The organism is Shewanella surugensis (assembly GCF_023284005.1).
In the GTDB taxonomy this organism is placed as follows: domain Bacteria; phylum Pseudomonadota; class Gammaproteobacteria; order Enterobacterales; family Shewanellaceae; genus Shewanella; species Shewanella surugensis.
In genome coordinates, this window is record NZ_JAKIKS010000029.1 from 1 (window position 1) to 52,800 (window position 52,800).

A 52,800-nucleotide genomic window follows, 5' to 3' on the forward strand; every position below is an offset into this window, starting at 1 on the left:
ATATTGGTTTTTCATTTGAGAACCTTGGCCGATTTTGTGAGAGATTGAAGCTTATAGGCAGCTAACCCTCTTTTCTATACCAAAGTGTGTCGGTTATTATGGCAATCTAAGTTCTATTTCAAATAGTCTTATGACTTCAATTTTTATTACATAAAAACGAAGCGTTGATATATCTATACCCAAGCTAGTTGAAGATACAGGATTTAGCTGGAATTAAAAGCCTTGTAGGCAAGGCTTATTTTCAGTAACGCAGTATAAAAGACTTCTAAACCAGTCCGTTGGGACTCTGAAAACATGCATCTTCAAGTAGATTGGGGATATAATAAATTAAATCTTACTGAGACGTACATGATAATCACGAATAATATGCTGCATGATTTCTTGTACTGAAGCATTTTTTGTGGCTTTATCTATGTGTATTTTCACAGTGACTAAAGTATGGAAATCCTCTTTAAATCGATCACTTTGCAACGAAAAATACGCACCTTCTTGTTCAGACTCTCGCACCGTAAAGCCTTCATATTCAAAAACACGTGTACCTGAATGATTGTGCCACTTTGTGATCCTATCCAAGGAAATTTCACAAGAGTGATTGATTTCAATATGGTTTAACCAGCTAGTTGGATGTGAGGGATCTTTTATATGAGGGCATCGAACTGTATAGTTGTAAACATGAGAGATGGCTGTCATAAATTACCTACCTATTCGCTTGACTTGACTCATAATAAACATGATTTTTTTTATTGGTCAATCTTTTATTATGACTCTCACGTAGTTTGTGATTGATGTCATTATTCATTCACTTTTGCGATAAAAAAAAACCAGCAAGGCAAACACAATGAAGCCTTTGCCGTGCATTTATCCCCCATTAAGCCGTTGTGTTAGCAACCTGCTTAAGCATTTCAGCCATTTTTTGTTGTATGAGATGTACCGCCTTTAATGGCCTGAGCATGACTTTAAACTCAACGATTTGGCCGGCGTCATTCCATTTAATCATATCGACACCGTTAATATTAAGGCCATCAATTTCAACCTCAAACTCCAATATCGCATCATTTCCATCGACCACTTCTCTGACATAACGGAAAGGGGCATTAAAAAAAATATGAAAGGCCGCACTCAAATAATGTTGTGTGACCACTTTGCCCACTTGTGGTGTGTGCAATACTGGTGAGTAAAAAACAACCTCTTCACTCAACAGATCTGACAGACCGCGAGGATCTCTTTTTTTAACCAATTGATGCCAGACTTCTAGGGTATTAATAGACATTCATTGCTTCCTTGTATCGAATCTATGCTTTAAGTCAATACTCATTAACTTAAGCACGTTATGGGCTATCTCCTAACTGGCTAAAAAAACTGAATTCAGCTAGCTTAGGTGTATAAGAACATACGTCATTGGATCTTATTGAGCAATGGCTAGCTTTATTTCTAAGCTTAAAGCCCCACCCCGTTAAAGCGCTTCCAAGGCTTGATTCAATTTACCGACGCCGATAATTTCCATTCCTGAAGGGATTTTCTTAGGCACATTAGCCAACGGTACTATCGCCCTTTTAAAACCATGTTTAGCCGCTTCCATTATTCTTTCTTGGCCATTAGGCACAGGCCTTATTTCCCCCGATAAGCCCACTTCCCCAAAGACCACTAGATCTCGGGCCAACACATCGCCTCTAAAGCTTGAAACCATGGCTAACAACAATGTTAAATCAGCACTCGTATCAGTCACCTTAACGCCACCCACAACGTTAACAAACACATCTTGATCGGCCATCATTAATCCCCCATGGCGATGCATTACTGCTAACAACATGGCTAATCGATTAGCATCCATACCCACTGCAACCCGTCTAGGGTTTGGCATAGCGGAACTATCGACCAAGACTTGTAACTCCACGAGCAATGGTCGTGTACCTTCCCAAACAACCATCACCACGGAGCCTGATGCATCTTCATCAGCACGCGATAAAAAAATCGCCGATGGATTGGCCACCTCCTTTAAGCCTCTCTCCGTCATGGCAAACACACCTAGCTCGTTAATGGCCCCGAAACGATTTTTATGAGACCGTAAAGTCCGATAGCGACTGTCGCTGTCGCCTTCAAACATCACCGAACAATCAATACAATGTTCCAACACTTTAGGACCGGCTAGGCTGCCATCTTTTGTGACATGGCCTACCATGATAACCGCGATACCATTTTGTTTTGCAAAACGCGTTAAGTATGATGCCGACTCCCTTACCTGAGAGACACTACCAGGGGAAGACTGGACCTCACTGATATGCATCACTTGAATCGAATCAACAACAATAACTTTAGGCTTCTCTTGCATGGCAATTTGGCAGATTTGTTCGACACTGGTCTCTGACAACATTTTTAAATTCGCCATCGGTAATCCCAGTCGGTTCGCCCGCATAGCCACCTGCTGTAATGATTCTTCTCCCGTCACATAAAGAGCAGGCATAGACTCAGCTAACTGACATAAAGTTTGCAGTAATAACGTACTTTTACCCGCTCCAGGATGCCCACCTATCAAAATAGCTGAACCCGGTACAATTCCCCCTCCCAATACCCTATCTAATTCTTTAAAAGAACTCGCAATACGGGGCAGCGCATCCAGATCGATTTGATTTAAGGTTTTGACTTCATTAGAGCCTTGTCCTGCATAACCACTAAAAGAGCTGGCTTTTCCTGCTATAGGGGGACCTAAGCGCACCTCAGTGATGGTATTCCATTCTTGACATGCACTGCACTGTCCCTGCCACCGTGGAAAATCTTGACCACACTCATTACATACATATGCTGTTTTATTCTTTGCCATAAGTTATTTTATATCAATTTATTACATCCAAGCTCGAAAAAGATGACACAAAAAGAGTTTTGAATATATAGGTTAAAAAATATCATTATTTTTCAGCTTACACTGAACAAAATGACAGACTGTCTCTACTAACACGTTATGGAGGATAATAAACGAAATGGCGCTTGTTTTCGATTTAATACGCCAATGAATCTTAGGTAAGGAAAGATCCCCACCAAGATCATCACCGATGATATTGGTGGAACTGGATGACAAAAAACTTTATCAAATTATTCGGATACATAAAAACAGTCTCACTTTTCATCTAATGACACTATCAAATGAAACCGATCACAAAAAGAAACAACTCAAAGCGCAATTATGGCGTATTATAGGAGTGGGTGAAATAATTGATATCACAGAAGAAGTCATATTAAGCTACCCTGAATTGCAGGACGATAAATGAAGACGCCTTTATCAATAACGCCTTTTTATCGGGTCAATATCACACTCAGCCGTATATTTTCAAAAGAGGTTCCCTGACGGGCTCAAACATGGAACAAATTTTACCGATTATCATCGCCGGTGGCGTTGGCTCACGTTTATGGCCATTATCACGTCAGCTTTATCCTAAACAATGTTTATCGTTATTAGGTGATTCTAGCTTATTACAAACCACCCTTGAACGCTTAAGTGATCTCCCCCACCAAGCCGCTATTGTCATTTGTAATGAAAACCATCGTTTCTTAATTGCTGAGCAATTACGAGAAAAAAACATCCCAAACAATGGCATTATTCTTGAGCCAACAAGCCGAAACACGGCCCCCGCAATCGCCCTCGGCGCCTTACATGCCTTACAGCTAGCAACTCTTCATCCCGATAAAAACACAGTAAAAGATCCTCTATTACTGGTGCTTCCTGCCGATCACCATATTCAAGATCCTAAGGCATTTTGTTTATCCATACAAAAAGCGAGCCCATTGGCTCATGAGGGCAATATTGTCACTTTTGGGATCTTACCCACGAGGGCAGAAACGGGTTACGGCTATATCAAAGCAGGAGCCGCCTTAAAAAAAGGATTGGGGTTCAACGTTGATGGCTTTACCGAAAAACCCGAATTGAGCACCGCAGAGGCTTATTTAAACAGCAAACGCTATTATTGGAATAGCGGCATATTTCTTGTCAAAGCCAGCGTCTACCTTGAAGAATTAAAGCATCATCAAGCCGATATGTTAACCGCTTGTCAACAAGCCATGAACAATGCCCAAACTGATTTAGACTTTATTCGAGTCAAGCCCAGCGCATTTGAGGCTTGCCCTAATAATTCTATTGATTATGCCATCATGGAAAAAACGACAAAGGCAGTGGTAATGCCAATCCATAATACTTGGAGTGATATCGGCAATTGGTCGACTTTATGGGAAATAGCCGATAAAGATACAGCTGGAAACAGTCTTCATGGCGATGTCATCAATCTCAATAGCCATGATACCTTCGTCCATGCGGAGAATAAACTGGTGACCATCATTGGATTAAACGACTTGGTGGTCGTCGAAACCAAGGATGCCGTATTAATTTCCAAAAAAGATCATGTCCAACAAGTTAAAGATATTGTGCAACAGCTTGAAGATAATAATCGCCCTGAATATCGCCAACATCGAGAAGTCTTTCGCCCTTGGGGCAAGTACGATTTACTCGATCACGGTGCGCATTTTCAAGTCAAACGTCTCAGTGTAAAACCCGGCGGCAAGCTCTCCACCCAAATGCATCATCATAGAGCTGAACATTGGGTAGTGGTATCGGGTACGGCGAAAATCACCAATGGTAATCAACAATTATTACTCACTGAAAACCAGTCAACTTATATTCCTATTGGAACCATTCATTCTCTTGAGAACCCAGGAAAAATTCCGCTTGAAATGATTGAAGTGCAATCCGGTACCTATCTTGAAGAAGACGATATTATTCGTTTCAGTGATGAATATGGTCGAAAATAAGGTCAATTCATTGAGCCACAAGCCAATTCTCATCTCAAATGAGCTCACTTGCTTTAAATCCTATGATATTAGAGGCAAGCTCGATACAGAAGTAACCCCTGATATTGCATACCGTATTGGCAGAGCATTTGCCGAAATCATCAATCCTAAAACGGTAGTGCTCGGTGGGGATGCACGTCTTAGTTCAGAGCCTCTTAAACAAGCGTTAGCAAAAGGCTTAATGGATGTCGGTGTCAATGTGCTTGATTTAGGCATGACTGGCACGGAAGAAATCTATTTTGCGACTTTTCATCTTAGACTCGATGCGGGTATTCAAGTGACTGCCAGTCATAACCCCATCGATTATAACGGCATGAAATTAGTCGGCAAAGAGGCCAAGCCTATCGGCCCCAACAATGGACTTTTAAAAATCAGAGCCTTAGCTGAAAGTCAGGCCTTTTTGCCCAAAGCGACTCTTATCGGCACCTATAAACGTCTCAATTTAATGACGGACTACGTGATCCATTTAATGTCATATATCCACCCACAAAATATCAAGCCGATTAAAATAGTGGTGAATGCAGGCAATGGCCCCGCAGGGCAAGTTATCGACGCACTTGAAAGCCAATTTAAGTCCTTAAACGTCCCCATCGCATTCATCAAAATTCATCATCAAATCGATGGTCACTTCCCTAACGGCATTCCCAATCCATTGCTGCCAGAAAATAGACAAGCGACCCATCAGGCTGTACTTGAATATGGTGCCGATTTGGGTATTGCTTGGGATGGAGACTTCGACCGCTGCTTTTTCTTTGATGAGCACGGGCAATTTATAGAAAGTTATTACATTGTTGGTTTGTTAGCTGAGGCTTTTTTACAAAAAGATCCCACCGCAAAAATCATTCATGATCCCCGTTTAATTTGGAATACACTCGATATTAGTCAGAAATTCAAAGGCACTGCCCTACAATGTAAAACAGGGCATGTTTTTATTAAACAGAGAATGCGCCAAGAAGAAGCCACCTATGGCGGCGAAATGAGTGCGCATCACTACTTTCGTGATTTTGCCTATTGTGACAGCGGTATGATCCCTTGGTTGCTGATCTCTGAGCTACTGAGTATTAGACAAATCCCGCTCTCCAAAATAATCGCCAGCGCGATTCAAGCTTTTCCCACATCCGGTGAAATCAATATCGCCATCAATAATCCCACTGAAGCAATTAACAGAGTAAAAACCCATTACCAAGCTCAAGCGAGCAAAATAGATACTTGCGATGGGATCAGCCTTGAGTTTACTGGCGATCAAAAAGAATGGCGCTTTAACTTACGCCACTCGAATACCGAACCTTTAGTCAGACTCAATGTTGAATCGAAGGGAGATCCACAACTGCTTAAACAAAAAACCAATGAAGTAATGGCATTACTCATTAAATACAAGTCAGACTAATTTTGATTTCACGTCATGATTTTCATTAAGATCTAATAATAACTGCTCGATAAAAGCTGTAATCTCTGCATTTGGAACAGTATTGATATCCTCAGCCACTTCAGAAACCAACACTTTTGTCGTGTTAACGAGAGGGTCACACATAGCCCTCCATAACTGATCTTCCCTTAAAATCAAGGTCGGTTTTTTAAAAGCACTGCTTAAATGACCTATTGCAGTATCTGTTGTAACAACAAAATCCATCTGTTGTAGCACCTTAGCTCCTTCACCGATATGAGAAGACTGAATAAAAGTGACCTTACTTTCTATACCCCCTCCTTCAAGTAAGTCTCTTTGTTTCGGTAAATCGAAGACAAAAACATTACATTTTAATCGAGTTAAGGTATTCACAACCCAAATGGACTTATCATGAGATAAAGTATTTCCCGGCTGAGTTCCAGCTGGATTAAAGAGTACAGAACATGCAGATTTATCACCTTTATATTTAACATTACAATCTGGAAGATAAGGATAAAAATCAATATTTTCACTATCATTTAAACAAAAATAGCTAATAGAACTGAACATTCTTAATGCAAAATGAGGAATAACATCTTTACTTTTTCCAACCAGTCCATCAAAAAGACTATCATACACTTCTTTTGTAACGAGTTTATTGTTCTTACCAGCAGAATAATAAGGTAGACTCAATAATCGATGAGTATTGAATTGTTGTAATCGAAATAATGTCCTAAAATTACATTTTTCAGCAATAAATATCACTTCAGAAAAAGGACGATCATATAATTCCTGTCTCTTTTTTTGATCATATCGATTACGAAATAGTTTAGCATTGATATTCCAACACCAAATACGATCGACAAAAGGATACTTTTCTAACACTTGCACATTACGTTGATGACATAGCACTTCAATGTCATAATCTGGATAACTTTGCTTCATCGCAGAAAAAATAGGTAATGTCAGTAACATATCCCCTATAGCATCATAAGTAACAAATAATATCCGTTTCTTATTTAATCCAGGACATGATTTTTCCTGCCTACGTGAAAATTGATATTTCAATAATAAATTAGATATTCCAAACATAATCTCAACACAGCCTCAACATAGACTTACATTTCTCTAGATTGATATACACTAGCCTAAAAACGATCAACATTTAAACAAAAGACCTTTAAATTATCCATGCAAAAGGTATAGAGCATCATAATAATGCAATGTTCAAAGTAAGATAAAATTAAATAACTAGAATAAAAAATTAAAACCTGTATGAAACATTCAAGACACAATAAACCACGCTAATCATAAAAAATGAGAAACATAATGAGAGACACTGTATATAATCAATACCAAATATAACAGTTTTACCTCGATATTCTCTTATAATAATAACGACTATATGATAGCCTTCTCTTAGTAACTAAATCGCCATTGTAAATTTTTATCACTTTTTCAAAGAGAAGAATCATTAAATTATGAACACGAAGGAAATAATATCCAGTTTCTTTACTAGAAAAAGAAACAATGCTAATAATATTAATGAATTAATTTCCCCTTCCACAGTCGTCATCAATTATAACCTCCCTATCGGTGATTACCTGTCTCTCTCTCCTATAATCGATGCTATTGAACAGAAATGGAACACTGTCAGTATTTATGTTATATGTTCTAAAGCCACATTTGAGCTAGTCAGCTGTGATCCGCGTGTTAGACCTCTTTGCTTTCCTAACAAAAAAAACACATGGAAATATCCGAATCAATGTAAAAAGGTATTGTCCGACATAGGGCCCATCGACTTACTCATTGAACCTTGCAAATTGAACCGAAGTTTCCGATCTCTTATTGGTTATTGTTTAAAGCCACGTTTAACAATTGGCTTATATTGGGATCGTTATCATTCCATTGCTAATCCAATAAATTTAAACCCTCAGCTACGACTTACACAAATGCCTAAACCACATATGTACAGTGAAATGATGCAGGGTTATGGTTTTAAAATAATAGACGATAATTACAGGGTTTATGAAAAAGATGAATCAAAACAAAAAATAAAATTATATCTAAGACAACATAACGTACAATCATACCTAATAATAAATCCATTCGCCTCTACAACAAAAAGAACACTCCCCTTCATACAAGTCCAAAAAATAGTCAAGTCAACCCATCAACTCTATGCGCATATTATCTTGTTAATACCGCCTTATGTAGACAACATACAAGAGTGGAAAAATATCGATAACACAATATTATGCCCCCCGATTAACAGCATTATGGACTCCGTATCATATATAAGAAATTGTTCGATGGTTCTTTCCGTCGATACATCCATTGTACATATCGCTAGCGCATTTAATAAACCTATTGTTGGACTTTATAGAGAGCAAGATCTTACCACATCCTGTTGGTTACCCACTTCGACACAACAAATAGTATTATCTCTTCATTCCTCACCAGAGCAAATATCAAACAAAATAAAAATATTACGAGATCATAATAAAATAAAGATATCATCTTAAAAATATTAATATCTGTCATCCAAGATAATGTATAAGACGACTTCAAACTAAAGGTTGATTTGATCGGGGCCTGACTCAAAGTCCTTTTATTGAGTCTATTATCCGAATTCAATAATACTTACACGCTCATTTTTGTGCAATTATTCGTGAGCGTCCGGCGAACTACGCCTTGCTTAGTTTAACGTGCCAGGATAAGAGACTATTGAGGCCGCGGCTAGAAATAGAGACCACGCTGACCCGAGCTCTCACATTAGCCTTTGAAGCGATATTAATGCTTATCATTATTCTCTGTGGCCGAGGCACTCATACTTTAATAAATTACAGCAACACACACTCAATCAACTAACACAATTAAACACAACAAATAACAAACAAAGTTAAACAATAAAGCCCTAAAAACCACATACAACCTATACATTAAAGAGTAAAAATAACTATAGATATGCATATAAACGTAAAAATCCATAAATATTAATAAAATTTAATTTTTACGTTGAATGAGAGATAAAAAAAATTATACTAAAGTCTACCGTCAGGACTTTTCTATCCCTCTATAATAAAGGCATCATCAAATTGGAACCAAACTTAAAAGACTCTTCGATATATAGCGGGGGTGATATCAAAATGAGTCAACATCAAGGTGAGCAACTTATTTTTATACTGAGTCAACCACGCACAGGTTCCACATTACTCACTCGATTACTCGAAGGTCATTCAGAAGTCGATGCTTTAGGCGAAACACGCCTATTACAAACCGCACTCATGACCGTCTCAAAACGCTGGAATGAAAAAGATAGCCCAGAACTCAAATATTCTAGAAACGATGTAAAAGTCTTTCTCGACTCTTTTCCAAAGGGTAAAGAAAATTACTTTAATGGCATGAGACTCATGTTTAATCATATCTATGATTCAAGACTGACTCATAGTCATAAATCATACTTTCTAGACAAAACACCTCGATACGCTTATTTTATTCCGGAACTGTATAAAACATTCCCTAAAGCTAAGTATATTTTTCTGTTTAGAAACCCCTTAGCTGTACTATCATCAATTAGCCGACATTGGACTCAATATAAATCGCCTTTCCCCAATGATGACTTAGAAATTGTGCCGTCATTATTACTAGAAGGACGCGATCTCATTGGTAAAAATGCAATATCAGTCAACTATGAAGATCTTGTCAGCTCGCCAGAAAAGACCCTAAATAAAATAAGCCAATATTTAACGCTAAATTTTGAAAATACCATGCTCAGTTATAATCAAGCGACTCAGTGGAAAACCGGTGACAAGTTCATTTATGATCATAATAGTCCCTCAGCCAGCATGACCCAAGAGTGGGAAAAATACCTAACCCACCCTAAAATCTGGAACTACTCTAAAAAGTACCTAAACCTGCTCGGTCACGACACCTTGAACCAGATGGGATACCAGTATAGTGAAATATTACAGGTATTAAATAAAAGTCGCCCCAGTCATTTAAAGCAATTTTTGAGTCACCTTAAAAAAGGTCGATAAATGAACTCTCTATAGGTGATTAAACTCGCAATACCAGTCGCTAACACTGGGGAAAAAATCTTTGCTTATATCTTTATGTGTCAACATCCCTGTATGATCATAATCATGCTTGAAACCTTCTTTCTTTGATAATAATGTATATTTTGGCTGCAGAAATTTGCACTCTTTAATCATATTTTTAACATCTAGAGGATGGCCTAAGACTTTATCGCCTTGCCCCGCAATAAACCACGTTTTAGGCCATATTGTTTTATCTGCCGCTTTGCCATAATCAAAGCCATCATCATTATCAACCCAATCACCTAATACCCATTGAATACTCTGTCGAAGAGAACTTCGGCTTTCATTATCCATTCCAAATCGATACTTATCAGCAGGAAAATAACCTTTATTCCAAGCCAATAATGGTGCGATCTGACTCCATCCCAGCTTGATGATTAACCATTTTTTTATTGAATTAACATGAACCCTGCGCTTACTACCAAAAGTCACAAATGAAGCAACATTACGTTGAAAATACCCATAACGAACCAATGCGCTAGCCATTAATACCCCGCCCCAAGAATGTGCGCACCAATGAACTTGGCTTACCTTAGGATGCAGTCCCAGAATATATTGTTGTATTAAAGGCAATTGCTCCTTGATGACTTCACCTTGCCCTAAATGTGATCCACGGCTTAATTTAGGCGCGCTTTGCCCGCGACCTTCGATATCCATAACATAAACCACAAAACCCTTGCTTGCTAAATAACATGCAAGACCTTTATCCGACTCACTATAAAACACTCTTCCATTAGAAATAGCACCGTGCAACATGAGTATTGGAGGCTTATTTTTATCAGGCTGAGGCGGCATGATCTGTCTTAAATGTAAATGACCAGTATGATAAGGAATAAACAAAGATTTCTGCTGAATTTTCACAATATAAAGACGACAACTAAAAAAATGTAATCACTAAGTTACTGAGTAATTTAAACAAAAACAAGAGTAATAACTCTAATTTAAATAAATAAAAACGACCAAACAACGAAGTTGTTTTACCTCAAAGAAATTCAACAAGATACAGTCTTAATTTAAACAGAGTTTTTTCATCTATCTTAATCTTATTTAATTTGTATCATATTGTTTTTCTAACAATCAATAAGATCGACGGTTCCAGCAATACTGAAACAATCCTTCTCATTATTTAGATACTCACTAAACGAATATGAGTAAAAAAGGCAGGGCTCTTAAATCGATGTTACGGATTGCAATATCCGCTGCCGCAGCCAGCTTAGGTTTCGCATGAAAAGCAACGCCAAAGTCAGCAGCTTGGATCATAGGAATGTCATTTGCGCCATCGCCAATAGCCAATCGTTGACCTTTTGCTATTCCCCATTGATCAGCGCAGTTCATCAATGTATCGGCTTTGAATTGTGCGTCCACAACTTGTCCCTTCACCTCACCAGTGAGGTGTCCATTATCAATAACGAGTTCATTGGCAAAAGCGGCATCAAGACTCAGCTCATCTTTTAAATAATGAACAAATGCTGTAAAGCCTCCTGACGCTAATACCAGATACCAGCCATAAGATTGTAATTCCTGTGTCATCTCAACTAAGCCGGGCATCAAAGGCAAAGCCTGACATAACTCATCAATAATGCCCGCATTGGCCCCTTTCAACTGTGCCACTCTTGCCCGCAAGCTTTCTTCAAAATCGAGCTCTCCTTGCATGGCTCGCTCTGTCACATCGCTCACCGCCTTTCCTACGCCCGCCATCTTCGCCAATTCATCGATACATTCGATTTGAATCGCCGTTGAGTCCATATCCATGACTAAAATACCCGTTTTATTAAGAACAGGTAATGACTCGGGTAAATCAAATAATTCAATCGTATTGCTTTGTGACAGTTGATACACAGCATCATCTGAGACAGGTTGCTTTAGCGCAACTTCAATACCGTTATTAGCTGATTTTCGATGAATAACAGCAATACTAAAATCCTGTCCCAAAGCCATCAACCATTGCATCAATAATACTTCATCAGCCCGCTGTAGATAGACCAATCGATACCTGTATGCACCTTTGGGGAAATCAGCTTCGAGATAGCGCGTCACCCTTAGGTCATTGAAAACACATTTCGGACTCGTTTCATCTCGTAACCAAGAAAATATCGATGCTTCAGTCAAACTTTTCATTACTTTATTTCTCTCCAACTATCGAGGCTTTGCAAAATCATTTATGATGAAATCTGCATACAATAAATTAAGGTGCGGCGTGTTTTTCCTTAAAGGTCTGAAAAAGAGCCACCGAATTAGTCGACTTATCCAAATTATCATCGCAGTGCTCTTGATGATAGGTCTGTTTCAACTATGGGAAACAAGCCTACTACAAGGACAGCAGCTTCTAAAGTCTCAAACTAAAAATATGGCACGTTTATTCATACAACAAACGGCCTACGCTGCTGCCCCAGCATTAAAACTCAAGGATCAGCAACAACTCAGCTGGCTAGCCAATGGTCTTATTCAAGATCCCAAAGTCATGTCTGCCAGTATTTTTAATCATGAAGGGGTCCGTCTCGCTTTTGCGCAAAAAGTCACCGATAAACCATTCGAACCCAACTCCGAGACGTTAACGCGTTTACTTAACACCTACCCACCCTTTGTCGAGCCCGTATTACAAGACGGTGAAAATCTTGGCTATATTGAACTTAGATTAACCCCAAATTCATTTCTCAATGATATTAAAGCAGCCCATGAACTCAATATGCAACAGCAACAGATCATGTTACTTATTGCCGGGATCATCGGCATGCTTTTATCGCGATCATTATCCTATAAACGCGTATATGTCGATAGACGAAAAGCCAGAATAAAGTTAATCAAGCGCTTAAGAAAACAAACGAATGCCAATAAAGGAGAAAAAGGAGAAAAAGGAGAAAAAGGATCAGATAGTAATGAACACATTACGCAAGACAAAAGCTAAAAACCTCCGACCTACATTAGCACGAGACAAACGAAGGTTAAACGGCTGAAAGCAAGCCGTTTAACCTTTAACAAACGATTTAGATTACAGTGTAATCGCCGCTTCTAATGTCATCTCAATCATGTCATTGAACGTGGTTTGACGCTCATCAGAAGACGTTTTCTCTCCCGTACGGATATGATCAGATACTGTCACAACACATAAAGCTCTAGCACCAAACTCTTTCGCCACGCCATAAAGGCCTGCCGCTTCCATTTCAACACCAAGAATATCCATTTTTTCCATCACATCAAACATTTCAGGATCTGGGGTATAGAACAAATCAGCAGTGAACACATTACCAATACGGGTAGTAATATTTTTCTCTTTCGCAGAATCAACAACCGCTGAAAGTAAGCTGTAGTCACAAATTGCGGCAAAATCTTGACCTTTGAAGCGTAAACGATTCACTTGAGAATCAGTACAAGCACCCATGGCAATGATCACATCACGTACTTTCACATCGGTGCTAATGGCACCACAGGTACCGATACGGATCAAGTTTTTAACGCCATAATCTTTAATCAACTCTGTTGCGTAAATTGAACATGATGGGATCCCCATGCCTGAACCCATAACAGAAATACGCTTTCCTTTATAAGTACCAGTAAAACCAAGCATATTACGGACATCAGTCACTTGCTCAACATTGTCTAAAAATGTTTCTGCAATGTATTTTGCACGTAATGGATCGCCAGGAAACAATACTGTTTCGCTAAAAGCACCATCTACAGCATTGATATGTGGTGTAGCCATGGATATAACCTCTAAATAGTTAAAAATATGAGTCTTTGGATTAAATGATGATCTTCACAAGATCATCCGTTTATCTTTTCTGTATTAACTTACCGTCTTTTTGATAAAAGATTCACCATAATCCATTGGCGATAAATCAAAATAGCTGGCGATGGACTGCCCCATGTCAGCAAAACTAGTGCGTAAGCCTAATGAACCCGCCTCTAAACCGGCACCATAAGCCAATACAGGTACGCGCTCACGCGTATGATCGCTACCCGGCCACGTCGGATCACAACCGTGATCCGCGGTTAATAAGAGTAAATCATTATCATCGAGTAAGGCCAATAATTCGGGCAAACGGGCGTCGAAATATTCTAAGGCGCGAGCATAACCCGCCACGTCGCGTCTATGTCCATAATGAGAATCAAAGTCAACGAAATTAGTGAACACAATACTCTGATCGCCCGCTTGTTTAATTTCCGTTAACGTGGCATCAAACAAGGCTTCGAGACCCGTCGATTTCACTTTTTTAGTGATGCCACAATAAGCATAAATATCAGCAATTTTGCCAACACTTACCACTTCTCCACCCGAATCTTTCAGTTTATCGAGTACCGTTTTAGCAGGCGGTTCAACAGAATAATCACGACGGTTACCCGTTCTAGCAAAGTCATCTGGACCGGTTCCAACAAACGGACGGGCAATCACTCGACCAATATTATAATCGGCTAATGCTTCTCGTACAATTTGACAAAGGGTGTAAAGATTCTCAAGCCCAAAAGTCTCTTCATGGCAGGCAATCTGAAAAACGGAATCGGCAGACGTATAGAAAATAGGCTTTCCAGTCCGCATATGCTCTTCACCCAACTGTTCTAAAATGGTTGTACCTGACGCATGACAATTACCCAGAAAATCAGATAATCCCGCTTTTTTAAGCACATCGTCAGTCAACGCTTTTGGAAAAGAATCGGTTAAATCACTAAAATAACCCCAATCATAGAGTACGGGAACACCCGCCATTTCCCAATGTCCACTGGGCGTATCTTTACCTGAGCTTAATTCATCGGCATAACCATAACTGCCTATCACATCGATATCGGCACTGTTTTCCAGCCCAGCAGGAAAATGGCCTACGCTTTCTTTAGAAGCGTGGGCTAAACCCAAACGTATCAGGTTAGGTAATTTTAGAGGGCCTTCACGGCCCTCATTCGCTCGACCTTCAGCGCATTCTTTTGCAATATGCCCAAAAGTATCAGCGCCAACATCGCCAAAACTAGCAGCATCACTGGCGGCACCAATACCAAAAGAATCCAGCATTAAAATAAATGTACGTTTCATAATCTTACTCCGTTATACATCCGACTGACGAATATAACGATAAATTTCAGGGGCCACATCAGGCCGTTGTTCACTCACATCAATACTCTGCTGTATTGTCATCTGTACTTGCGAAAACGCCTCTTCTGACTGGGCATGCACAAAAGCTAATGGTTCATCAACAGCAATATGTTCTCCAATCGAACGTACTTTTGATAATCCCACGCTATAATCTAAAACGTCTCCGGGCTGATGACGGCCGCCGCCGAGATTAACCACAGATAGACCCAATTGCCTCGTATCCATCTGAGAGATAAATCCAGATTTTGTGGCATACACAGGGCGAATTATTTGTGATTGAGGCAGATAGCGATCATATCGCTCAACAAAGTCGCTAGGGCCACCTAATCCAGACACCATACGGCCAAAAATCTCTGCAGCCATGCCATTATCTAGAACGGCGTTGAGTTTAACACGAGCTTGAGCCTCATTGCAGGCTAATCCGCTTAACAGCAGCATTTCTGCGCATAATCCCATTGTCACTTTATAAAGACGAGGATGGCGATAAGCACCCGTTAAAAAATCCACGCCTTCTTTGACTTCTAGCGCGTTGCCCGCACAAGATGCAAGCACTTGATCCATGTTGGTTAGCAGCGCACTGGTTTGGGTACCACTGCCATTAGCGACATGAGTAATACTGCGAGCTAAGCTTTCAGAATCGGCATAAGTGGGCATAAAAGCACCATTACCCACTTTGACATCCATCACTAAAGCGTCGAGTCCTGCTGCCAGTTTCTTCGATAAAATCGACGCGGTGATCAGTGAGATCGATTCAACCGTCGCGGTATTATCACGAATAGAATAAAAACGCTTATCCGCTGGTACCAAATCGTCAGTTTGGCCAATAATCGCCACCCCAACATCTTTAACTATACGACGGAATAATGCGCTATCCGGCTCAGTTTGATAACCGGGGATCGCATCAAACTTATCGAGTGTTCCTCCCGAGTGCCCTAAACCTCGACCTGAGATCATAGGCACATAGCCCCCACATGCCGCAACCATAGGGCCTAAAACCAGGCTGACCAAATCACCGACGCCACCGGTACTGTGCTTATCAACCACGGGACCATCGAGGTGTAAACTGCTCCAATTCAACACACGGCCTGAATCACGCATCGCTCGAGTCAATGCAATACGCTCATCCATATTCATATCATTAAAATAGACTGCCATGCCTAAAGCAGCGATTTGTCCTTCAGAAATGGTATTGTCACTGATCCCCTTCACAAAAAAAGAAATTTCCTCTTGTGATAGGATTTGCATGTTGCGTTTTTTTCGAATAATTTCTTGTGCTAACAGCATTATCTACCTCGTCTTCGTCATGAGTAACAAGAACTATCTCATTATCTACGCATTAATAGCCTTGGGTCGACTGAGAAGATTGAGAGGCTTGAGCAAGATCTGTCAGCTCTAATGTTGCTAATAAATGAGTCAATAAACTTGAAGCGCCAAAACGGAATGTTTCAGGCGTCGCCCAATCTCTTCCTAATAATCGCTCAGCAAGTTCTAAAAATTCGGCAGCGGCAGCAGCATCACGTACACCACCTGCGGGTTTAAAACCCACTTGTGGATTTTTTTCACTGATCACCGTTATCATCACTTCAGCGGCTTCAAGTGTGGCATTCACCGCCACTTTTCCTGTTGAGGTTTTAATAAAGTCAGCACCGGCATCGATAGACAACTCAGACGCTTTGCGAATAAGTCCCTTATCTTCAAGCACACCTGATTCAATAATGACTTTTAATTTGACATCATCGCCACACGCTTCTTTGCAGGCTTTAACCAGTTCAAAACCTGCCGTTTCATTACCTGCCATTAGTGAGCGATAAGGAAAAACCACATCCACTTCATCAGCGCCATAAGCGACTGCGGCGCGGGTTTCTAATATCGCAATCGCAATATCATCATTACCATGCGGAAAATTGGTCACCGTAGCAATACGGATATCTTCGCCACCGAGTTCATTGAGTGTTTTACGGGCAATGGGAATAAAACGAGGGTAAATACAAATAGCGGCAGTGTGTCCAGCTGGCGTTAATGCTTTATGGCACAAATCAATAATCACTTGATCGGTGTCATTATCATTCAAGGACGTTAAATCCATAAGGTGAATAGCAGTTTGGGCCGCTTTTTTTAAATCGCTCATAATCGTGCTCCGAAATAAATTAAAATGAGTAAATTGGCTCACATGAAAAATCACATGATTAAAATCAGTCATCTGATCGCAACAGAAACACAGGCGTCATTATCATTATTTTTAATGCCGAATTCTGCTGCTATCGAAAATTATTAGAGTGTACATTATGCATAAGCAAGGCGTAGCAAACAGGGTTTACTACGGATACAACCTTGATCGTTCAATTATCAATAAACGACTTGGTTCCTTGAAGATCGAAAGCAAAGATCTCAGATGAAATCTTGAGGGCCGAAAAATTCCATTTAACGTAAAACATCAATTTTTAATCAATAGGATTTTCAACAATATCCGCTATCATCAAATGGCAACGAAAAGAAAAACCTATTGATTAAAGACTACTCCTCTCCTCGACTAAAGAGAACAAATTCACTATCGCAGTGATAGTCACTCAAAAAATGACGACTCATTAAGCGCCCTCAACGACAACTCTACTTTACCCTGTTTATTGCCATTAAAAATGTGACGCTGGCAACAACATTTAAAGCCGTGCTAAACACGGCTTTTACAGTACATAAAACTCAGCTTAGAACTTGTAAGTCGCGCTGAAGTAATGTGACCAACCCGTTGTTGAAAGATCAACAATTCCGCCATTATCTTCAAGTAAGTAAACGTCTTTGAAACCCTTTAAGCCATAACCCAATGCATAACGATCGCTGTGCCAATATAGGCCGAAGAAAACATTACCCCCGCTTGACGTCATAGGGACAAACTCATTGCCTAAGTCAGAATCAGCACCAAACTGCCAATCTAAGTAACCTTGAAACGCTAAGAAGCTACCGTTATCGAAATTCACGAAAGGTTTGAACCAGTTCGCCGAGAACTGATAACCATTCCATTGCTTACGGTTAATATCATAATGTGCATACAGGTTCATGCCGGTTTTACCCAACCATGGCACCATCACATCTGCGCCAATCCCCCAAAATGATGCATTAACACCTGGATCAGCAACTAATTCACCTTGATCATTATATTTACCGCCAGTCAATCCATCCCAGTTAAAAAGCGTTGCAAAATACAATTCTTGCACTGGACCGAAAGATAAATCATAACCTGTCATTGCATCGATAGACAAACGCGGGGCAAACTTCATGAACAATTTACTTGTGCCTGTACCTGAATTTTTATCACCGTTGTCACTAGTTTCGTTACCTAGGTTGAAAATATCCACATAACCATATAAATCAACAATCCCTGAACGGCCGCCAAATTCCATTTCAAGATAATTATGGTGATTTTTACCATCAGCAGCGGAAGAAGCAGGCCTTTCACCGACCGAATACATGGCGTTAAATTGTAGCCATTTGTAATCGTTTTTATGAATATCATCGCCGTAATCGGTTGCGAAACTTGGCGAAGATACAGCCGCGGCTGCAGTTGCCGCTAGGACAAGTGTTTTAATATTTTTCATCATCAACCCCATTTTTATGGTTTACCGCTCTTTTCTATGAAGAGTCAGTATTTTTATAATTATTATGACTTTTGATTCAATTTCTATCGAATTGATAAAAGTAGACCGCTCATTTTTATAACGTCAGCTCTTATTTTATTGCGTTGTATTTTACTTAAATAAATCATGATCACAACATTATTTACAGAAAAAAACACTTTTTTTGTCAAATCAAGCTCTTTTAGTATCAACATGTTAAATAAGCACATGCTAAAACCTTTGCCTTTTTATGACCTAAAAAAACACTCAGTAATATAATATTGTTAACAGTTAAAATGGAAAACGATTGAATGAATATTGACTCTGCGTACCGATAAAGATCAAACACAGAATCAATATTAATACCCTTCCCTTATTCTAGAATCCAATATGGATTAGAGTGCTAGGAAGAGACCTGCTAATGTCGCACTCATTAGGTTAGAAAGAGAGCCCGCGATAACCGCACGGATCCCTAATCTTGCTAAGTCATGACGACGATTTGGTGCCATAGCCCCTAAACCACCCAAAATAATTGCCACAGAAGATAAGTTAGCGAAACCACAAAGTGCAAATGAGATAATCGCTTGCGTTCGGGCGGTCATCGGCAAGCCTGTTTCAGCCACCAGCATACCGCCATCAGCAACATCTTTTAGATAAGGTACGAAATTTAAGTACGCCACAAACTCATTAACAACGATCTTTTGACCGATAAATGAACCAGCAACCAACGCTTCGTTCCAAGGCACACCAATCAAGAAAGCCAATGGCATGAACACATAACCTAAGATCAACTCAAGGGTTAAACCTTCCATACCGAACCAGCCGCCAACGCCACCAATGATGCCGTTAAGCATGGCGATCAGACCCACAAAGGCCAGTAACATTGCGCCCACGTTTAAGGCTAAATGCATACCCGAAGAGGCTCCTGCCGCCGCTGCATCAATCACATTTGCAGGCTTATCTGGATCTTCTGGTAACTCATCCATATCATTTTTAGGTGTTTCGGTTTCTGGATGCATCAGTTTAGCCATTAATAGACCACCCGGTGCCGCCATGAAAGACGCCGCCACTAAATATTCAATCGGTACCCCCATTTGCGCGTAACCCGCTAAAACGGAACCCGCAATAGAAGCCAAACCACCCACCATAATGGCAAATAGCTCAGAGTTAGTCATGGTTGCAATGAAAGGACGTACAACTAAAGGCGCTTCAGTTTGACCGACGAAAATATTCGCCGTTGCAGACATAGATTCAGTACGACTGGTACCCAGCGCTTTTTGTAACCCACCACCAATGATACGAATAACCCATTGCATGATGCCGAGATAATAAAGAACAGCGATAAGAGAAGAGAAGAAAATAATAACAGGTAATACGTTTACAGCAAAAATGAAACCTAATTTAAAGTGAGCTAAATCACCAAATAAGAATCCAATACCGTCAGACGCATAGCCTATTACATTCGATACTTTATCAGACACAGCTTTCAGTATGTCTTTACCCATTGGTACATATAAAACAAAGCCGCCAAGTGCCGCTTGAATTGCTAACGCACCAAAGACAGTGCGCTTGTTGATTGCTTTTTTGTTATTCGATAACAAAAATCCAATCAAAAGTAAGGTGAACACCCCTACTAAGCTCATAAGTATATTCATTAACCATCACCCTATTGTTAACATTTTTTTAATTATGTTGTTAATCAACCTTTTTCCAGCAGCGATTATACCCGAGCAAAAAATGAAAAACTCTGTTTAGAACGATTTTTTGACGTTTTATTTCATTAACATTCTCATCAAACAAAAAATATCTTATCATTATATATCAATAACTCACTGTAGATTATAAAGTTCAATGGAATTGGCTAACATCTGTTTTGAAACCAGAACACCTGATTTTTTATGCATTTTTGCCATTTTATCGATAATTAAATGTAAAATACGCGCAATATTTGTACTTTCAAGCGGTTTTTTTGACGGTTCTTGACTGAGATCGGTCTCAATCACAAAGGCATTCAACGGAAGTTCATTAACGGTTTTTTGCAGCTTTTTTGCATTAGCATTCAATAAAAGTGGACCTATGCCAATTTTAAAGCCTAATGCGTAATAGGCCTTCGCCAACTCTGGCGCGCCAGAAAAACCATGAATAACACCCGCCTTTTTAGGCTTAAAAGACCTCAGATTAGACAACACCTCACCATGGGATTTAACAACATGTAACATTAAGGGTAAAGCATAGTGATCCGCTAAGCTTATTTGTCCATGAAAAGCCTCTAGCTGCTTTTGCCAAGGTGTTTGACAGAGTTTGTCTAGTCCACACTCCCCCAAAGCCACTAACTTGTTATTATTTTTATTTTTTTCAAGTATTCGGCTTAACGCATCGAGATCTTTACCGATATGATCACTCAAATACCAAGGATGAAATCCCAACGCAAAAAGACAGTCATACTCAGTGGCTATTTGAATTTGTTTTTGCCAATTCACTGGTGAAACCCCAGGTAGTACAGCTGTATTCACGCCTCCGGCCCTCATTTGCTTAAATAAGTAAGCTCTATGATCATCAAAATCATCAAAATCCAGATGAACATGGGTATCTATTATCGAATATTGTGCTGACATTCATCACTCCACTTATCTGTACTATTTTTTAAACTTTTAATCATCATATCTCACAGAAACAAAAACAGAGCAATAAAGCTCTGTTTTAATTATGTTTTCAGCAAAAAAATTTAATTTTCTCGGGTTTTCGCAAACTGAATGTCAGGATAACGCTCCATAGACAGATTCAAGTTCACCATAGTCGGCGCAATATAAGCTAAATTATCTCCGCCATCTAAGGCTAAATTGATACTGCATTTACGTCTAAACTCTTCGAGTTTACGCTCATCCTGACAATACACCCAACGGGCGGTCGCAACATTGATCGCTTCATAAATCGCTTCGACTTTATATTCCGATTTTAAACGCCCAACGACTACTTCAAACTGCAGTACGCCCACAGCGCCGACAATCAAATCATTGGTATCGAGTGGGCGAAAGACCTGTACTGCGCCTTCTTCTGCTAATTGCACTAACCCTTTGAGTAACTGTTTTTGCTTTAATGGATCTTTCAGGCGAATGCGGCGAAACATTTCAGGCGCAAAGTTAGGGATCCCTGTAAAACGTAATTTTTCATTTTGAGTAAAAGTATCGCCAATCCGGATAGTGCCATGGTTATGTAAACCAATAATATCACCAGGATAAGCCACCTCTGCACGATTACGATCGCCCGCCATAAAGGTCAATGCATCACTCACATTGACATATTTACCTAGACGGACATGGTGCATTTTCATCCCTTGCTCATACTTACCTGAGCAAACACGCATAAAAGCAACTCTATCTCTATGCTTGGGATCCATGTTGGCTTGAATTTTAAAAACAAAACCACTGAATTTTTCTTCATAGGGCTCAACCGTACGCATTTCAGTTGCACGCGCTTGGGGCGTTGGCGCCCACTGTGTGATACCGTCAAGAATATGATCCACACCAAAATTACCTAACGCAGTACCGAAGAAAACCGGCGTTAACTCGCCTTTTAAGAAAGCGGCTAAATTAAACTCATGGGAAGCACCCGCAACTAACTCCATTTCTTCACGTAATTCATCGGCATAGCTGCCTAATGCTTTATCCAATTCGGGGTTATCTAAACCTTTAATAATGATTGAATCTTGAATGGTATGACCCATACCATTCTGATATAAAATCACTTCATCGCGTAATAAATGATAAACCCCTTTAAACTCTTTACCTGAGCTGATCGGCCAAGTGATCGGTGCACAGGCAATATTTAATACCGACTCAACTTCATCCATTAAATCGATAGGATCACGAATATCTCGATCGAGTTTATTCATGAAGGTGACAATAGGTGTATCACGTAATCGAGTGACTTCCATTAATTTAATGGTTCGCTGCTCAACCCCTTTCGCCGAATCGATAACCATCAAACAGGAATCCACTGCCGTTAATGTACGATAGGTATCTTCAGAGAAATCTTCATGACCAGGGGTATCCAATAAGTTGATTAATGCATCATTATAGGGGAACTGCATCACAGAAGTGGTAATGGAGATCCCACGATCTTTTTCCATTTCCATCCAATCAGATTTAGCATGCTGACCCGATTTCTTTCCTTTTACGGTACCCGCTTTTTGTAATGCGTTCCCGAATAAAAGGACTTTCTCTGTAATGGTAGTTTTACCCGCATCTGGGTGAGAGATAATAGCAAATGTACGACGCTTATCGACCTCAACATTATTGGCTGACATGTTAACCTTGAAATTCATGGAGTTCACAAAGGCCGCAATTATAGCCGCTCCATAATCGAAAGACTACCAAAGGAGAGAGATATCTCACTTAAAATCGATTGCGACAAGGCGTCCTTACTGAGAAGGGATGAGCAATCAAGAAAACTCATTGATTCATTTATTAGTAACGCTCTAGAATCAAAGAGGATTAATAGACTTTACTTGTTATTCTACCGCAAATAAAATCAATGACATCTTCGACCCACAAGCAAAAACGGCTTAAGCGAGTTGCTCAGCTTATTAACTTAACCTTTCAGCCATTTTTGTCCACGCTAAACGCGTATAACAACATCCAATAAAACCATCAATATTCGCTGCTAATAACGACCTCGACATTATTGGCTGGCATGTTAACTTGGAATACATGGCATCGACAAAGCCTAAAAATATAACCGCTCCATAATCGAAAGACGACCCAAGGAGAGAGATATCTCACTTAAAATCGATTCCTAAAGGGTATTCTTAGTGAGAGGTCAAAAGCAATCAAGAAGACTCATTGATGGATTAATTAACCTGAACTCGGGATAAGAAATTGAACTAATAGCCCTCTTTGTGATCAGAACTTTCGACCAAGATTAATCAATCACGCAGAGGGCATATGGATAAGTTAGTAGATATATTTTGTAATGCCGATGATTTTTATATTATTTTTATTCCACAGTGGGAACAACAATGTCTAACCGATGGACGCGTAAACGTAAGCGTTCTGGTAGGATGACAATGAGTGAAATCATGACGATTATCATTGCCTTCCATACTTCCCATCATCGATGATTTTAAAAACTTCTACACAGGATATTTAGCGCGTTTCTTTAAATCAGAATTCCCCAATTTGCTGAGCTACACCCGATTCCTTGAAGTCATGCCTAACGCTGTTATACCGCTCTGTAGCTACTTTTCATCCTTAAAAAGTGAGGCAACAGGGATAGAGTTTATTGATTCAACGAGCATTAAAGTCTGTCATAATTTACGAATACCAAGACATAAGACCTTATCAGGCTTAGCGAGTCGAGGAAAAGGCACCATGGGATGGTTTTATGGGTTTAAACTTCACCTCATAGTCAATCATCAGGGGGGTATCGTTGCCGCAAAAATCACGCCTGCAAATGTACATGATACTAAGCCAGTTAAAGAAATGGTCGTTAATTCAATGGATAAACTCTATGCTGATAAAGGTTACATTAGCAAGTGAGTTACTCGAACGGGGTGTGAGTTACTCGAACGGGGTGTGAGTTACTCGAACGGGGTGTGAGTTACTCGAACGGGGTGTGAGTTACTCGAACGGGGTGTGAGCATCGTGAATAATGTCCGTAAAAATATGAAAGCCAAAGCGTTATCATTATGGGATAGAGCGATGTTATCTAGGCGGTTTATCATAGAAACAATCAACGACCAGTTAAAAAACATCTCACAAATAGAGCATACTAGACACCGAAGTGTGCATGGTTTCATGCTCAATATAATAGGCGGTTTAGTGGCTTATCAACTCAAAGAGAGAAAGCCACAACTTAATATAACATCAGCTGAATTCAACGCGATGGCAGTGATGCGTTAAACCGATCTGAGGTTAATTAGTAAGTTACTAGAATAAAAAATTAGTCTCTCTGAAAAAGTATAAAGGAGAATTAATCGACTCTATTTTACGCTTTCAAATAGAATCGATTCTATCTCTTTAGCGGTAAAATTACTTAGCAGCTTGCTTAGCCTGTTGACTTAGCATCTCACCAATTTTGGCCAATTCTAAACGAGAATAACGATATTCAATAAAATCATAAATATTAGTGGCTAATGCTAATCTAAAGTAATTAGCAGCATCAATCGTTTTTCCATCTGCTAACGCAATTTTTGCCATATAAAAATACGCTTCACATAATCGCTCAGCATATTCATTAGGGTAAGTTAACCCAACTTTAGTAGCCGCAAACACTTTTTCTTTGCTGATTTTACCCAAATAATAATCAACCAGTACACTGGACCAAGTATTATTCGCTAAATGAGCACGATTATGCTGCATTCGCGTCATCGCTTTTTCTGGATTCACTTCACGTTCAGTCAAATATAGCCACAGCACACGATAACCATCTTTTAAATCAGCCGCATAAAATAGCTCCATATCATCGGTAGCTAGTTTAGCTCGACCGCCATAATAAAGGGCAATACCTCGATTTAAATAAGCATAGTCATAACTAGGTTCTAACTCTAAGGCTGCATCAAAAGCTTCATATGCCGCTTCAAACTCCCCCTCTTGGGTATCATAAATACCAAGAAAGTTATAAGCATCTGCCAACTCAGGTTGTATTTTCAATGCTTGCATGAAATCAATACGGGCCAAAATCCGTAAACCAACACGATCATAAATGACACCACGATCATAATGAAAACGGGCTCGCTGCTCATTGGATAACTCGGCTTTAGCAAGGATCTCATTTAACTTCGCTAAGGTAATTTCAAGCTTATAATCAGGATGAACAGGTGCAACTAATAACCTTCCTGATTGACTGTCTGAATTCTCTGGTGTCGAAACACATGCTGTCAGTACAAAAACTATCCCCATCATCACGATAACAACAGCAGCTCGCATTTTTTGATTCATCCATTTAACCTTATTAGTTTGCTCATTGCATCAATCATAGCAATCCCTCAAGCCAAGAGCTATGAAAGTCATCTATATCAGTACCAATTAATTAATATTAGATACAAAAAAGGAGACGCTAACGTCTCCTTATCATTTAACATACTTATTGGTTACTCAGCAGGCACTTCAGCTTTAGGTTGTGCTTCTTTCATTGACAACCTAACACGGCCTTGACGATCCACTTCCATTACTTTGACATTGACCTCTTGGCCCACTTCTAAGTAATCGGACACATTGGCAACGCGCTCTTCAGCGATTTGAGAAATATGAACCAAACCATCTTTACCTGGAAGGATAGTCACGAAAGCACCGAAATCAACAATACGAACAACCTTACCTTTATAAACAGTGCCGACTTCAACTTCAGCTGTGATCTCTTCAATACGACGAATCGCTTCTTGTGTCGCCTCTGCACTAGAAGAAGCAATCTTCACTGTTCCGTCATCTTCCAGTTCAATCGTTGTGCCTGTTTCTTCAGTCAATGCACGGATGGTTGCACCACCTTTACCAATGACATCACGAATTTTTTCAGGATTAATTTTGAAACTAGTAATTCGAGGTGCATGATCAGATATATCGGTACGATGCTCGCCAATAGCTTGATCCATCACATTCAAGATATGAACACGTGCGCCATAAGCTTGTTGTAATGCAATTTGCATAATATCTTTAGTGATACCTTCAATTTTGATATCCATTTGCAAAGCAGTAATACCCTCACGGGTACCAGCCACTTTAAAGTCCATGTCTCCTAAGTGATCTTCATCACCTAGAATGTCAGAAAGAACAACAAAATTATCGCCCTCTTTAACAAGACCCATAGCAATACCGGCAACAGATGCTTTAATTGGTACACCCGCATCCATCAACGCTAAAGAAGTACCGCATACAGAAGCCATTGAACTAGAACCATTTGATTCTGTAATTTCCGACACTACACGGATACTATATGGAAATTCTTCAGCTGAAGGCATAACCGCATTCATACCACGCCAAGCGAGCTTTCCATGACCAATTTCACGACGCTTTGGCGAACCCACCATACCTGTTTCACCAACAGAATAAGGAGGGAAGTTATAATGAAGCATGAAACGATTAGTGTACTCGCCCATGATGCTATCGACTTTCTGTGCATCACGTTCGGTGCCTAAAGTACAAGTGACAAGCGCTTGAGTTTCACCACGAGTGAACAATGAACTACCATGAGTACGCGGTAATACACCTGCCATCACACTGAGTGCACGAACCATATCAGGCTCACGACCATCAATACGTGGATTCCCGTCGATGATACGACTACGAACCACTTTCTTCTCTAAACTGCTCAGTAACTTATCCGCCTCGCGTAGATCAAGATCAGCATTCTCTTCAACTAATTTAGCGATTGCAGCTTTCTTCAATGCACTCACCGCATCACGACGCTCATGTTTAGCCGTAATTTGATACGCGGCCGTTAGTTCGGCTTCGGCTAATGTTTTAATTTTTGAAACTAAATCTTGATCTTCAGTGGCTGCTTTCCAATCCCAAGTAGGCTTACTTGCTTCAGCTTTTAGTTCACCGATCGCTTTAATAACAACTTGCTGTTGATCATGGCCATAAACAACCCCGCCTAACATCACTTCTTCTGGTAGGGATGCAGCCTCAGATTCAACCATCAATACGGCGCCTTCAGTACCGGCAACTACAAGGTCTAAATCACTGTCTTTAAGCTGACTGATCTCAGGGTTTAGTACATATTCACCATTGATATATCCGACACGAGCCACACCTAGTGGTCCGTTAAAAGGAATACCTGAAATAGACAAAGCAGCCGATGTACCAATCATTGAAATAACATCGGGATTAATTTCAGGATCAACTGAAACAACAGTGATCACCACTTGAACTTCATTTTTAAAGCCATTTGGGAATAATGGACGAATTGGACGATCAATCAAACGTGCAATCAGTGTTTCGTTTTCAGAAGGACGCCCTTCACGTTTGAAGAAACCACCTGGGATTTTACCAGCGGCATACGTCCTTTCCTGATAATTAACGGTTAGAGGAAAAAAGTCACGACCTGGCTCTTCAACTTTCTTCCCTACAACAGCAACCAAGACTGTGGTATCGCCCATACTTGCCAAAACAGCAGCGTCCGCTTGACGTGCAATAACCCCAGTCTCTAAAGTGACTGTATGCTGACCATATTCAAAACTCTTTACGATTGGATTCACGTGAACCATTCCTTAAATTTAATTACCTTAATTACGCGCGTTAGTATACTTCATCTTGACAGGATAGATAAAGAGCAGAGATTAAATGACAAAGCCTTAACTTTTCTCTAAAGTGATTAATGAACAACAAATGGAAGCTATTCATCGTATGCATATCGACTTAGCGATATAGAAAAGGACCAAAAAAGATGAAACGTCAATTCAAATCGCTAACTTGGAAACAAACGATGCTAGTTGTATCAACCGCATTATTTTTTGCTATCGCTATCTTTCTTATAGAGATAATCTTTGTTGCCGTCGATGCTCGACGTTCACTTATCCAAGAACAAAATGAATTACTCGACTCGATAGAAGAACCTATCGCCAATGCTGTCTGGGTATTGGATGATGCCCTCGCCAAACAAATCATTAATGGTATTTTAAAAGTCCCCCATATCAAATCCTCTAGAATTGAACTCGACGATGGTGAGTTATTTGTTTCAGCCAGCAATCCAACTGACACCACGACATTTTTTGTTGGCCTAAGTGATAAATTATTTGGTGATTTAGAAGAGTTATCCCATCCCATTTATCCACCCGAATATGTACAACGCACCGATAAAGATTTCATTATCGGTACCGTCTACTTCTCATTCGACATTCAAGAATTGACCCATGATTTATTTTTGCAATTGCAATTAAGTTTATGGGCAACCTTAGCCAGAGCCTTACTGCTCACTTTAGTCTTATCTCTGGTGTTTCATCGATTTCTAACCAAACCTATTGCACAAATCAGCGAATATATAGACAAAATCAATCCCGAACAGCCTGATCAACATTTACTCTCTTCTTCGACAGAGCATGCCAATGATGAATTAGGTTTAGTGATTGCGAAATTAAATCAAATCTTAATACAATTTGGCCAGACACAAAATAAATTGAAAAAAATGGCGACGCGAGATCCATTAACCGGCCTCCCTAATCGTGTCCTTATGCTGGAAAATATTGACAATGCGATTCAACGATCTAAAAATGACAAAAAAAAATTCAGCCTCTTATTTATTGACTTGGATCGCTTCAAAAATATTAATGATTCATTAGGCCACGCTATCGGTGACTTATTTCTAACCCGTATTGCCAAAGCGCTTTTAGATGCTGTCGATAATAATGGCACCGTCGCTCGGATCGGTGGTGATGAATTTGCTATTCTAGCCCTAGATGTACAAACCCCCGAACACGCAGTTGACTTCGTCAGTGAGGTTATTGCCAAACTCAACCAACCGCTTCAACTCAATGAGCACACCATACACCCAGCCGCTTCAATTGGGATCAGTATTTATCCCGATGATGGTCAAGTTGGCGAAGATCTTATTCGTCATGCTGATATTGCCATGTATACCGCCAAAGATTCAGGCTCAAATCAGTGGGCCTTTTTTAAACCCCAAATGACTGAGCGAGCGTCATTAAGACTTAGAACCGAAGGCGCACTACATAACGCAGTAAAAAATAAAGAATTTATACTATACTTTCAACCAAAATTCGATCTCAAAACAGCCAAAATAATAGGCTGTGAAGCCCTTATCCGCTGGAAGAAAAATGATCGTGTCATCATGCCAACTTCATTTATTCAAGTTGCCGAAGAAACAGGGATCATCATCCCTATCGGCCGATGGGTCATTGAAGAAACCTGTAAGACCATTAAATATTGGCAAGATACCTATCACTGTTCAATCCCCATGGCGATCAATGTCTCCACCCAACAATTTGAAGACGATAATTTACTTCAAGAGATCAAAAGTTTCTCTGAAAAATATCATATTTCACCTAATCTGCTTGAAATTGAAGTCACGGAAACGTCATTAATGAATGATATTGATATCGCTATTTATAAATTACAGCAACTCAAAAATGCCGGATTCAGTATTGCTCTCGATGATTTTGGTACCGGTTATTCATCATTAGCTTATTTGCGCCACCTGCCCATTTCAACACTTAAAATTGATCGAGAGTTTGTCATTGATTTGCCAAAAGATAACGCCTTAGCCTCAACAATCCTCATGCTCGGAAGAGAGTTAAAATTACATATCGTTGCTGAAGGAATTGAAAATGATGAGCAATTCCAATGGCTAAAACAAAATGGATGCCAAACAGGACAAGGATTTTATTTTAATCAACCATTATCTCAAGAAGAATTTGAAGCTGTCTATATCAAAGAAGGGGCTATTCGGTAGCGGATCATTACTCGGCGTAAAAAACAGGCACAAAAAAAGGAAGCATTGCTTCCTTTTTTCAATCTAAAGTCGTTATTAACGACGTAGACCTAACTTCTTGATCAATTCTTGGTAACGTACATTTTCAGTACGCTTTAAGTATGCTAGAAGCTTACGACGGGTATTAACCATACGTAATAAACCACGACGTGAATGATGGTCATGGATGTGCTCTTTGAAGTGACCTTGTAGGTGGTTGATTTGCGCAGTTAACAAAGCAACTTGAACTTCAGAAGAACCCGTGTCATTTTCACAACGACCAAATTCAGCTAGGATTTCAGCTTTCGCTTCAACACTTAGTGACATTTATATCTCCAAAATAATATCTAAAAAGGCTTTAGCCGATCACTAACTCAGCTAAAGCAGGCGCGCTATTTTAGCCATTTATGACAAAATACACAACCTAATATTCGATAAAAATCGCGATACCCGAGGATCGGCAGTATTTTTTATCTTACGTCATCAACAACGCAAACATTAATCGTGTAATACCACTAATCGCTTCGGTGCTAATAGCCCTTCATCATTCATGCAACCAATACCCACAAACTGTCTCTCATCACCGATGGTGATCCGAACTAACTCATCAGGGATTAAACCTAGAGCTTGCACAGCCTGTCCCTGCATAAGATAAGGCGCACTCAGTTCAGGTAAATTAATTTCACGCAAACTGCTAACGGCTGTATCCATCGGTAGTAACAGCGGATCAAGTAAAAGACTGGATTTGATTTCTTGTTCGTCAGCTTTAGCCACTAACGCTTCAAGTGTTGCTAATGACATCATGTTTTCAGCAGGATAACCCGCCACTTGTGTCCGGCGCAGCATTATAACATGTGCCCCACAACCCAGCATTTCACCCAAATCATCAGTAATTGTGCGAATATAGGTCCCTTTTGAACAATGAATATCTAAGGTTAATTCATCACCTTCAAGAGAAACAAAATTTAATTCAAATACTGTAATGTGACGAGCTTGCCTAGGCACTTCAATGCCTTCACGGGCATATTTATACAGCGGTTGACCTTGATACTTTAACGCTGAATACATAGAGGGGACTTGCATGGTCTCGCCCCTAAAGTACTCAAGAGCCGTCTCTAACTGAGCCTGAGTAAAATCAATCGGGCGCGTTTGTACCACTTCACCGTCAGAATCGCTTGTATCGGTACGCTCACCTAATTTTGCCGTCACCAAATAACGTTTATCGGCATCCAATAAATGCTGTGAAAACTTAGTCGCTTCCCCTAAACACACCGGTAGCATACCCGTTGCTAAAGGATCCAATGCCCCTGTATGGCCTGCCTTCGCAGCACCAAACAATCGCTTCACTCTTTGCAACGCAAAATTAGAGCTCATTCCAGTATCTTTATCTAACAGCAATACGCCATCAATTAAACGACCACGAGAACGACGCGCCATTATTCTTCACCCTCACCTTTATCACTGTCTGGCGCTTGTTTCTGTTGCTTTGCTTCATCATCACTGATCACGCGGCTCACAAGATTAGACATGCGCATGCCTTCCACTAATGAAGCATCATAGATAAATCTTAACTCAGGCATCACACGTAGTTTCATGCGACCCGCAACCAGTGAACGCACATAGCCTGCTGCCGTTTCCAATGCCGCTAACTTCTCTTGTACGCGCTTCTCATCTTCTTCAAAGAAGGTCACATACACTTTTGCATAACTTAAATCGCGTGACACATCTACATCATTAACGGTCACCATGCCAATACGGGGATCTTTCATATCCCTTTGTAGCACTTGCGCTAATTCTTGTTGTAATTGTTGTGCGATTCGACGGGTACGACTAAATTCTCTTGCCATAATATATTCGCCATAATAATACCAATCCGCTTTGAAAGGTGAGCACCTCTCAAAGCGGATTGGTATAAAGAAGGCGGCTAACGCCGCCCTTCTTTCATTGATTAATCTTATAAAGTACGTGCTATTTCAACAGTTTCGAAAACTTCAATTTGATCGCCAACTCTGACGTCATTGTAGTTCTTAACACCGATACCACATTCCATACCATTACGAACATCACTCACATCGTCTTTAAAACGACGTAATGATTCAAGCTCACCTTCGTAGATCACCACATTTTCACGTAAAACGCGAATAGGTGCGCTGCGCTTAATTAAGCCTTCAGTAACCATACAACCTGCGATTGCACCAATCTTAGGTGACTTAAACACGTCACGAACTTCAGCAAGACCAATAATTTCTTGCCTAAATTCTGGTGACAACATGCCACCCATTGCTGATCTCACTTCGTCAATTAAGCTATAGATCACGCTGTAATAACGTAAATCAACACTTTCTCTATCAACAACTTTACGGGCTTGTGCATCAGCACGAACATTAAAGCCGACCATAATCGCGTTAGAAGCCGCTGCTAATGTCGCATCAGTTTCAGTCAATCCACCGACACCACGAGCAATGATATTCACTTTAACTTCGTCTGTAGACAATTTATTCAATGACTCCGAAATGGCTTCTAATGAACCTTGAACATCAGCTTTTAGCACAAGGTTAAGTTCTTGAACTTCACCTTCGACCATATTGGCAAACATGTTTTCAAGCTTCGATTTCTGCTGACGTGCCAGTTTTACATCACGGAATTTACCTTGACGATAAAGTGCAACTTCACGCGCCTTACGCTCATCACGCACGACAGTTGCTTCATCACCCGCAGATGGAACACCTGATAAACCAAGAATTTCAACCGGAATTGAAGGACCAGCCGTTGTGATAGCTTTACCGTTTTCATCGCGCATGGCACGAACTTTACCGTACTCTAACCCACAAAGAACGATATCGCCTTGGTTTAAGGTACCTTCTTGTACCAGTACGGTTGCAACAGGGCCACGGCCTTTATCGAGTTTAGACTCAATAACCACACCTGCAGCCATGCCTTCTTTAATCGCAGACAACTCCATTATTTCAGATTGCAATAAGATACCTTCCAGTAACTCATCAACACCAGCACCTGTCTTCGCTGAAACGTAGGCAAACATGTTGTCTCCGCCCCATTCTTCAGACATCACTTCATGTTGCGCCAATTCTGTTTTAACACGGTCGATATCCGCGCCTTCTTTATCCATCTTGTTAACAGCAACAATTAACGGAACACCACCGGCTTTAGCATGCTGGATAGCTTCAATAGTTTGTGGCATAACGCCATCATCTGCTGCCACAACAAGAATAACAATATCAGTCGCTTTGGCACCACGTGCACGCATAGCAGTAAAGGCTGCGTGACCCGGTGTATCAAGGAACGTAATCATGCCATTATCAGTTTCGACATGGTATGCACCAATGTGCTGCGTAATGCCACCGGCTTCACCAGAAGCAACTTTAGCTCGGCGAATGTAATCTAGAAGTGATGTTTTACCATGATCGACGTGGCCCATAATGGTCACAACGGGTGCACGAGTTTCAGCTTTAATATTTGCATCACGATCAGCAAGCACTTGATGTTCTAACTCGTTTTCACGGGTTAAGATCACTTTATGGCCCATTTCTTCAGCGATAAGTTGCGCCGTTTCTTGATCCAATACTTGGTTGATTGTCACCATAGAGCCCATTTTCATCATTTGTTTAATGATTTCAGTGGCTTTAATTGACATTTTTGAGGCTAATTCTGAAACAGAAACCGTTTCACCAATGCTAATATCCGTTTTGACAACAGCAACAGGTTTAGTGAATGCGTGATCCATCGCTTCAGGTGCATTACGCATTGAACTGCGTGAATTACGTGAGTTACGTGAATTACGGTCGCGGCGATTGTCTTTTCCACCGCGTTTATTCTTACCACTTGGCTTATTTCCACCACCGGCATTAGTATTGGTATTGGTATTTGCCGCTGCACCAGTTGCAGGTTTACGAGGACGACGTCCACGCTTCTCTGCATTCATATCGGCAGTATCCTCAGCCGCACGCGCTTCTGTAGACGTTGTCACGTGATGATCAGCACTTTGCTCTGATTCTTTACGCGCTTTTTCTTCATCAGCCCAACGCTTAGCGTTCTCTTCAGCAAGACGACGTGCTTCTTCTGTCGCTGCTAATGCTTTCGCTTCTGCTTCTGTTTTAGCCACTGCATCTTTCGTTGCTTGCAACTTATCTGCTTCTACTTTTTCCGCTGTTTCTTCAGCACTTTTTTGTACTTGCACTGTATCCTGCTTAGCCGAGTTGACTTTGACTTCTTCTTTAGCCTTAGCCTTCGCTACAGCCGCTACTTGTTCTTTTTCCGCTTTCACTTTGGCGGCGGCTTCATCAGCCTTCACTTTCGCCGCAGCTTGCGCTTCAGCCGCTAATTTAGCGTCTTCTTCGGCTTTAACCGTCGCTTCATCACGCTTAACAAAAGTGCGCTTCTTACGCACCTCAACTTTCACGTCTTTAGATTGACCACCACTTCCGGCAACACTCAACGTTGATACTGATTTACGTTGTAATGTCATTTTCGTGGGGGTCGTATCACCACCATGTTGCTTTTTCAAAAAATCCAGCAACTGCTGTTTTTCTGCTTCAGAAACAGTGTCCGTGTGTACTTTGCTAATACCAACCTCAGAAAACTGCTCAACAAGTCGATCAGTACTTTTTCCTACTTCATTAGCTAGCTTCTCTACTGTCATATCTGCCATCTGTAAACTCCCCTCTGTTGATCGACTTATGCATCGTCGCCAAACCAACAGATATTACGGGCAGCCATAATCAGCTCACCTGCTTTTTCTTCTGTCAATTCTTCAATTTCGATCAAATCATCAATGCCTTGTTCGGCTAAATCTTCAAGCGTAACAACACCTATACTCGCCATTACGAATGCCAAATGTCTCTCTAAACCTTCAAGTGCCAATAAATCTTCACTTGGTTGAACACCATCCAATGCTTCTTCGGTTGCAAGAGCGCGCGTTGAGATCGCCGCTTTAGCGCGCTCTCTCAACGATTCGACGATATCCTCATCAAACCCTTCTATTTCTAACAACTCGCCCACAGGCACATAAGTGATCTCTTCTAAAGAAGTAAACCCTTCATCTGCTAACACTTGAGCAAAATCCTCATCAATCTCCAGTGCAGTCACAAATAAATTAATGATTTTTGCACTTTCAGCTTGATGTTTCGCTTTCATGTCATCAACGGTCATTACATTTAACACCCAACCCGAGAGTTGAGTCGCTAAACGAACATTTTGTCCATTACGACCAATTGCTTGCGCTAAACTGTCTGCTTCTACCGCAATATCCATCGAATGATTATCTTCATCGACAATAATGGAAGCAACATCGGCAGGCGCCATCGCATTAATCACAAATTGCGCTGGATTATCATCCCAAAGAATAATATCAACACGCTCACCACCTAACTCATTCGAAACCGCTTGTACACGTGCGCCACGCATACCCACACACGCTCCGATAGGATCGATGCGACGGTCGTTCGATTTTACTGCAATTTTAGCGCGAGATCCTGCATCACGAGCCGCACCCATAATTTCAATCAGCTCATCAGCAATTTCAGGGACTTCCACGCGAAATAGCTCAATAAGCATTTCTGGCTTAGTGCGCGTTAAAAATAATTGTGCACCGCGCGCCTCTGGACGAACAGAATACAATAATGCACGTACCCTATCACCTGGACGGAAAGATTCACGTGAAATCAGGTCTTCTTTAAAAAGTACACCATCAGCATTGCTGCCTAAATCAACAACCACGCTTTCACGATTACTTTTTTTAACCACACCAACGACAAGCTCACCCTCCTTATCGCGGAATTGGTCCACCACTTGTGCGCGCTCAGCTTCACGTACTTTTTGTACGATAACTTGTTTCGCGGTTTGCGTTGTTATGCGGTCAAAAGCAACAGAATCAATTTCATCTTCAATATAAGCACCCAATTCTATACCAGGCTCTTCGAATTGCGCCGCGTCTATTGTGATTTCACGAAAGGGATTTTCTAATGCTTCACCCTGATCATCAACAACCATCCAACGACGGAATGTTTCATATCCACCCGTTTTACGGTCAATCGCGACACGCACTTCGATATCGCCTTCATATTTTTTCTTAGTTGCTGTGGCAAGTGCTATTTCCAACGCTTCAAAAATCTTTTCGCGAGGAACACCCTTTTCATTTGAAACCGCCTCAGCGACTAGCAGAATTTCTTTATTCATCCTCTTGCCTCGTTCACCTGAATCCATCAAAACTTAACGATTAGATTGCCTTTACGGATATTATCCAAAGCAACTATCAGTTCGTTACCCTCTACCATCAGAGAAAGCATTTGACCTTCAATTCCAGTAATGGTGCCTTTTAAATTACGACTGCCAGCCACAGGCATGGTCAATTGTACTTTGACTGTCTCTCCTAAATAAGCCTCATATTGCTTTGCATTAAACAAAGGCCTATCCACTCCAGGAGAAGAAACTTCTAATGTGTACTCTGTTGATATTGGATCTTCTACGTCTAATACAGCACTCACTTGACGACTGACATTTGCACAGTCATCAACAAATATACCTTTTTCATTGTCTATATAAAGGCGCACGATGGAATGCTTACCTGCTTGAATATATTCTACGCCCCAAAGCTGATGCCCCAAAGCTTCAACTGGTGCTGTAAGCATCTGTTCCAGTTTGTGTTCTAATGTAGCCAAGGTTACCCCCAGAAAAACAAAAAAGGGCTAAAAGCCCCAGTACAACCCCACGAATGCGGCAATTTGATAAGTCACAGATAACAAAAAACCCCGTAATGACGAGGTTAACATGTATAACACCTGTAACAGTTTAAGTGATATTAAGGCTTTCTATCATCACTTAAACTGGTTGCGGGGGCCGGATTTGAACCGACGACCTTCGGGTTATGAGCCCGACGAGCTACCAAACTGCTCCACCCCGCGTTAACTGATGCAAGTATATTGATAAACATTGATACTTGCAATAATAAAGCTCAATTCTTTTTCACTTTATTAAATTTCGATTTTATTACCAATAAAATCCGAACTTTGGTGCCGAGAGCGGGACTTGAACCCGCACGACCGTTAAGTCACAGCCACCTCAAGGCTGCGCGTCTACCAATTTCGCCATCTCGGCGACACCTGGTTTAATCAGGAATATTTGTATTATTCTCTGATGTTTCGGTTTTCTGCTGCACTTGCTCTTTAGCCGGCGCAACATCTTTACCTAAATCATTCCACTTATCGTCTGCCTTCGTATGATTAGCACTTAAGTTACCAATCGTTAAACTAAGAGCAAAAAATGCTATGGCTAACACTGCGGTTGAACGAGTTAAAAAGTTACCAGAACCTGATGACCCGAACAAAGTGGCAGAAGCACCGGCGCCAAAAGAGGCCCCCATATCTGCACCTTTACCTTGCTGGATGAGAATTAGGCCAACGAGCCCCAATGCTACCAACAAGTAAATTACCATTAAAACTTCATACATATCACACGCTCATCGCTATTGTACATAAACTGAGAAAATCAGTAGGTTTAAGGCTTACACCACCAATTAAACCACCGTCTACATCAGGTTGAGCAAATAAATCTGCTGCGTTACTCGGTGTTACGCTACCACCGTACAATATCCTAATGTTCTCTCCAACTAATGGAGATACTTCTAGCAGACGCTTGCGTATAAACGCATGTACTTCTTGAGCCTGCTCAGGCGTAGCACTGTTACCGCTGCCGATTGCCCAAAGGGGCTCATAAGCGATAACGGCATTGTCAAAAGCATTAATACCATTTCTTTCGATAATAGTGTTAAGTTCATCGCCAATGACTTTGAATGTTTTATTTGCTTCTCGCTCTGAAGATGACTCACCGATACACAGTATGGGGGTCAAATTCTGTTTTTTAGCCGCTGCAAATTTTTCGGCAATGGTATGACTCGTTTCACCATACAAACTGCGTCTTTCGGAATGGCCAATAATGACATATTGACATCCTAAATCTTTTAACATTGAAGCTGATATTTCACCAGTATAAGCACCCACGTCGTGTTCACTAACGGACTGTGCGCCTAACTTAATCACACTCTGTTTAAAGCTCAAAGCGGATTGCTCAAATTCATGCTTTACACTTTCAAGGTAAGTAGCCGGCGGGCACAATACCACTTCAGGACTATGCCCAGATAATGTCGTATTGAATTCAACAAACAAAGCTTTTGCCAGCTTTGCGTCACCATTCATCTTCCAATTACCCGCAACCATCGGACGTCTTTGTGTCATCATCATCTCCTCTGAAAGCGGCGTGAATAATAGCGAACCCCCAGTTAAGTTACAATAGCTAAAAGCATTATTTTTTCTTAAATTGGTTCATACGGCTACTTTTCATGCTGAACATGCTCAACATCGCTTCACGCCATCAGATAAGAATCGAGTTACACTAAGTTTCTCACCGCTTCGGCAATAAAATGAGCATGTTCGGTCACTTTACCCTTTTCATCTCCTTCGACCATCACGCGCAATAAAGGCTCCGTACCCGATTTTCTCAATAATACTCGACCTCGAGCACCTAACTGTGTTTCAACCGCTTCTTTAGCCGCTAAGACTTGATGCGATGATAAAGGATCACTACCCCCTTCAAAACGAACATTAACAAGTACTTGTGGCAACATACTCATTTTAGCAGTCAATGATTCAAGACTCTGACCACTGCGTTGCATCGCAGCCAACACGAGGATACCAGCAACAATACCATCACCCGTAGTGCCATGATCTAAATTCAAAATATGACCCGAATTCTCTCCGCCAATGCGCCAATCATGTTCTTTTAGTAGTTCCATAACATAGCGGTCGCCCACTTTGGAGCGCGCAAAAGGAATGCCTAAGTCTTTAAGAGCCAACTCTAAGCCTAAATTAGACATTAAGGTACCGACAACACCGCCGCGTAACACCCCCCGAGATTTTGCGTCGCTCGCTAAAATATAAAGAATTTCATCACCATCGATCACACGGCCTTGCCTGTCAACCATCATGATACGATCGCCATCACCATCAATGGCAATCCCTAAGTCAGCATGTTCTGCGATCACCGTTTCACAGATTTTCCCCATGGATGTCGCGCCAACTTCATGATTGATATTGAGTCCATCAGGCTTATCGCCAATCGCTATCACTTCAGCCCCTAATTCTCTAAACACATTAGGGGCAATATGATAGGTCGCACCATGGGCGCAATCGACAACAATTTTTAGCCCTTCGAGAGTTTGATCAGCAGGGAAGTGACTTTTACAATATTCAATATAGCGTCCGGCGGCATCATCGATACGGGACACCTTGCCCAGTAAATGCGACTCAACGCAAACAAGCGGCTTTTCAAGCTCAGCTTCAATCGCCAGCTCTACCGCATCATCAAGTTTGCTACCATCATTTGAAAAGAATTTAATCCCATTATCATAATAAGGATTGTGGGAGGCACTGATCACCACCCCCGCTTCAGCTCGAAAAGTACGCGTTAAATAGGCAATTGCAGGCGTTGGCATCGGTCCGACTAACATCACATTAAGTCCGGCAGCACTTAAACCCGCTTCCATTGCAGACTCAAACAAATAACCCGAAATACGTGTATCTTTACCTATAATTACTTTTTTTGTGCCCGCACGGGACAGCACTCGACCTGCCGCCCAGCCTAATTTCAACGCTAATTCAGGCGTCATTTTTCCAGCGCCTACCTTGCCACGAATACCATCCGTACCAAAAAATTTTCTCACTTTACGCTCCATTAAAGGGTTCAATCACTAAACCCATCCTTTTATATGCCAATGATTGATATCACTAAGCTAGATGTTGCCTATTCAGCTCGTTTGAATATCGCATACGCCAAAAATAAAATGGCTGACTGTAATCAGCTCGAGGTGATTATTCTAACACTTCAAACCGTTTCGTTTCATTCAATACTTTTAAAACATCTTGGGTTTCTAATACATCGTGAACCCGTAAAATATGTGCACCCGCTTGAACAGCGAGTATGTTTCCCGCTAAGCTTGCAGGCAACCGTTGTGATACATCCCGATCAAGTAAATGACCAAACATGCTCTTACGTGACAAGCCAATTAATAAGGGCAATTGAAATACATTAAATTCCGATAATCGCCCCAATAGCTCAAAATTATGCCCTAAGCTTTTACCAAAACCAAATCCCGGATCAAGAATAATATGCTCACGCTTAATCCCTGCTTCAATACAAGCTTGAATTCTTTGTTGAAAAAAATCTTTTACTGCCTGGATCACATCTTGATATTGCGGTGATGCCTGCATATTTTTAGGCTCCCCCTGCATATGCATCAAACACACAGGGATCTGTAAACTCGCCGCCATCTCAAGTGCATTGGGCGCTTGAAGCCCACGTACATCATTAATTAAATCCGCGCCTGCGGCAACGGCTCTTTCCATCACTTCAGGCTTACTGGTATCAATAGAAATCCATACCGATTTATATTTACGACTAATATACTCAATAAGCGGGATCACGCGAGCTAGTTCTTCTTGCGCGCTCACGACATCAGCACCGGGACGGGTAGACTCTCCGCCGATATCAATAATACTGGCACCTTCAGTGATTAATTTATCAGCCTGCTGACACGCATTGTCAAACTGAGAATAAGCCCCTCCATCAGAAAAAGAATCAGGAGTCACATTAACAATCCCCATCACTAAAGGAGACGTTAAGCTGAGTATTTTTTGCTTATTTTTTAATTCAAACACCACACCATCACTCCATACCCAAGCATATTGAAATGTTATCTACAAAGCCGTTAATGTTTCTTCGGTATAAACAAGAAAACCCCATAAAGGGGTTTTCTTTCACTTACAAAAAGCTTATTTAACAGGCGACTCTTGAGTATCACCTTTATCATCAGGTTTCACATCTGAAGATGTTTCATCTGTATCGGTTGGCTCAACAGTTTGCGTTGGTACTGGCTCTGCATCGTTATCAGCATCACTCTCCCCATTCTCTTTCGCGTTGTCTTCATCTCTTTGCCATTCAGCAGGCTTACGTACTTCGCGCCTTTCCATGAGATCGCTAATTTGATCCGAATCAATGGTTTCATATTTCATTAACGCATCTTTCATCGCATGTAATATGTCCATATTCTCATTTAAGAATCGACTCGCTCTGCCATAGTTATTTTCAATGATCAGCTTCACTTCAGCATCAATAAGACTGGCAGTCTCATCTGACATATGTTGGGTTTTACCCATACTACGGCCTAAGAACACTTCATTTTCATCTTCAGCGTAAAGTACTGGCCCTAACTTTTCAGAAAAGCCCCATTGCGTCACCATATTACGCGCAATAGAAGTCGCATATTTAATGTCTTGAGAGGCGCCAGTAGACACTTTCTCACTACCATAAATAATCTCTTCGGCAAGACGTCCACCATAAGCCACTGAAATTTGGCTCTCTAGTTTACGTCTACTTTGGCTGATTTGATCGGCTTCGGGTAAGAAGAAAGTCACCCCTAATGCACGACCACGTGGAATAATAGTCACTTTATGCACAGGATCGTGCTCGGGTACTAAACACCCCACAAGGGCATGACCCGCTTCATGATAAGCCGTCATTTCTTTTTCTTCTTCAGACATCACCATAGTGCGGCGCTCGGCGCCCATCATGATTTTATCTTTTGCACTTTCAAACTCTTCCATGCCGACGATACGGCGATTACCACGTGCAGCAAAGAGTGCAGCCTCATTAACAAGGTTGGCTAAATCCGCCCCCGAAAATCCAGGCGTACCCCGCGCAATCACACTCGCTTTTACGCCATCACCTAAAGGCACTTTACGCATGTGCACTTTCAAGATTTGCTCACGGCCACGCACATCCGGTAAGCCAACAACGACTTGACGGTCGAAACGACCCGGACGTAACAATGCTGAATCCAATACATCAGGACGGTTGGTTGCTGCAATGACGATGACACCTTCATTGCCTTCGAAACCATCCATTTCAACCAACAATTGGTTCAATGTTTGCTCACGCTCATCATGCCCACCACCGACGCCTGCGCCGCGTTGGCGACCCACGGCATCGATTTCATCAATAAAGATGATACAAGGTGATGATTTTTTGGCTTGTTCGAACATGTCACGTACACGCGATGCACCGACACCCACAAACATTTCAACAAAATCAGAACCAGAAATCGTAAAGAATGGCACTTTCGCTTCACCAGCAATCGCTTTTGCTAGCAAGGTTTTACCCGTACCAGGTGGGCCGACTAACAGCACCCCCGTAGGAATACGACCACCAAGCTTCTGAAAACGCGTAGGCTCTTTTAAATAATCAACCAGTTCTTTCACATCTTCTTTAGCTTCATCACAACCGGCAACGTCAGCAAACGTGGTTTTAATTTGTTCCTCGCCTATCAATTTGGCTTTACTCTTACCAAATGACATCGCGCCTTTCCCCCCTCCGCCTTGCATATGACGCATGAAGAAAATCCATACCCCGATCAGCAATAACATCGGGAACCACGAAATGAATATTTGAGTTAGAAAGCCTGATTTCTCGGCCTCTTGCCCTTCCATTTTTACGCCTTTACGGTCAAGATCATTAATCAAATCTTGATCATAAATTGGCATAATAGTGGTAAACTTATCACCATTGGTTTTGGTTCCATCGATAGTCCGTTGATCACTCTGTATTTGAACTGCTCCTATCTGCCCAGTACGTACATCGTCTAAGAAAGTGGAATAATCCATCTTCTGCGTCGAAGAAGAAGAGGGGGAATAGCCCTGGAAGACTGATATCAACACCACAGCGATAACAACCCAGAGAATTAAATTTTTTGCCATATCACTCAAATTACTAGACCTCATTTTCAGTCTTTCGGTTACTAACGTTAGGGTACTACAACTTGTACCCTGTCGCCACTAAATAGACTTCACGCGATCGAGCACGTGAAGAGTCTGGCTTACGGGTTTTTACAGTTTTAAATGCTTGTTTCACGGCTTTCATATAGTCATCAAAGCCTTCCCCCTGAAAAACTTTAACGGCAAAACAACCATTTGGTGCCAATACTTGATGGCACATCTCTAATGCTAACTCAACTAAATACATGGCTCTGGGCTGATCAACACCACCCGCACCACTCATGTTAGGTGCCATATCTGAAAGCACGACATCGACTTTTGCATCACCTACGCGGGTTAGCAGGGCCTCTAACACTTTTTCCTCACGAAAATCACCCTGTAAAAAATCCACACCGACGATGGGATCCATCGGGAGAATATCACAAGCGATGACTTTTCCTGAGTCTCCAGCCAATTTAACCGCCACCTGAGACCAACCTCCAGGGGCGGCACCTAAATCCACCACAGTCATACCGGGACGGATTAATTTATCCTTCTCTTGGATTTCTTCAATTTTAAACGCGGCACGCGAACGTAAACCTCGTTTCTGAGCTAATTTAACATAATGATCATCAAAATGTTCTTGCATCCAACGAGAGGAGCTCGCTGTTCGTTTTTTACCTGACATTTAAAAATCCGCAACAAATGAGAGTTACATAAGGGCTATATAAGGGTAGAATAGCGTCTTTTCAACAGTAACTCAGCATAAAGTTGGTATAAATGAACTTAACAACCAAACAAAAACAGCACTTAAAAGGCTTAGCACATAGTTTAAAGCCCGTAGTGATGCTTGGTTCTAACGGTCTGACTGAAGGTGTACTGGCTGAAATTGATAGCGCACTCTCTCATCATGAACTAATCAAAGTGAAAGTAGCCTCTGCTGATAGAGAGCTAAAAAATGCAATCGTCGATGCCATTATCCGTGAGACACAAGCCGTAAAAGTACAATTTATTGGTCATATCCTAGTCTTATTCCGTCAATCCGAAGAAATGAAAATAGCCATACCGCAAGCGCGTAAATAGGTTAACACTTTTATTTCAATAATAAAAAGCCGCTAGTCAATAGCGGCTTTTTTCATTTTCAATCCGAATTTAAGATAGAAGGCCGATACTGTAAATAAGTTTACACCTTCAAGACTCATCAGTAAATAAACCCACTGGCTAAAATCGTATTATGGCGTTTCGGGTATCGCTTCGACTTTGTAATGTGCTGGCAGTAAACCCAGTTTTTCGGGTAATACTGTCCCCACTGAAATCGATGACCACGTCCCTACCAAAATACCAATAAACATGGCAATGGAGAAACCTTGCAACGGCTCACCTCCCATTATCCATAATGCGACAACAGTCATTAATGTTGTCCCCGATGTCACCATGGTACGAGAAAATGTGGCCACAACCGCTTCATTATTCACATCAACCGTCTTGGCCTTGGGCCTTAATATCAACACTTCTCTAATTCTATCGGCAATAATAATAGAATCATTCAATGAATAGCCTAAGATGGCCAACAACGCTGCCAACACCGTGAGATTAAACTCCATTTGACTCAATGAGAAAAAAGCCAACACGAAGATCACATCATGCACAAGTGCACATAATGAGCCTGCAGCCAAACGCCACTCGAAACGATAGCTGAGATAGCCCAAAATACACAGCATGGCGATGAGTAAGGCTAACCCGCCTTGTTCGGCTAATTCCTGCCCAACCTGTGGTCCAACCACACTCGAATTGATCAGTTTTACGTTGTTATCTAACGGACTCAAGACTTGTTTGACATCGAGCACCGCAGAATTACTGTCTGTCGAATCAATACTTTTTACACTATCAGGCAAACCATAGCGGATCACCCAACGTCCAGGCTCCCCAGCAGAAATAACGCTCACATCTTGTTTCGATGCCGCATTCATTAATGGCTGAATTTCACTTGCCGTGATCTTCGGACTCATGGTCACTTCAGCCACCACTCCGCCGGTAAAATCCAAGCCCCAGTTAAAGCCTTTGACTGAAATAATGGCCAGCGAAAGGATCACTATAATCACTGAAATTAAGCTAGACAGATGACGCCACTTCGTTAATCTATTAATATTTTTCATGAATTACACCCTCAGATTACGCTTTGTGTTACGCCCATACACCATATTAATGATGACTCTCGAAGCAAAAATGCCCGTAAACATACTGGTTAGTAAACCTAAGCCTAATGTCAGCGCAAAGCCTTGAATTGGCCCATTACCAATGGCGTATAACACCACCGCAGTGATCATCGTGGTAAAGTTCGCATCAATGATGGTCGAAAAGGCACTGTCAAAACCTCGGTCAATTGACTGGGCAAAGCTTCTTCCTTCTTTCATCTTATCCTTGATACGTTCAAAAATAATCACATTGGTATCCACGGCCATGCCCACCGTTAACACTAACCCCGCAATACCCGGTAAGGTTAAAACCGCCCCGGGGATCAGCGCCAGTAAACCAAATAGTAGTACCATGTTACCGATTAAGGCCACATTCGCGACCCAACCTAAACGTCGGTACCAAAGCGCCATGAACAGCAAGGTGATGCTGATCCCAAGGCCTAATGCCGCAAAACCATTTTCAATATTTTCAGCCCCCAAACTTGGGCCAATGGTGCGCTCTTCAACCATTAACACTGGTGCCGTCATCGAACCCGCTCTTAATAGCAAGGCCAATTGTTGCGCTTCTTGATAGTTACCCGCTCCCGTAATTCTAAAGCGATCGCCCAATTGTGATTGGATAGTGGCGACACTAATAATCTCGGTTTTTTGTTGCGCTTTGCCATTGAGATCGCGACTGTATTCGCTATAGGCCGTCGCCATTGGATTACCGACATTGGCACGAGAAAAATCAGACATGATTTTTCCACCTTCACTGTCTAAGGTAATATTCACTTCCGCTCTTCCCATCTCACCCATACCTGCTCGAGCATCGACAATATGCTCGCCTCCAAGCACAGGACGACGAGAAACAGAAACTGGCATTCCCGCTTTATCCTTAATGACCTTAGTATTCACCGCGCCAGTATTTTTAACGGCATAAAAGGCTAAGCTTGCCGTCGCCCCAATCACATTCTTAGCCGCAGCAGGATCTTGTACCCCAGGGAGTTCGATACGAATGCGATGCTCGCCTTGACGCTGGACCATGGCTTCAGTGATCCCTAGTTGCTCAATTCGACTGCGCATCACTTGCAAATTCTGCTGCACCGTTAAATTACGAATATTATCTTTTTCATCGGGTTTTAACACCAGTGCTAAACTCGAATCGCCAAAATTGGTGATTTGCCATTGAGAATAACTATTTTTAAGAAAAGTACGGAGCTCTCCTCGCACATCTTTGCCTGATAAGGTGATATGGATGCCTTGATCGGCTGCTTTTGTCACACTTATCCCGCGTAATTTTTGTTCTCGAACAAATTGACGAATAGAATCGATAAGCTGACTTTGATGAGCGCTATAAACAGGATCGACATCCACATCTAATAAAAACTGCACGCCACCGCGTAAATCAAGCCCTAATTTAATCGGCTCAAAGCCCATATTCGTCAACCATGCCGGCGCTGCGGGGACTAAAGCCAATGTTAATTGAGCGCTATCGGAAGCACTTTTCGCTAACAGATCTTTTGCTTGTGTTTGTTGCTGATCATCATCCAATACCACAATGGTATTTTTATCGTTTTGGCTAATACGTTTAACCTTAATGCCAGCATCTTGCAGTTTAAGCTGTAAAGCCACTGGAGATTGGACGAGTCCTGATGTATTGCTGATCTGAACCGCGGCATCTTCTCCATACCAAGTGGGGAGCGCACTTAATAACATAATGATTAGAGTGACTATTAAGACGATATACTGCCATGCCGAATACTTATTCAGGATTTTATGTTTTTGTCGATTATTCATAAATCTCATTACCTAATAACAGCAACAAATAGACTCATTGCTGTATTACTCATATTTGTAAATGGGTGAAAGCCTGAAGCAAACTAAAAAGAAATCATAAGCTCAACAAAGTCACGGTGCGCACAATGGCACCCCAATCCTTAAACGTTAAGGCAGCTTATGAAATGGGCTCTCTTTTTAGGCTAAAAAATTAGGCGGTTTGATGAGTAAAACGATAAATGAGATTCGACTCTTTCCAGCCAGAAACACGGGCATTTTTGGAAAATGTCGTTAAAAACCAAGAAGGGTTATTTGCATCGATACGATACCCCACCATAAAACTCGGTGTAATGGGGGGCGAAAACTCAAATGCTAATAAGTATTGCGGCCTGATCTCGACAAGATCATGCTGAATGAAATTAAAATAGGCCTGTGTCCCTATAGGAATAAACTTCGCACCTCTATTGACGGGGTTCGACTCTGAGGCAGGCTTAGGCTTAAATTTTACTTGACTCACATGCTTTAAAGCCACTTTCGCCGCTACAGCATCAAAATGAGTTGCTGTTACTTTTTGAGTCGACAGAGACACAACCGATTTATTGACAGTCACCTTATCAGAAGAAAGTGACTGCACCGCTGAGGCACTTAAGCTTGAATGAAAGCTTGGACTTAGGCTTAAACGAGCACTAGAACTCTGATTTAAATGTGAAAGCAGACTGACATCACTGCTTACAACATTAGGCACGATGATTTGCTCCACGCAAGCGTAAGCATTGATGCTCAGCATCAATCCAATACACCATACTGCAATCACTTGCCTAAATAATTTCAATCGCTAATCCAATAATGTGAAGTTCAAGCCCATAATAGCAATTTACACACTCTTAAATGCCACTTTCTAATCTAAATCATCATGCTTAGCTCTGATGCTGCTTTCAAAACAAAACCGCTTCAATCACTTCCTACGTATTTTCTCTACAGCTGCAGAAATAACGATAGCGAAAAACTAGACAACAAAATAAGATCGACAGAAATAAGCCCCCTGAGATAGAAATGAATAATACTCTCTTACTAACGAGATAACAATTAATACGGGGAAAGTCAGAAAAAACAGATACAAACAAACAACAAAAAACCACTAACGGGTAGCGGCTTTATCAACAAATAATTAAATATAATCTACTTTAAGGATTTCATAATCTGTCTTACCCCCTGGGGTATCGATAGTAATTTCATCATCTTGATGCTTACCCACTAATCCCCTTGCGATGGGAGAGCTAACAGAAATCAAATTTTCTTTAATATTGGCTTCATCATCACCCACAATACGATAAGTCACTTCTTCATCCGTATCGATATTTAAAATGGTCACTGTCACGCCAAAAATCACTCGTCCTGTATTAGGCATTTTAGTGACATCAATGATTTGGACATTAGAGAGCTTCCCTTCAATATCCCGCACTCTGGCTTCGCAAATCCCTTGTTCTTCACGCGCTGCATGATACTCGGCATTCTCTTTTAAATCACCGAGTTCTCTGGCTGTACCAATAGCCTCGGTAATTTTAGGGCGACGTTCAAACTTAAGATGATCTAATTCTGTACGTAACAAATCCGCACCGATAACCGTCATTGGAACCTTATTCATAATTCTCTTTCGTCTCCTTTAAAACAAAAGCACACTGTGTCGCAACACAATCAAATAATCTATTACCCTTATTTTATACTCGGGATGGAATAAATGTATAGTCCAAAATGAGCAGAAGGAACATGAACCAGTGGATCTTGACGACAAAAAACAAAGACACTTACTTTATTGATCATTTATCCCAAACCCTATTGCTTTACTAAATAGCACACCACCTTACATCAGCAAGTCATTAATATCGTTCATTCCCAGCTAATGAATACTGAGTTCACACCTCATTTCGTTCACCAAAAAATCAATGTTAAATAACGAAAAAGCAACGCTTTGTAATCAACTCAGTCTTTTTTCAAGAATAATATTGGATTTCATCTAAAGTAGAATTGTAATTGCAAATAATTATCATTACCTTCACGCCAAATTGCATCAATTGGATAACGCTATCAACCTCCTTAAGTGAAGATATAAAGCGCATTCACTGATATTCAACCTCTTTAAATACATTTGGCCTTATCTAGGCATCTATCGAGACAGGAACAATGTTTAAGAAAACTTCAATAGCATTTGCAGTATTCCTTACTATCCAAGTACACTCTGCACAAGCAAACGCTCAAGACCAAACCGCCGATATTCAAGCTCAAGCTCAAGCTGAAACTGAAGCTGAAACCAAAACCGAAAACAATTCAATCGAAAAAATAGCAGTCTATGGTGTTCGCCAACGCTTGGAAAAAGCTGGCATGCTATCAGACAGCATCATGAAGACTGAGGTGATCAGTGCCGAATTGATGCAGCATAAAAATGCCGTTAACTTGACCGAAGCCATTAACAATACACCGGGCGTTAGGGTCTCCAATGAATGCTCCATGTGCGGCGTTAAGCGTATTATGCTAAATGGATTACGAGGTGAACAAACCACCATTTTAGTTGATGGCCTCCCCGTTCACGCCATGATAGCGGGTTACTATGCTGTTGATGCTATTCCCACAACAGGCCTTGATCGCATTGAAATCGCGCGTGGCGCTGGTGCCTCGCTTATTGCCCCCGAAGCGATTGGTGGCACCATTAACATTATTACCAAAACAGCGATCGAAAACTCGGCCACTGTCGATGCCTCTATCGGTGAAAACGGCAACCGTAAAGTCGGTATTCTTGGCACAGGAATAACGGATGATGGTCGTACCCGTGCCACGTTAATAGCCCAGTATGACAACCGAGATCAAGTGGATGAAGATAATAATTGGGTTAACGAAGCCCCCAACCAAGACAATCGCACTTTTAGCTTACGTGTATCTCACGATCTCACCGATAACGATAATGTCATCGTAAGGTATGCCAATATCCAATCAGAAGTCTTTGGTGGCCCCATGTTAGGCAATACCTTTGCTGACGGCACCGCCACCAGCGTTGCTAAAGTTCTCTCATCTTTTGATGACATCGAGTCTGACATGCTGTTTGAAGGCGGTGATGTGCGTAATAACTTCATCGGTAAAGCGTGGGAAACCACTGAATGGGTCAATACTCAACGCGATGAGCTGTCACTCAGCTGGTTACGCGCTCTTAATGATGACTGGAATATGACATTATCGGCCAGTTATTCCGATCACACCCAAGACTCTTTCTACGAGGGTTTCAGCTATTATGCCGAAGACACAATGTGGTATGTAGATGCGCGTTTTAATTACTTCCTCAACGAAAGCCATCTACTGACCTTCGGTGTCGACAAGCGCAGCGAAGAAATGCGCTCCCATTCCAGTGGTGAAACGAATCCCGCTTATGTCAGCGATGCGTTCGACTATGATGTACTAGGCCTCTATCTACAGGATACATGGCAGACAACCGATGCGCTTGAAATTAACATGGCGCTACGCTATGACCATGTACAAGCCGACTTTATCGATACCAGTAAACCGGGTAAAGAAATCGACCAATATATCCTCGCGCCACGCATTGATATGAGCTATAGCCATAATGAGTACTGGATTTCACGCCTCTCTGCGGGTAAAGGCTATCGTGCGCCTTTATCGTTCTTTGAAACGGATCATGGCGTTCTGGATGCGTATCTAGGCTTTGAAATCGATGTCGATAAGCTGGAGCGTTCTCGCTCTGTCACTTATGCCTTAAGCTTTGATGGCGAACAATTAAGCATGACATCATCGGTTGCTTGGACTCAGGTTGATAATCTCGCCATGCTCACTAAAACCAAGAAAACAGATGAAACCGATGGCGGCGTGCCACTATTAACCCAGCTGGATGAAACGGCCACTGTCACCACCGCCGATATCGCGTTAGGCTATGCCATCACAGATAATCTCACGCTCAATGTCACTGCCGAGCGTTTCATTTATGATACGGCCTTTAAATCCTCTTACGCTATCGCACCAGTAGAAAAACGCTTAACCTTTTATGCTGATTGGGACATTAATGGCTGGGATTTATTCACCAATCTGGTGTGGATTGGCGCACGTGATTTATCTGATTATGGCTATGACGGTTATAATCAAATCGACAGTAACGGCATTGTGGTTGCTTCATCGAAAAAATCCACCCATGCACCTTCTTATTGGACATTGGATTTTAAACTTAGCAAAGCCATCACCGATAATATTGACCTTTATATCGGCGTCAATAACCTGTTTAATTACACTCAAGCCAACGAAGGTGAATCCCCGTTATTCTATGATCTCGATGGCGGCTATGATGTGGCTTACATTTGGGGGCCACTGCGAGGCCGTGAAGCTTACACTGGCATTCAAGCCACTTTCTAAGCCGAGCCTATTTTCTCCTTTAATGCATTCAGGCCAAACACCCGTGGGCTGAATGCATTGCTCCCACCCTTTTTAAGGACAGCCTGTCGATGAAAAAAAATATTCCAATCAATATCGCCTTGCTCTTTGCCCTATTGATGCAAATACCATTGGTCAGTGCTGAAACCGCTGATTCATCTACCCTGTCTATTAAATCTACTCAACCAGCTCCATCGACGTCATTGACTCAATCGACGTCATCCCATGCTAGCCCCAGCTTTGACAGCTTACCTTGGTTGGCTTATGGACATGAAAATCTCGTCACTCACAAGATTGAATACTTACAAACACTCAAAGGCAAACCAACGTTACTGATGTTTTTCAAGCCTCAATGCCCTTGGTGTCTCAAACAAGGCAAAGCCTTTAATCGATTACTCAGCCATTGCCCTAACGCCATTAATATCGTGGCGTTAGCCAGCCATGGGGATAAAGCCGCTTTAAGAAAAGCCTTATGGAAGATGAAACTGGATTTTCCCGGCTACCTCGCCGATAAAGCCATGATGAACAGCCTCGGTCCGCTACCTGCAACCCCCATCACCTTAATTATTGACGAAAGTGGGCACTTACATAGTTATCTCAGAGGCTATGTGAAACTGGCGCAGTTATTACCCCAATTGAGGCAGGAGTTTGGGCTCAACTGTAGTTGAAAGTGTGAATGCCCATTCACACTATTCAAAATAAGTTAAGCCTCATAATGTCTTATCACATATGCATTTGGTGAGCGCTTGAAATTATCATGCATTTGATGACTGATAAAATACTTTCAGTCACTTCGACGGGCAATAAAACAGCAAAAAACAGTGCACGTCTTCGATTGGGCCTTTTCTATTCGATAACGGTTGAACCATGGTTAAGGTAAAATTTTTCTATTTTACCTATTATTTTAACTTCAAGTGTCAAAGTGGTGTAAATCACCACTTTTTAGCATTGGCTTTTTTGCTAAGATAACTGTTCATTTTAAGGCTTTCACCGCTCTTTCTCCTCGAACACCAAACCCGCGTGGCATACAATCATTATTATGGTAGTGCGACGTGAAGTCGTATGAAGCGCTGTTCACCGCTTATGAGTGAACCATCTGTATCACCAGATGCCCCTATGACTCTGAATAAAGAAGCGAGTCTGACAATGTAACAAAGTCCATTGGACGGGAAAAGAATCGT

The 52,800-nt window shown here is 41.3% G+C and carries 42 protein-coding genes, 2 tRNA genes and 1 pseudogene; 11 read left to right on the forward strand and 34 right to left on the reverse strand.

The genetic code is table 11. The annotated features are described in order from the left end of the window. Nucleotides 1–327 precede the first annotated feature (327 nt). From L2764_RS09380 to radA, 3 genes are all read right to left on the reverse strand, one after another. Nucleotides 328–690 (reverse strand): cytoplasmic protein, encoded by a 363-nt coding sequence (locus L2764_RS09380; RefSeq protein WP_248939964.1) that lies wholly within the window; start codon nucleotides 688–690, stop codon nucleotides 328–330. A gap of 178 nt (nucleotides 691–868) precedes the next feature. Next, entirely contained in the window at nucleotides 869–1,270 is a 402-nt protein-coding gene (locus L2764_RS09385; RefSeq protein WP_248939965.1) for a nuclear transport factor 2 family protein, read from the reverse strand. Nucleotides 1,271–1,453: 183 nt separating this feature from the next. Next, entirely contained in the window at nucleotides 1,454–2,818 is a 1,365-nt protein-coding gene (radA, locus tag L2764_RS09390; RefSeq protein WP_248939966.1) for a DNA repair protein RadA, read from the reverse strand. A 229-nt stretch (nucleotides 2,819–3,047) separates the two neighbouring features. Here radA and L2764_RS09395 point away from each other — a divergent pair, with 229 nt between their 5' ends. The 3 genes from L2764_RS09395 to L2764_RS09405 all read left to right on the forward strand — a co-directional run bounded on the left by L2764_RS09395 (nucleotide 3,048) and on the right by L2764_RS09405 (nucleotide 6,220). Then, the gene (locus L2764_RS09395; RefSeq protein ID WP_248939967.1) at nucleotides 3,048–3,263 is read left to right on the forward strand and encodes a hypothetical protein; all 216 of its coding nucleotides are present in this window, start codon (nucleotides 3,048–3,050) and stop codon (nucleotides 3,261–3,263) included. A gap of 88 nt (nucleotides 3,264–3,351) precedes the next feature. Continuing rightward, nucleotides 3,352–4,794: a mannose-1-phosphate guanylyltransferase/mannose-6-phosphate isomerase gene (locus tag L2764_RS09400; protein WP_248939968.1), complete on the forward strand. Its 1,443-nt coding sequence runs from the start codon at nucleotides 3,352–3,354 to the stop codon at nucleotides 4,792–4,794. 10 nt (nucleotides 4,795–4,804) lie between these two features. Next, nucleotides 4,805–6,220, forward strand: coding sequence for a phosphohexomutase domain-containing protein (locus L2764_RS09405; protein WP_376708396.1), 1,416 nt, complete (start codon nucleotides 4,805–4,807; stop codon nucleotides 6,218–6,220). Here the strand turns inward: L2764_RS09405 and L2764_RS09410 are convergent. Continuing rightward, on the reverse strand, nucleotides 6,212–7,309 hold the full coding sequence (locus tag L2764_RS09410) for a glycosyltransferase family 9 protein (RefSeq protein WP_248939969.1): 1,098 nt from the start codon (nucleotides 7,307–7,309) through the stop codon (nucleotides 6,212–6,214). The two genes, L2764_RS09405 and L2764_RS09410, sit on opposite strands and share 9 nt — an antisense overlap. 890 nt (nucleotides 7,310–8,199) lie before the next feature. Between L2764_RS09410 and L2764_RS28195 the strand changes: the two genes are divergently transcribed. Then, complete coding sequence (locus L2764_RS28195) at nucleotides 8,200–8,742, forward strand: glycosyltransferase family 9 protein (RefSeq protein ID WP_376708397.1); 543 nt, start codon at nucleotides 8,200–8,202, stop codon at nucleotides 8,740–8,742. 624 nt (nucleotides 8,743–9,366) lie between these two features. Continuing rightward, nucleotides 9,367–10,257: a sulfotransferase family protein gene (locus tag L2764_RS09415; protein ID WP_248939970.1), complete on the forward strand. Its 891-nt coding sequence runs from the start codon at nucleotides 9,367–9,369 to the stop codon at nucleotides 10,255–10,257. 9 nt (nucleotides 10,258–10,266) lie between these two features. On the opposite strand, the gene L2764_RS09420 is transcribed toward L2764_RS09415, so the two are convergent. Both L2764_RS09420 and serB read right to left on the reverse strand, forming a co-directional pair. Continuing rightward, nucleotides 10,267–11,178: an alpha/beta fold hydrolase gene (locus L2764_RS09420; RefSeq protein WP_248939971.1), complete on the reverse strand. Its 912-nt coding sequence runs from the start codon at nucleotides 11,176–11,178 to the stop codon at nucleotides 10,267–10,269. Between the two features lie 276 nt (nucleotides 11,179–11,454). Beyond that, the gene (gene serB, locus L2764_RS09425; protein WP_248939972.1) at nucleotides 11,455–12,435 is read right to left on the reverse strand and encodes a phosphoserine phosphatase SerB; all 981 of its coding nucleotides are present in this window, start codon (nucleotides 12,433–12,435) and stop codon (nucleotides 11,455–11,457) included. 79 nt (nucleotides 12,436–12,514) lie between these two features. Between serB and L2764_RS09430 the strand changes: the two genes are divergently transcribed. Then, nucleotides 12,515–13,222 (forward strand): AhpA/YtjB family protein, encoded by a 708-nt coding sequence (locus tag L2764_RS09430; protein ID WP_248939973.1) that lies wholly within the window; start codon nucleotides 12,515–12,517, stop codon nucleotides 13,220–13,222. An 84-nt stretch (nucleotides 13,223–13,306) separates the two neighbouring features. On the opposite strand, the gene deoD is transcribed toward L2764_RS09430, so the two are convergent. The 8 genes from deoD to prfC all read right to left on the reverse strand — a co-directional run bounded on the left by deoD (nucleotide 13,307) and on the right by prfC (nucleotide 23,311). Further along, nucleotides 13,307–14,017 (reverse strand): purine-nucleoside phosphorylase, encoded by a 711-nt coding sequence (deoD, locus tag L2764_RS09435; RefSeq protein WP_248939974.1) that lies wholly within the window; start codon nucleotides 14,015–14,017, stop codon nucleotides 13,307–13,309. Between the two features lie 84 nt (nucleotides 14,018–14,101). Beyond that, entirely contained in the window at nucleotides 14,102–15,337 is a 1,236-nt protein-coding gene (locus L2764_RS09440) for a phosphopentomutase (RefSeq protein WP_248939975.1), read from the reverse strand. Between the two features lie 12 nt (nucleotides 15,338–15,349). Continuing rightward, the gene (gene deoA / locus L2764_RS09445; protein WP_248939976.1) at nucleotides 15,350–16,681 is read right to left on the reverse strand and encodes a thymidine phosphorylase; all 1,332 of its coding nucleotides are present in this window, start codon (nucleotides 16,679–16,681) and stop codon (nucleotides 15,350–15,352) included. A 52-nt stretch (nucleotides 16,682–16,733) separates the two neighbouring features. Next, entirely contained in the window at nucleotides 16,734–17,525 is a 792-nt protein-coding gene (gene deoC, locus L2764_RS09450) for a deoxyribose-phosphate aldolase (protein ID WP_248939977.1), read from the reverse strand. Between the two features lie 574 nt (nucleotides 17,526–18,099). Then, a complete protein-coding gene (locus L2764_RS09455; protein ID WP_248940003.1) occupies nucleotides 18,100–18,987 on the reverse strand; it encodes a nucleoside-specific channel-forming Tsx family protein in 888 nt (295 codons plus the stop codon). Between the two features lie 413 nt (nucleotides 18,988–19,400). Beyond that, nucleotides 19,401–20,660 (reverse strand): NupC/NupG family nucleoside CNT transporter, encoded by a 1,260-nt coding sequence (locus L2764_RS09460; protein ID WP_248939978.1) that lies wholly within the window; start codon nucleotides 20,658–20,660, stop codon nucleotides 19,401–19,403. Nucleotides 20,661–20,834: 174 nt separating this feature from the next. After that, nucleotides 20,835–21,620 (reverse strand): TatD family hydrolase, encoded by a 786-nt coding sequence (locus L2764_RS09465; RefSeq protein WP_248939979.1) that lies wholly within the window; start codon nucleotides 21,618–21,620, stop codon nucleotides 20,835–20,837. A 110-nt stretch (nucleotides 21,621–21,730) separates the two neighbouring features. Next, a complete protein-coding gene (gene prfC / locus L2764_RS09470) occupies nucleotides 21,731–23,311 on the reverse strand; it encodes a peptide chain release factor 3 (RefSeq protein WP_248939980.1) in 1,581 nt (526 codons plus the stop codon). A gap of 637 nt (nucleotides 23,312–23,948) precedes the next feature. Here prfC and L2764_RS09475 point away from each other — a divergent pair. Further along, nucleotides 23,949–24,905 (forward strand): annotated as a pseudogene (locus L2764_RS09475) (IS982 family transposase). Between the two features lie 129 nt (nucleotides 24,906–25,034). On the opposite strand, the gene nlpI reads toward L2764_RS09475, so the two are convergent. Further along, nucleotides 25,035–25,943 carry a lipoprotein NlpI gene (gene nlpI, locus L2764_RS09480; RefSeq protein ID WP_248939981.1) on the reverse strand — a complete coding sequence of 303 codons (909 nt, stop codon included), beginning with the start codon at nucleotides 25,941–25,943 and terminating at the stop codon, nucleotides 25,035–25,037. A gap of 152 nt (nucleotides 25,944–26,095) precedes the next feature. Continuing rightward, nucleotides 26,096–28,198, reverse strand: coding sequence for a polyribonucleotide nucleotidyltransferase (gene pnp, locus L2764_RS09485; RefSeq protein ID WP_248939982.1), 2,103 nt, complete (start codon nucleotides 28,196–28,198; stop codon nucleotides 26,096–26,098). A 188-nt stretch (nucleotides 28,199–28,386) separates the two neighbouring features. On the opposite strand from pnp, the gene L2764_RS09490 reads away from it, so the two are divergent. Further along, entirely contained in the window at nucleotides 28,387–30,408 is a 2,022-nt protein-coding gene (locus L2764_RS09490; RefSeq protein ID WP_248939983.1) for a bifunctional diguanylate cyclase/phosphodiesterase, read from the forward strand. Nucleotides 30,409–30,483: 75 nt separating this feature from the next. Here L2764_RS09490 and rpsO read toward each other — a convergent pair whose 3' ends face one another. From rpsO to rlmE, 14 genes are all read right to left on the reverse strand, one after another. Then, a complete protein-coding gene (gene rpsO, locus L2764_RS09495; RefSeq protein ID WP_248939984.1) occupies nucleotides 30,484–30,753 on the reverse strand; it encodes a 30S ribosomal protein S15 in 270 nt (89 codons plus the stop codon). A gap of 171 nt (nucleotides 30,754–30,924) precedes the next feature. Continuing rightward, entirely contained in the window at nucleotides 30,925–31,863 is a 939-nt protein-coding gene (gene truB / locus L2764_RS09500) for a tRNA pseudouridine(55) synthase TruB (RefSeq protein WP_248939985.1), read from the reverse strand. Then, nucleotides 31,863–32,273, reverse strand: a complete 411-nt coding sequence (rbfA, locus tag L2764_RS09505; RefSeq protein ID WP_248939986.1) for a 30S ribosome-binding factor RbfA — start codon at nucleotides 32,271–32,273, stop codon at nucleotides 31,863–31,865. Before rbfA ends, truB begins: the two co-directional genes overlap by 1 nt. A gap of 107 nt (nucleotides 32,274–32,380) precedes the next feature. Further along, nucleotides 32,381–35,092 (reverse strand): translation initiation factor IF-2, encoded by a 2,712-nt coding sequence (gene infB / locus L2764_RS09510; protein WP_248939987.1) that lies wholly within the window; start codon nucleotides 35,090–35,092, stop codon nucleotides 32,381–32,383. A 26-nt stretch (nucleotides 35,093–35,118) separates the two neighbouring features. Then, entirely contained in the window at nucleotides 35,119–36,618 is a 1,500-nt protein-coding gene (gene nusA, locus L2764_RS09515) for a transcription termination factor NusA (RefSeq protein WP_248939988.1), read from the reverse strand. A gap of 26 nt (nucleotides 36,619–36,644) precedes the next feature. After that, entirely contained in the window at nucleotides 36,645–37,100 is a 456-nt protein-coding gene (gene rimP, locus L2764_RS09520) for a ribosome maturation factor RimP (protein ID WP_248939989.1), read from the reverse strand. Between the two features lie 166 nt (nucleotides 37,101–37,266). Beyond that, a tRNA-Met gene (locus L2764_RS09525) sits at nucleotides 37,267–37,343 on the reverse strand. A 106-nt stretch (nucleotides 37,344–37,449) separates the two neighbouring features. Beyond that, nucleotides 37,450–37,536: transfer RNA gene (locus L2764_RS09530), tRNA-Leu, on the reverse strand. A 10-nt stretch (nucleotides 37,537–37,546) separates the two neighbouring features. Then, the gene (gene secG, locus L2764_RS09535; RefSeq protein ID WP_248939990.1) at nucleotides 37,547–37,888 is read right to left on the reverse strand and encodes a preprotein translocase subunit SecG; all 342 of its coding nucleotides are present in this window, start codon (nucleotides 37,886–37,888) and stop codon (nucleotides 37,547–37,549) included. 1 nt (nucleotide 37,889) lies between these two features. Then, nucleotides 37,890–38,672, reverse strand: coding sequence for a triose-phosphate isomerase (gene tpiA / locus L2764_RS09540; protein ID WP_248939991.1), 783 nt, complete (start codon nucleotides 38,670–38,672; stop codon nucleotides 37,890–37,892). Nucleotides 38,673–38,824: 152 nt separating this feature from the next. After that, nucleotides 38,825–40,168 (reverse strand): phosphoglucosamine mutase, encoded by a 1,344-nt coding sequence (glmM, locus tag L2764_RS09545; RefSeq protein ID WP_376708398.1) that lies wholly within the window; start codon nucleotides 40,166–40,168, stop codon nucleotides 38,825–38,827. 136 nt (nucleotides 40,169–40,304) lie between these two features. Next, nucleotides 40,305–41,150 (reverse strand): dihydropteroate synthase, encoded by an 846-nt coding sequence (folP, locus tag L2764_RS09550; RefSeq protein WP_248939992.1) that lies wholly within the window; start codon nucleotides 41,148–41,150, stop codon nucleotides 40,305–40,307. A 114-nt stretch (nucleotides 41,151–41,264) separates the two neighbouring features. Next, the gene (gene ftsH / locus L2764_RS09555) at nucleotides 41,265–43,268 is read right to left on the reverse strand and encodes an ATP-dependent zinc metalloprotease FtsH (protein WP_248939993.1); all 2,004 of its coding nucleotides are present in this window, start codon (nucleotides 43,266–43,268) and stop codon (nucleotides 41,265–41,267) included. A gap of 31 nt (nucleotides 43,269–43,299) precedes the next feature. Next, complete coding sequence (gene rlmE / locus L2764_RS09560; protein ID WP_248939994.1) at nucleotides 43,300–43,929, reverse strand: 23S rRNA (uridine(2552)-2'-O)-methyltransferase RlmE; 630 nt, start codon at nucleotides 43,927–43,929, stop codon at nucleotides 43,300–43,302. 92 nt (nucleotides 43,930–44,021) lie between these two features. On the opposite strand from rlmE, the gene yhbY reads away from it, so the two are divergent. Then, nucleotides 44,022–44,324 (forward strand): ribosome assembly RNA-binding protein YhbY, encoded by a 303-nt coding sequence (yhbY, locus tag L2764_RS09565; protein WP_248939995.1) that lies wholly within the window; start codon nucleotides 44,022–44,024, stop codon nucleotides 44,322–44,324. A gap of 149 nt (nucleotides 44,325–44,473) precedes the next feature. Here yhbY and secF read toward each other — a convergent pair whose 3' ends face one another. From secF to greA, 4 genes are all read right to left on the reverse strand, one after another. Then, the gene (secF, locus tag L2764_RS09570; protein ID WP_248939996.1) at nucleotides 44,474–45,397 is read right to left on the reverse strand and encodes a protein translocase subunit SecF; all 924 of its coding nucleotides are present in this window, start codon (nucleotides 45,395–45,397) and stop codon (nucleotides 44,474–44,476) included. Between the two features lie 3 nt (nucleotides 45,398–45,400). Continuing rightward, entirely contained in the window at nucleotides 45,401–47,215 is a 1,815-nt protein-coding gene (secD, locus tag L2764_RS09575) for a protein translocase subunit SecD (RefSeq protein WP_248939997.1), read from the reverse strand. A 190-nt stretch (nucleotides 47,216–47,405) separates the two neighbouring features. Further along, nucleotides 47,406–48,026: a hypothetical protein gene (locus tag L2764_RS09580; protein WP_248939998.1), complete on the reverse strand. Its 621-nt coding sequence runs from the start codon at nucleotides 48,024–48,026 to the stop codon at nucleotides 47,406–47,408. Nucleotides 48,027–48,362: 336 nt separating this feature from the next. Beyond that, nucleotides 48,363–48,839 carry a transcription elongation factor GreA gene (greA, locus tag L2764_RS09585; protein ID WP_248939999.1) on the reverse strand — a complete coding sequence of 159 codons (477 nt, stop codon included), beginning with the start codon at nucleotides 48,837–48,839 and terminating at the stop codon, nucleotides 48,363–48,365. A 536-nt stretch (nucleotides 48,840–49,375) separates the two neighbouring features. Here greA and L2764_RS09590 point away from each other — a divergent pair. Together L2764_RS09590 and L2764_RS09595 are read left to right on the forward strand one after the other, a co-directional pair. Continuing rightward, nucleotides 49,376–51,601: a TonB-dependent receptor plug domain-containing protein gene (locus L2764_RS09590; RefSeq protein ID WP_248940000.1), complete on the forward strand. Its 2,226-nt coding sequence runs from the start codon at nucleotides 49,376–49,378 to the stop codon at nucleotides 51,599–51,601. Nucleotides 51,602–51,690: 89 nt separating this feature from the next. After that, nucleotides 51,691–52,287 (forward strand): peroxiredoxin family protein, encoded by a 597-nt coding sequence (locus tag L2764_RS09595; protein ID WP_248940001.1) that lies wholly within the window; start codon nucleotides 51,691–51,693, stop codon nucleotides 52,285–52,287. The last annotated feature ends 513 nt before the right edge of the window (nucleotides 52,288–52,800 follow it).

What these genes read in the sequence shown, in the direction of transcription:
- L2764_RS09380 (WP_248939964.1), bottom strand. Translation starts at nt 690, where the DNA reads ATGACAGCCATCTCTCATGTTTACAACTATACAGTTCGATGCCCTCAT.
- L2764_RS09385 (WP_248939965.1), bottom strand. Translation starts at nt 1,270, where the DNA reads ATGTCTATTAATACCCTAGAAGTCTGGCATCAATTGGTTAAAAAAAGA.
- radA (WP_248939966.1), bottom strand. Translation starts at nt 2,818, where the DNA reads ATGGCAAAGAATAAAACAGCATATGTATGTAATGAGTGTGGTCAAGAT.
- L2764_RS09395 (WP_248939967.1), top strand. Translation starts at nt 3,048, where the DNA reads ATGATATTGGTGGAACTGGATGACAAAAAACTTTATCAAATTATTCGG.
- L2764_RS09400 (WP_248939968.1), top strand. Translation starts at nt 3,352, where the DNA reads ATGGAACAAATTTTACCGATTATCATCGCCGGTGGCGTTGGCTCACGT.
- L2764_RS09410 (WP_248939969.1), bottom strand. Translation starts at nt 7,309, where the DNA reads ATGTTTGGAATATCTAATTTATTATTGAAATATCAATTTTCACGTAGG.
- L2764_RS28195 (WP_376708397.1), top strand. Translation starts at nt 8,200, where the DNA reads ATGCAGGGTTATGGTTTTAAAATAATAGACGATAATTACAGGGTTTAT.
- L2764_RS09415 (WP_248939970.1), top strand. Translation starts at nt 9,367, where the DNA reads ATGAGTCAACATCAAGGTGAGCAACTTATTTTTATACTGAGTCAACCA.
- serB (WP_248939972.1), bottom strand. Translation starts at nt 12,435, where the DNA reads ATGAAAAGTTTGACTGAAGCATCGATATTTTCTTGGTTACGAGATGAA.
- deoD (WP_248939974.1), bottom strand. Translation starts at nt 14,017, where the DNA reads ATGGCTACACCACATATCAATGCTGTAGATGGTGCTTTTAGCGAAACA.
- L2764_RS09440 (WP_248939975.1), bottom strand. Translation starts at nt 15,337, where the DNA reads ATGAAACGTACATTTATTTTAATGCTGGATTCTTTTGGTATTGGTGCC.
- deoA (WP_248939976.1), bottom strand. Translation starts at nt 16,681, where the DNA reads ATGCTGTTAGCACAAGAAATTATTCGAAAAAAACGCAACATGCAAATC.
- deoC (WP_248939977.1), bottom strand. Translation starts at nt 17,525, where the DNA reads ATGAGCGATTTAAAAAAAGCGGCCCAAACTGCTATTCACCTTATGGAT.
- L2764_RS09455 (WP_248940003.1), bottom strand. Translation starts at nt 18,987, where the DNA reads ATGAAAAATATTAAAACACTTGTCCTAGCGGCAACTGCAGCCGCGGCT.
- L2764_RS09460 (WP_248939978.1), bottom strand. Translation starts at nt 20,660, where the DNA reads ATGAATATACTTATGAGCTTAGTAGGGGTGTTCACCTTACTTTTGATT.
- L2764_RS09465 (WP_248939979.1), bottom strand. Translation starts at nt 21,620, where the DNA reads ATGTCAGCACAATATTCGATAATAGATACCCATGTTCATCTGGATTTT.
- prfC (WP_248939980.1), bottom strand. Translation starts at nt 23,311, where the DNA reads ATGTCAGCCAATAATGTTGAGGTCGATAAGCGTCGTACATTTGCTATT.
- nlpI (WP_248939981.1), bottom strand. Translation starts at nt 25,943, where the DNA reads ATGAATCAAAAAATGCGAGCTGCTGTTGTTATCGTGATGATGGGGATA.
- L2764_RS09490 (WP_248939983.1), top strand. Translation starts at nt 28,387, where the DNA reads ATGAAACGTCAATTCAAATCGCTAACTTGGAAACAAACGATGCTAGTT.
- rpsO (WP_248939984.1), bottom strand. Translation starts at nt 30,753, where the DNA reads ATGTCACTAAGTGTTGAAGCGAAAGCTGAAATCCTAGCTGAATTTGGT.
- truB (WP_248939985.1), bottom strand. Translation starts at nt 31,863, where the DNA reads ATGGCGCGTCGTTCTCGTGGTCGTTTAATTGATGGCGTATTGCTGTTA.
- rbfA (WP_248939986.1), bottom strand. Translation starts at nt 32,273, where the DNA reads ATGGCAAGAGAATTTAGTCGTACCCGTCGAATCGCACAACAATTACAA.
- infB (WP_248939987.1), bottom strand. Translation starts at nt 35,092, where the DNA reads ATGGCAGATATGACAGTAGAGAAGCTAGCTAATGAAGTAGGAAAAAGT.
- nusA (WP_248939988.1), bottom strand. Translation starts at nt 36,618, where the DNA reads ATGAATAAAGAAATTCTGCTAGTCGCTGAGGCGGTTTCAAATGAAAAG.
- secG (WP_248939990.1), bottom strand. Translation starts at nt 37,888, where the DNA reads ATGTATGAAGTTTTAATGGTAATTTACTTGTTGGTAGCATTGGGGCTC.
- tpiA (WP_248939991.1), bottom strand. Translation starts at nt 38,672, where the DNA reads ATGACACAAAGACGTCCGATGGTTGCGGGTAATTGGAAGATGAATGGT.
- glmM (WP_376708398.1), bottom strand. Translation starts at nt 40,168, where the DNA reads ATGGAGCGTAAAGTGAGAAAATTTTTTGGTACGGATGGTATTCGTGGC.
- ftsH (WP_248939993.1), bottom strand. Translation starts at nt 43,268, where the DNA reads ATGAGGTCTAGTAATTTGAGTGATATGGCAAAAAATTTAATTCTCTGG.
- rlmE (WP_248939994.1), bottom strand. Translation starts at nt 43,929, where the DNA reads ATGTCAGGTAAAAAACGAACAGCGAGCTCCTCTCGTTGGATGCAAGAA.
- yhbY (WP_248939995.1), top strand. Translation starts at nt 44,022, where the DNA reads ATGAACTTAACAACCAAACAAAAACAGCACTTAAAAGGCTTAGCACAT.
- secF (WP_248939996.1), bottom strand. Translation starts at nt 45,397, where the DNA reads ATGAAAAATATTAATAGATTAACGAAGTGGCGTCATCTGTCTAGCTTA.
- secD (WP_248939997.1), bottom strand. Translation starts at nt 47,215, where the DNA reads ATGAATAATCGACAAAAACATAAAATCCTGAATAAGTATTCGGCATGG.
- greA (WP_248939999.1), bottom strand. Translation starts at nt 48,839, where the DNA reads ATGAATAAGGTTCCAATGACGGTTATCGGTGCGGATTTGTTACGTACA.
- L2764_RS09590 (WP_248940000.1), top strand. Translation starts at nt 49,376, where the DNA reads ATGTTTAAGAAAACTTCAATAGCATTTGCAGTATTCCTTACTATCCAA.
- L2764_RS09595 (WP_248940001.1), top strand. Translation starts at nt 51,691, where the DNA reads ATGAAAAAAAATATTCCAATCAATATCGCCTTGCTCTTTGCCCTATTG.